This is a genomic window from Pseudomonas serbica (assembly GCF_028823535.1).
Taxonomy (GTDB): Bacteria; Pseudomonadota; Gammaproteobacteria; order Pseudomonadales; family Pseudomonadaceae; genus Aquipseudomonas; species Aquipseudomonas serbica.
Genome location: NZ_JAQIYM010000004.1, coordinates 1 through 57,671, shown reverse-complemented (window position 1 = coordinate 57,671; position 57,671 = coordinate 1). Strand labels below are relative to the sequence as shown.

The 57,671-nt window shown below is 60.7% G+C and carries 50 protein-coding genes and 1 pseudogene (1 of these 51 running past the window's edge); 25 read left to right on the top strand and 26 right to left on the bottom strand.

All coding sequences use genetic code 11. The features are described 5' to 3' along the window. From rfbB to NQL71_RS07165, 4 genes are all read left to right on the top strand, one after another. On the top strand, positions 1-152 hold the 3' end of the coding sequence (gene rfbB, locus NQL71_RS07180) for a dTDP-glucose 4,6-dehydratase (protein WP_248686131.1). 919 nt of this gene lie to the left of the window's left edge; only the last 152 of its 1,071 coding nucleotides appear in the window; its start codon lies beyond the left edge, outside the window; its stop codon occupies positions 150-152. Then, positions 149-1,045 carry a dTDP-4-dehydrorhamnose reductase gene (rfbD, locus tag NQL71_RS07175; protein ID WP_274642467.1) on the top strand — a complete coding sequence of 299 codons (897 nt, stop codon included), beginning with the start codon at positions 149-151 and terminating at the stop codon, positions 1,043-1,045. Before rfbB ends, rfbD begins: the two co-directional genes overlap by 4 nt. 2 nt (positions 1,046-1,047) lie before the next feature. Then, complete coding sequence (gene rfbA / locus NQL71_RS07170; protein ID WP_248686132.1) at positions 1,048-1,926, top strand: glucose-1-phosphate thymidylyltransferase RfbA; 879 nt, start codon at positions 1,048-1,050, stop codon at positions 1,924-1,926. Between the two features lie 353 nt (positions 1,927-2,279). Then, a complete protein-coding gene (locus NQL71_RS07165; protein WP_274642466.1) occupies positions 2,280-3,143 on the top strand; it encodes a DMT family transporter in 864 nt (287 codons plus the stop codon). A 37-nt stretch (positions 3,144-3,180) separates the two neighbouring features. Here NQL71_RS07165 and NQL71_RS07160 read toward each other — a convergent pair whose 3' ends face one another. From NQL71_RS07160 to NQL71_RS07145, 4 genes are all read right to left on the bottom strand, one after another. After that, positions 3,181-4,122 carry a LysR family transcriptional regulator gene (locus NQL71_RS07160; RefSeq protein WP_274642465.1) on the bottom strand — a complete coding sequence of 314 codons (942 nt, stop codon included), beginning with the start codon at positions 4,120-4,122 and terminating at the stop codon, positions 3,181-3,183. A gap of 69 nt (positions 4,123-4,191) precedes the next feature. Next, positions 4,192-5,721 carry a tripartite tricarboxylate transporter permease gene (locus tag NQL71_RS07155; protein ID WP_046816801.1) on the bottom strand — a complete coding sequence of 510 codons (1,530 nt, stop codon included), beginning with the start codon at positions 5,719-5,721 and terminating at the stop codon, positions 4,192-4,194. Continuing rightward, positions 5,718-6,251 carry a tripartite tricarboxylate transporter TctB family protein gene (locus tag NQL71_RS07150; RefSeq protein ID WP_046816802.1) on the bottom strand — a complete coding sequence of 178 codons (534 nt, stop codon included), beginning with the start codon at positions 6,249-6,251 and terminating at the stop codon, positions 5,718-5,720. Before NQL71_RS07150 ends, NQL71_RS07155 begins: the two co-directional genes overlap by 4 nt. 53 nt (positions 6,252-6,304) lie before the next feature. Continuing rightward, positions 6,305-7,321 carry a Bug family tripartite tricarboxylate transporter substrate binding protein gene (locus tag NQL71_RS07145; RefSeq protein ID WP_046816803.1) on the bottom strand — a complete coding sequence of 339 codons (1,017 nt, stop codon included), beginning with the start codon at positions 7,319-7,321 and terminating at the stop codon, positions 6,305-6,307. A gap of 400 nt (positions 7,322-7,721) precedes the next feature. On the opposite strand from NQL71_RS07145, the gene NQL71_RS07140 reads away from it, so the two are divergent. The 6 genes from NQL71_RS07140 to NQL71_RS07115 all read left to right on the top strand — a co-directional run bounded on the left by NQL71_RS07140 (position 7,722) and on the right by NQL71_RS07115 (position 15,252). Continuing rightward, complete coding sequence (locus NQL71_RS07140; protein WP_077184132.1) at positions 7,722-9,062, top strand: MFS transporter; 1,341 nt, start codon at positions 7,722-7,724, stop codon at positions 9,060-9,062. Beyond that, a complete protein-coding gene (locus NQL71_RS07135; RefSeq protein WP_077184130.1) occupies positions 9,055-10,011 on the top strand; it encodes an amidohydrolase family protein in 957 nt (318 codons plus the stop codon). Before NQL71_RS07140 ends, NQL71_RS07135 begins: the two co-directional genes overlap by 8 nt. Further along, positions 10,008-11,012 carry a 4-hydroxythreonine-4-phosphate dehydrogenase PdxA gene (locus NQL71_RS07130; protein ID WP_274642464.1) on the top strand — a complete coding sequence of 335 codons (1,005 nt, stop codon included), beginning with the start codon at positions 10,008-10,010 and terminating at the stop codon, positions 11,010-11,012. Before NQL71_RS07135 ends, NQL71_RS07130 begins: the two co-directional genes overlap by 4 nt. 314 nt (positions 11,013-11,326) lie before the next feature. Then, positions 11,327-12,502 (top strand): L-rhamnonate dehydratase, encoded by a 1,176-nt coding sequence (locus NQL71_RS07125; protein WP_033045585.1) that lies wholly within the window; start codon positions 11,327-11,329, stop codon positions 12,500-12,502. Between the two features lie 52 nt (positions 12,503-12,554). Further along, complete coding sequence (araD1, locus tag NQL71_RS07120) at positions 12,555-13,550, top strand: AraD1 family protein (RefSeq protein ID WP_046816807.1); 996 nt, start codon at positions 12,555-12,557, stop codon at positions 13,548-13,550. Between the two features lie 121 nt (positions 13,551-13,671). Next, complete coding sequence (locus tag NQL71_RS07115; protein WP_274642463.1) at positions 13,672-15,252, top strand: aldehyde dehydrogenase (NADP(+)); 1,581 nt, start codon at positions 13,672-13,674, stop codon at positions 15,250-15,252. 132 nt (positions 15,253-15,384) lie between these two features. Here the strand turns inward: NQL71_RS07115 and NQL71_RS07110 are convergent, their stop codons facing one another. Then, positions 15,385-16,293 (bottom strand): DMT family transporter, encoded by a 909-nt coding sequence (locus NQL71_RS07110; RefSeq protein ID WP_046816809.1) that lies wholly within the window; start codon positions 16,291-16,293, stop codon positions 15,385-15,387. Positions 16,294-16,449: 156 nt separating this feature from the next. Here NQL71_RS07110 and aceK point away from each other — a divergent pair, with 156 nt between their 5' ends. The 3 genes from aceK (at position 16,450) to NQL71_RS07095 (ending at position 23,681) form a co-directional block, all read left to right on the top strand. Continuing rightward, positions 16,450-18,168 carry a bifunctional isocitrate dehydrogenase kinase/phosphatase gene (gene aceK, locus NQL71_RS07105; RefSeq protein WP_046816810.1) on the top strand — a complete coding sequence of 573 codons (1,719 nt, stop codon included), beginning with the start codon at positions 16,450-16,452 and terminating at the stop codon, positions 18,166-18,168. Between the two features lie 151 nt (positions 18,169-18,319). Beyond that, positions 18,320-22,231 carry an ATP-dependent RNA helicase HrpA gene (hrpA, locus tag NQL71_RS07100; RefSeq protein ID WP_274642462.1) on the top strand — a complete coding sequence of 1,304 codons (3,912 nt, stop codon included), beginning with the start codon at positions 18,320-18,322 and terminating at the stop codon, positions 22,229-22,231. 328 nt (positions 22,232-22,559) lie between these two features. Beyond that, positions 22,560-23,681, top strand: coding sequence for a beta-ketoacyl-ACP synthase III (locus tag NQL71_RS07095; protein WP_077184122.1), 1,122 nt, complete (start codon positions 22,560-22,562; stop codon positions 23,679-23,681). A 211-nt stretch (positions 23,682-23,892) separates the two neighbouring features. Here the strand turns inward: NQL71_RS07095 and NQL71_RS07090 are convergent, their stop codons facing one another. Beyond that, the gene (locus tag NQL71_RS07090; RefSeq protein ID WP_046816813.1) at positions 23,893-25,212 is read right to left on the bottom strand and encodes a putative porin; all 1,320 of its coding nucleotides are present in this window, start codon (positions 25,210-25,212) and stop codon (positions 23,893-23,895) included. 282 nt (positions 25,213-25,494) lie between these two features. Here NQL71_RS07090 and NQL71_RS07085 point away from each other — a divergent pair, with 282 nt between their 5' ends. Further along, positions 25,495-26,619, top strand: coding sequence for a GNAT family N-acetyltransferase (locus tag NQL71_RS07085; protein ID WP_046816850.1), 1,125 nt, complete (start codon positions 25,495-25,497; stop codon positions 26,617-26,619). A gap of 18 nt (positions 26,620-26,637) precedes the next feature. Here the strand turns inward: NQL71_RS07085 and aqpZ are convergent, their stop codons facing one another. The 5 genes and pseudogenes from aqpZ to NQL71_RS07060 form a co-directional block, all read right to left on the bottom strand. Further along, the gene (gene aqpZ / locus NQL71_RS07080) at positions 26,638-27,336 is read right to left on the bottom strand and encodes an aquaporin Z (RefSeq protein WP_046816814.1); all 699 of its coding nucleotides are present in this window, start codon (positions 27,334-27,336) and stop codon (positions 26,638-26,640) included. 172 nt (positions 27,337-27,508) lie between these two features. Beyond that, positions 27,509-29,341: an ABC transporter ATP-binding protein gene (locus NQL71_RS07075; RefSeq protein WP_046816815.1), complete on the bottom strand. Its 1,833-nt coding sequence runs from the start codon at positions 29,339-29,341 to the stop codon at positions 27,509-27,511. 93 nt (positions 29,342-29,434) lie between these two features. Beyond that, entirely contained in the window at positions 29,435-29,992 is a 558-nt protein-coding gene (locus NQL71_RS07070; RefSeq protein WP_046816816.1) for a peptidylprolyl isomerase, read from the bottom strand. A 3-nt stretch (positions 29,993-29,995) separates the two neighbouring features. Continuing rightward, positions 29,996-30,801 (bottom strand): annotated as a pseudogene (locus NQL71_RS07065) (alpha/beta fold hydrolase). Positions 30,802-30,815: 14 nt separating this feature from the next. Next, complete coding sequence (locus NQL71_RS07060) at positions 30,816-31,739, bottom strand: PA3225 family LysR-type transcriptional regulator (protein ID WP_046816818.1); 924 nt, start codon at positions 31,737-31,739, stop codon at positions 30,816-30,818. A gap of 50 nt (positions 31,740-31,789) precedes the next feature. Between NQL71_RS07060 and NQL71_RS07055 the strand changes: the two genes are divergently transcribed. The 3 genes from NQL71_RS07055 (at position 31,790) to NQL71_RS07045 (ending at position 33,957) form a co-directional block, all read left to right on the top strand. Further along, positions 31,790-32,104: a hypothetical protein gene (locus NQL71_RS07055; protein ID WP_046816819.1), complete on the top strand. Its 315-nt coding sequence runs from the start codon at positions 31,790-31,792 to the stop codon at positions 32,102-32,104. Positions 32,105-32,254: 150 nt separating this feature from the next. Then, positions 32,255-32,854, top strand: a complete 600-nt coding sequence (locus NQL71_RS07050) for an FMN-dependent NADH-azoreductase (RefSeq protein ID WP_046816820.1) — start codon at positions 32,255-32,257, stop codon at positions 32,852-32,854. 227 nt (positions 32,855-33,081) lie between these two features. Next, positions 33,082-33,957 carry a carboxylate/amino acid/amine transporter gene (locus NQL71_RS07045; protein ID WP_077184121.1) on the top strand — a complete coding sequence of 292 codons (876 nt, stop codon included), beginning with the start codon at positions 33,082-33,084 and terminating at the stop codon, positions 33,955-33,957. Positions 33,958-34,052: 95 nt separating this feature from the next. Here NQL71_RS07045 and NQL71_RS07040 read toward each other — a convergent pair whose 3' ends face one another. Next, the gene (locus NQL71_RS07040; protein WP_046816822.1) at positions 34,053-35,351 is read right to left on the bottom strand and encodes a mechanosensitive ion channel family protein; all 1,299 of its coding nucleotides are present in this window, start codon (positions 35,349-35,351) and stop codon (positions 34,053-34,055) included. Between the two features lie 192 nt (positions 35,352-35,543). On the opposite strand from NQL71_RS07040, the gene NQL71_RS07035 reads away from it, so the two are divergent. Further along, on the top strand, positions 35,544-36,884 hold the full coding sequence (locus NQL71_RS07035) for a DEAD/DEAH box helicase (protein WP_046816823.1): 1,341 nt from the start codon (positions 35,544-35,546) through the stop codon (positions 36,882-36,884). A gap of 52 nt (positions 36,885-36,936) precedes the next feature. Here the strand turns inward: NQL71_RS07035 and NQL71_RS07030 are convergent, their stop codons facing one another. Next, positions 36,937-37,212 carry a hypothetical protein gene (locus tag NQL71_RS07030; RefSeq protein ID WP_046816824.1) on the bottom strand — a complete coding sequence of 92 codons (276 nt, stop codon included), beginning with the start codon at positions 37,210-37,212 and terminating at the stop codon, positions 36,937-36,939. A gap of 68 nt (positions 37,213-37,280) precedes the next feature. After that, positions 37,281-38,015 (bottom strand): DUF899 domain-containing protein, encoded by a 735-nt coding sequence (locus NQL71_RS07025; RefSeq protein WP_248686137.1) that lies wholly within the window; start codon positions 38,013-38,015, stop codon positions 37,281-37,283. Between the two features lie 177 nt (positions 38,016-38,192). On the opposite strand from NQL71_RS07025, the gene NQL71_RS07020 reads away from it, so the two are divergent. Then, positions 38,193-38,582: a hypothetical protein gene (locus NQL71_RS07020; protein ID WP_046816826.1), complete on the top strand. Its 390-nt coding sequence runs from the start codon at positions 38,193-38,195 to the stop codon at positions 38,580-38,582. 59 nt (positions 38,583-38,641) lie between these two features. Here NQL71_RS07020 and NQL71_RS07015 read toward each other — a convergent pair whose 3' ends face one another. The 3 genes from NQL71_RS07015 to NQL71_RS07005 all read right to left on the bottom strand — a co-directional run bounded on the left by NQL71_RS07015 (position 38,642) and on the right by NQL71_RS07005 (position 40,717). Next, entirely contained in the window at positions 38,642-39,526 is an 885-nt protein-coding gene (locus NQL71_RS07015) for a DUF6279 family lipoprotein (protein ID WP_274642460.1), read from the bottom strand. Between the two features lie 77 nt (positions 39,527-39,603). Then, on the bottom strand, positions 39,604-40,326 hold the full coding sequence (locus NQL71_RS07010; RefSeq protein ID WP_077184118.1) for a TorF family putative porin: 723 nt from the start codon (positions 40,324-40,326) through the stop codon (positions 39,604-39,606). A 202-nt stretch (positions 40,327-40,528) separates the two neighbouring features. Then, positions 40,529-40,717: a PFL_1563 family small protein gene (locus NQL71_RS07005; protein ID WP_020795406.1), complete on the bottom strand. Its 189-nt coding sequence runs from the start codon at positions 40,715-40,717 to the stop codon at positions 40,529-40,531. Positions 40,718-41,066: 349 nt separating this feature from the next. Here NQL71_RS07005 and NQL71_RS07000 point away from each other — a divergent pair, with 349 nt between their 5' ends. From NQL71_RS07000 to NQL71_RS06990, 3 genes are all read left to right on the top strand, one after another. After that, positions 41,067-41,903, top strand: a complete 837-nt coding sequence (locus NQL71_RS07000) for a CvfB family protein (RefSeq protein ID WP_077184117.1) — start codon at positions 41,067-41,069, stop codon at positions 41,901-41,903. A gap of 185 nt (positions 41,904-42,088) precedes the next feature. After that, complete coding sequence (locus NQL71_RS06995) at positions 42,089-43,021, top strand: DMT family transporter (protein ID WP_077184116.1); 933 nt, start codon at positions 42,089-42,091, stop codon at positions 43,019-43,021. Between the two features lie 185 nt (positions 43,022-43,206). After that, a complete protein-coding gene (locus NQL71_RS06990; protein ID WP_007914492.1) occupies positions 43,207-43,335 on the top strand; it encodes a PA1414 family protein in 129 nt (42 codons plus the stop codon). Between the two features lie 76 nt (positions 43,336-43,411). Here the strand turns inward: NQL71_RS06990 and NQL71_RS06985 are convergent, their stop codons facing one another. From NQL71_RS06985 to speB, 6 genes are all read right to left on the bottom strand, one after another. Further along, on the bottom strand, positions 43,412-43,663 hold the full coding sequence (locus NQL71_RS06985; RefSeq protein ID WP_046816831.1) for a phosphopantetheine-containing protein: 252 nt from the start codon (positions 43,661-43,663) through the stop codon (positions 43,412-43,414). Between the two features lie 68 nt (positions 43,664-43,731). Then, the gene (locus NQL71_RS06980; protein ID WP_046816832.1) at positions 43,732-44,457 is read right to left on the bottom strand and encodes an MBL fold metallo-hydrolase; all 726 of its coding nucleotides are present in this window, start codon (positions 44,455-44,457) and stop codon (positions 43,732-43,734) included. Between the two features lie 85 nt (positions 44,458-44,542). Beyond that, the gene (locus NQL71_RS06975; RefSeq protein ID WP_274642459.1) at positions 44,543-45,922 is read right to left on the bottom strand and encodes a sodium:solute symporter family protein; all 1,380 of its coding nucleotides are present in this window, start codon (positions 45,920-45,922) and stop codon (positions 44,543-44,545) included. Positions 45,923-46,085: 163 nt separating this feature from the next. Beyond that, positions 46,086-47,597, bottom strand: coding sequence for a purine-cytosine permease family protein (locus NQL71_RS06970; protein ID WP_274642458.1), 1,512 nt, complete (start codon positions 47,595-47,597; stop codon positions 46,086-46,088). 54 nt (positions 47,598-47,651) lie between these two features. After that, positions 47,652-48,074, bottom strand: coding sequence for a YybH family protein (locus NQL71_RS06965; RefSeq protein WP_046816835.1), 423 nt, complete (start codon positions 48,072-48,074; stop codon positions 47,652-47,654). A gap of 9 nt (positions 48,075-48,083) precedes the next feature. Continuing rightward, a complete protein-coding gene (speB, locus tag NQL71_RS06960) occupies positions 48,084-49,034 on the bottom strand; it encodes an agmatinase (RefSeq protein WP_008060136.1) in 951 nt (316 codons plus the stop codon). A 228-nt stretch (positions 49,035-49,262) separates the two neighbouring features. Here speB and NQL71_RS06955 point away from each other — a divergent pair, with 228 nt between their 5' ends. Further along, a complete protein-coding gene (locus NQL71_RS06955) occupies positions 49,263-50,156 on the top strand; it encodes a LysR family transcriptional regulator (RefSeq protein WP_046816836.1) in 894 nt (297 codons plus the stop codon). 5 nt (positions 50,157-50,161) lie between these two features. Beyond that, positions 50,162-50,758 carry a tRNA-uridine aminocarboxypropyltransferase gene (locus NQL71_RS06950; protein WP_274642457.1) on the top strand — a complete coding sequence of 199 codons (597 nt, stop codon included), beginning with the start codon at positions 50,162-50,164 and terminating at the stop codon, positions 50,756-50,758. Positions 50,759-50,903: 145 nt separating this feature from the next. Here NQL71_RS06950 and NQL71_RS06945 read toward each other — a convergent pair whose 3' ends face one another. The 3 genes from NQL71_RS06945 to NQL71_RS06935 are packed head-to-tail and all read right to left on the bottom strand — an operon-like array spanning position 50,904 to position 55,813. Continuing rightward, positions 50,904-52,268 carry an HlyD family type I secretion periplasmic adaptor subunit gene (locus NQL71_RS06945; RefSeq protein ID WP_046816838.1) on the bottom strand — a complete coding sequence of 455 codons (1,365 nt, stop codon included), beginning with the start codon at positions 52,266-52,268 and terminating at the stop codon, positions 50,904-50,906. Between the two features lie 9 nt (positions 52,269-52,277). After that, positions 52,278-54,437, bottom strand: coding sequence for a type I secretion system permease/ATPase (locus tag NQL71_RS06940; protein WP_077184108.1), 2,160 nt, complete (start codon positions 54,435-54,437; stop codon positions 52,278-52,280). Between the two features lie 17 nt (positions 54,438-54,454). Continuing rightward, positions 54,455-55,813, bottom strand: a complete 1,359-nt coding sequence (locus tag NQL71_RS06935; protein ID WP_046816840.1) for a TolC family outer membrane protein — start codon at positions 55,811-55,813, stop codon at positions 54,455-54,457. 524 nt (positions 55,814-56,337) lie between these two features. Between NQL71_RS06935 and NQL71_RS06930 the strand changes: the two genes are divergently transcribed. Then, the coding region (locus NQL71_RS06930) for a retention module-containing protein (RefSeq protein ID WP_274642456.1) at positions 56,338-57,671 on the top strand (1,334 nt) is incomplete at its 3' end.

Here is a 57,671-nt window from a genome sequence, read left to right as displayed (position 1 = left end):
GTGAACTGGGCTGGAGGCCGGCAGAAACCTTCGAGACCGGCATCCGCAAAACCGTCCAGTGGTACCTGGATAACCAGGATTGGGTTCGCAATATCCAATCCGGCGCCTACCGCGAATGGGTCGAGAAAAATTATGCCGGGCGCAGTGCATGAAGCTGCTATTGCTCGGCAAGAACGGCCAGGTGGGTTGGGAGCTGCAACGCAGTCTTGCTCCGCTTGGCGAGTTGTTGGCGCTGGATTGCGCAAGCCAGGCGTACTGCGGCGATCTGAACGATTTGCCAGGCCTGGCCGCCACCGTGCAGCGCTTTGCGCCTGACGTTATCGTTAACGCAGCGGCCTACACCGCAGTCGACAAGGCCGAAAGCGAGTCGCAGCTGGCTCATCGGGTCAATGCCGATGCGCCAGCGGTGCTGGCTCGAGAGGCATTACGGCTGAAGGCTCTGCTGGTGCATTACTCCACCGACTATGTGTTCGCCGGGCAAGGCGATACACCCTGGCAGGAAAACGATCCGGTAGCGCCATTGAGTGTCTATGGGGCCAGTAAGCTGGCCGGTGAGCAGGCGATTGTCGCCAGCGGCTGTGCGCATCTGATCTTCCGAACAAGCTGGGTGTATGCCGCACGTGGCAACAACTTTGCCAGGACCATGTTGCGCCTGGCCCGGGAACGTGAAAGCCTGGCCGTGATCGATGATCAGTTCGGTGCACCAACCGGCGCCGAACTGCTGGCGGATGTGACCGCTCATGCCATCCGTAGTCTAATGACCGACCCGCAATTGGGCGGGATCTACCACCTTGCAGCTGCGGGCGAAACCACCTGGTGTCGCTATGCCCGTTTTGTACTCGAACATGCCGAGCGGTCAGGTATGAACCTCAAGGTTACCCCGGCAATGGTCGACGCGATCGCCACCCAGGCGTACCCGACGCCAGCCCGACGCCCAAACAATTCCCGACTCGATACTCGCAAACTGCAAAAGGCCTTTGCGCTGAGCTTGCCTGACTGGAAAGTTGGCGTGACACGGATGCTCGCAGAAATACTGGAGAAATAACTATGCTCAATCGTAAAGGAATCATCCTTGCCGGCGGCTCTGGTACTCGACTGCATCCGGCGACATTGTCCATTTCCAAGCAACTGCTGCCGGTTTACGACAAACCGATGATCTACTACCCATTGAGCACCCTGATGCTGGCGGGTATCCGCGATATCCTGATCATCTCCACGCCTCAGGACACGCCGCGTTTCGAGCAGCTGCTGGGGGATGGCACCCGTTGGGGCCTGAACATTTCCTATGCCGTGCAGCCTTCGCCCGATGGCCTGGCGCAAGCCTTCATCATTGGCGAAGACTTCATCGGCAACGACCCCAGCGCCCTGGTCCTGGGTGACAACATCTATCACGGCCACGACTTCATCAATATTCTGCAAAGTGCCATGGCCCGTCAGGCCGGGGCGAGTGTATTTGCCTATCACGTCAATGACCCGGAGCGTTACGGCGTGGTCGAGTTCGACAACCTGGGCAAGGCGATCAGTCTCGAAGAAAAGCCACTCAAGCCCAAGTCCAACTTTGCGGTCACCGGCCTGTATTTCTATGACCAGGACGTTGTCGAGATGGCCAAGAGCATCAAGCCATCGGCGCGGGGCGAGCTGGAGATTACCGATATCAACAGTCTCTACCTGGAACAGGGAAGACTGGCGGTAGAAATCATGGGCCGCGGCTACGCCTGGCTGGATACCGGGACCCACGACTCATTGCTCGATGCCAGTCAGTTCATTGCCACGCTCGAGCGGCGCCAGGGCCTTAAGGTCGCCTGTCCCGAAGAGATTGCCTTCCGGCAGAAATGGATCGATGCCGATCAGTTGCAGAAACTGGCGGCGCCCTTGGCAAAAAACGGGTATGGCCAGTACCTCAACCGTCTTTTGCAAGAGGGTTGATGCCTGCCACACCTGTGGTTATAGTCAGCACAAGCAGGTCTGAAGGACCTGCTTTTTCAACCTCTCGAAAAAGATCAGCCCAATGCCTGCATCCCTCATCAACGCGGTAGTCGATTCAGCGGTCAACGCTGGCGTCGTGCCGTGCGGGAACCAGCAGCCTGTGCAGATCAGTCATTACCCTCCACCTGTCAGTAGCACGTCGGTGTACGCAGTCGTATCACCGCCGGGTGTTGGCATTTCGGGCTGATCAGCGCTGTTCTGCTGTTCCTGTCTGAAAAAAGCACCCGCTTGAAAAAACTACTGGATTTCAGCTTCGGCTGAGTTGGCTTCTTGCCTGACTACAGGTGGTATTCATGTTTGTCCTTTCGAAAAAATCCGCGCTCGCGGCGGCTTCCACGAGCCTGTTCGTTCTGCTGTGGAGCAGCGGGGCGATCTTCTCCAAGTGGGGGCTGGCCCACGCATCACCCTTTGCCTTTCTGTTGATACGTTTCGTTATCGCGTTGTGCGGCCTGGTGCTGCTGATGCCATTGCTGAAGTTGAAATTGCCCAAGGGCGGCAGGCCGATGCTGTATGCGATGGCCACCGGTGTGGTGTTGCTGGGGGCGTATCAGATTTTTTATCTGCTGGCGCTCGACCTCAAGGTTACGCCCGGTGTGATGGCGACCATCATGGGCGTGCAACCGATTCTCACTGTGGTGCTGATGGAGCGTCAGCGCTCGGCCAGCCGCCTGTTCGGCCTGTCGCTGGGCCTGGCCGGGTTGATCATGGTGGTCTATCAGGGCATCGGCCTGGCCGGCATGTCGCTGGCCGGGATGCTCTTCGGCCTGCTGGCGCTGGCCAGCATGACCTTCGGTTCGATCATGCAGAAACGCATCACCGACAATCCCCTTGGCACGCTGCCGGTGCAGTACCTGGCCGGGTTGTTGCTCTGCGGTATTTTCGTGCCGTTCCAGCCGTTTCATTTCGAACTCGGCAACGGTTTCATCGTGCCGGTGTTGTGGATGGGGCTGGTGGTGTCGGTGCTGGCGACCTTGTTGCTGTACCGCTTGATCGCCCGGGGCAACCTGGTGAATGTCACCAGCCTGTTCTATCTGGTGCCGGCCGTGACAGCCGTGATGGATTACCTGATTTTCGGCAATCGCCTGGCGCTGTTGAGCATCCTCGGCATGTTGCTGATTATCGTCGGGTTGGTGTTCGTGTTCCGTAAAACCGCGTGAAGCAAGACAAGGCCCGAGGCAAACGCCTCGGGCCTTTTCATGTGCTCAGCGCATGTTCGGCTCGCACCGAGTTCATGAACGCCTGCATCGCCGAGGATTGAATGCGATGGCGCCGGGTGATCAGCCCGTAGGGCGGCAGTCGTGCTTCGAATTTGATCGGCAACACCGCCAGCAGGTCACGACCGGGATAATCCTCGACCACCGACACCGGTGTGACCCCGAGCATGTCGGTCTGCTGGATCAACGAGAGCAGGGTCATGATCGAGGTGGTTTCGACGATGCTGCTGGGAATATCGACCCGCGCATTGTGGAACACCTGATTGATGATCGCGCGCATCGGGCTGGGCTGCTGTTGCAGCACCCAGGTCATGTTCTGCAATTCTGCCCACCCCAGTTGCTTCTCCTGCGCCAGCGGATTTTGCGCACCGGCAATCACACAGAGGGCTTCTTCACCCAGGCTGTCGAACAGCAGTTCTTCGGCCCGTGCGCCGGGCGGAATCCTGCCCAGGACGATGTCCAGTTGATCCTGCAACAGCGCCTGCACCAGCACGTCGCTGGTGTCGACCTGGATGCTCATGGACAAGCGTGGATGGCTTCGCTTCAAGGTCGCGATGGTGCGGGTCAACAGTCCCGAGGCCAGCGCCGGAATCGCCCCAACGGCGACCCGCCCCAGGTTACCCGATTGCAGCGCCACCAGTTCTTCGCGCATACCGCTGAGTTCGGCGAAGACCATGCGTGCGTAGTAGATGACGGTTTCCCCGAACGGGGTCGAGCGCATGCCCCGGGGCAGGCGTTCAAACAGCTCGACGCCGAGCAGATCCTCGGCCTCGTGCAGCATCTTGGTCGCCGCCGGTTGAGTCATGCCGATGTGGTCGGCGGCGCGGCGCAGCGAGCCGAATTCCTCCAGCGCCAGCATCAGCCGCAGCTGGCGCAGACGCAGTCGACTGTGGATTACATTGGCATCAGGGATTCGCGACATGGGCCGTACTCGCAATAAAGACTGCGGCAAGCCTGACAACAAATGTCAGGCGTTGCCAGCATTGCTGTGTCACAGCACCGATTTTGGTTTGACGACCTGGGGTTTGCGCAGGCCCATCAGCGTTTGCAGCGCCTTGGAAATCAACGGCCAGAACAGCATCAGCAGCGCCGCCGTGGTCAGGCTGCCCACCAATGGGTTGGACCAGAAGATCCCCAGGTGCCCGTCAGAGAACAGCATCGACTGACGGAACGCATCTTCGGCCTTGTCGCCCAATACTGCCGCCAGTACCAGTGGCGCGATCGGGTAGCCGAGTTTCTTGAACAGATAACCCAACGCGCCGAATCCGAGCATCAGCACCACGTCGAAGAACGAGTTGTGCACCGAGTAGGCACCGATGGCGCAGACCATGATGATGATCGGCGCGATGATCGAGAACGGAATGCGCAGGATCGAGGCGAACAGCGGCACGGTGGCCAGCACCACGATCAGGCTCACTACGTTGCCCAGGTACATGCTGGCGATCAGGCCCCAGACAAAGTCATGCTGCTCGACGAACAGCGTTGGCCCCGGGTGCAGGCCCCAGATCATCAGGCCGCCGAGCATCACTGCTGCGGTGGCCGAACCGGGAATGCCCAGCGTCAGCATCGGCAGCAAGGCGCTGGTGCCGGCCGCGTGGTCCGCGGTTTCCGGGGCGATCACGCCTTCGAGTTCACCCTTGCCGAAGTTGTCGCGGTTCTTCGAGAAACGCCGCGCCAGGCTATAGCTCATGAACGATGCGGCGGTCGGCCCGCCCGGTGTGATGCCCATCCAGCAACCGACCAGGGTGCTGCGCACAATGGTCCACCAGTAGCGCGGCAGCTTGGCCCAGGTGCGCAGGATCACCATCGGTGTGATGCGCGCATGTTCGCCACGGAACACCAGGCCTTCCTCCACGGTGCAGAGGATTTCGCCGATACCGAACAGACCGATCACCGCCACTTCGAAACTGATACCGGTCATCAAAATCGGCTGATCGAACGTCAACCGCAGGTTGCCGGACACGGTGTCCATGCCGACGGCCGCCATGGCAAAACCGATCATCATCGCGACCACGGTTTTCAGCGGAGGGTTCTTGCTCATGCCGATGAAGGTACAGAAGGCCAACAGGTACACCGCGAAGAACTCCGGCGAGCTGAACGACATGGCGAACGCGGCGATTTTTGTCGACAGGAAGGTCAGCAGCAGCACGCCGGCCAATGCGCCAATCAGTGCGGAACTGAACGCCGCGGTCAGGGCTTCGGCGGCACGACCTTCGCGGGCCATCGGGTAGCCGTCGAACGTCGTCGCCACCGATGAGGGCTCACCGGGGATGTTGAACAGGATCGAGGTGATCGAGCCGCCAAACAGCGCCCCCCAATACATGCACGACAGCAGGATGATCGCCGACACCGGCGACATGGTGAAGGTCAGCGGCAGCAACAGTGCCACGCCATTGGGAGCACCGAGGCCGGGCAAGACGCCGACCAGGATGCCCAGCAGCACGCCGATCACCATCAGACCGATGTGGCCCGGGGTCAGGATCAGGTTCATGCCTTGCAACAGGGAATCGAATTCGCTCATTTGAAGTTTCTCCCGGCCAGGGCAATCCAGTCGCCCATCGGGCCGGCATCCAGCGGGACCTTGAACCACAGTGCGAAAATCAGATAGCTGGCGAGTACCGCGCCGAGGGATACCGTGCCGATCATCAATTTGCCGTAGGGTTTTGCGCGAACCTTGTCACGCCACATGAACCAGGCGATGAAGCACGCCGAGGCGACGTAGATGCCGGTCAGTGGCATGGCCGCGACGAACAGCGCGATCGGGATGAACACCGACAGCACTTGCCTGAACGCACTGCGACTGACGAATGCAATGCTCAGCGCTTGCCAGCGCACCAGGGTCAACACGCCGTTGGCCACGCTCGCGGCGCTCAACATCAGGCCGATGTAGAAAGGGAAATAACCCGGCTCGGGGCCGGCATCGCCCCAGCCGATACCCTGTTCGACACTGCCGTACATCACCACCACGCCAATCAGCGCGGTGAAGACGGTCAGGCCGAGTTCGACCCAACGGGTACCGACCAGCGCGGGTGAATCCGAAGAATGGGACATGAAGACACCTCCAGCAGATAACGGCCGCCCGCAGGCGAGCGGCCGTGACAACGTCAGTTTTTCAGCCAGCCGGCTTCCTTGAAGACCGGGGTGACGCGGGCGGTGTCTTTTTCGATGTAGGCGGTCAATGGCTCGCCCTCGAGGAAGGTTGGCACCAGCGCGTTCTGCTTGACGTAGGCCTTGAACTCCGGCGTTTCAGTGACCTTGCGCATCAACTCGACGTAGAACGCCCGTTGCTCGGAGGAAATGTCGCCGGGCATGAACACGGTACGCGGGAAGCGGTATTGATCGATGCCCAGGCCTTGTTCGTGGCAGGTCGGCACATCGGCCCAGGATTTGTCGCCGGCGACTTTTTCGGTATAGGCCATGCGCTCTTTACTGAACACGCAGAGCGGTTCGACCTGATCGCCGCGCCATTGACTGATGCTTTCGCTGGGGTTGTTGACGTTGGCGGCGATGTGCTTGCCCGCCAGTTGGGTCGCGGCTTCGCTGCCGCTCTTGAACGGGATGTACACCAGCTTGCTGTCGGTGGTCTGGTTCAACAGCAGGGTCAGGGTCTGGTCGACATCCTTGGACTGGCTGCCCCCCATGCGCAGGTTCGACGGGTCGGCCTTGACCGCTTCATAGAAACCTTTGGCGTCCTTCCACGGCGCGTCTTTGTAGCTCCAGAGAATGAAGTCATCCTCGGCCACGGCGGCAATCGGTGTCAGTTCCTGCCACTGGTAGCCGAGCTTGGACACCAGCGGCAACAGATAGATGTTGTTGGTGCCGATCACCAGTTTCTCGGCATCGCCCTTGTTCATTTTCATGTCGAGAAACGCTTCGGCGCCATTGCCGCCACCCTTGTTCAGGACGATGGTATTAACGTCGAGAAACTTGTGTGTGGTGATGATCGACTGGATCAGGCGACCGAGCTGGTCGGTACCGCCACCAGGGCCACCGGCGACGACGATTTCGACGTTCTTGTCCGGTTGCCAGGCGGCATTGGCGAGAGCGGGAAGGGCGCCAGCGGCGATCAGGGTGCAGCCAAGAAACAGACGGGAAGTGCGACGGACGAATGCATTTCGCATGATGGAAGAGCCTCGTTTTTGTAGTTGTTATGAGTGACTTGTTTGCGTTCGAAAGCTGCAAGCCTGGGTCGAGTGTGGGAAGACGCCGTCGCCGCGTCTAGTCAAAACAATACATACACCGATAGCCTGGGGTTATAGCTAACCCAATCAAGCCGATCTTCTGTAGGAGCTGGCTCGCCAGCGAAGGGCCCCGCCATCCCGATTAAAGATTCAAGACCGCCCTAGCCGGCAAGCTGGCTCCTACAGAAAAGAATGCGTTCAACATTGAAAGGTGGTTGAAAGCAGCGCATGCCATAACCCGAGGCTATCGCCTGATTTCAAGTTTTGATTAGACGGTTATCACCGGGCCTTCGATAGTGCTCACAACATCGCACAAGAATAATAAATCGAGGTACGCACCATGGCTCGTTCCAGTGCTTCCCTGCATCTGCCCGGCGCAGACGCCGCACCCGCAGTCGCGGCAATACCGCAAGTGACTGCCTTAAAAGCCAGCAACGTGCGCTGGCGGATCTTCGCGATCATCTTTGCATTGACCATGGTCAACCTGATCGATCGGGTGTCGCTGTCCATTGCCATGCCGACCATCGCCCATGAGTTTTCCCTCTCCCCAAGCCTCCAGGGGCTGATTCTCAGCAGCTTCTTCTGGGCCTATGCGCTGCTGCAGATTCCCGGCGGCTGGATGATCGATCGCTTCGGGCCGCATCGGGTCATCACGTGGTCCACCGGCTTGTGGGGTACGTTCCAGGTGCTGGCGGCGTTCGCCACTGGCGGCTTGTCATTGTTGTTTGCCCGCGTGGCACTGGGGGCTTCGGAAGCGCCCTTGTTCCCGTCAGGCGGCAAGCTGATTTCCCTGTGGCTGGCGCCCGGCGAACGCAGTCGCGGGGCGGTGCTGATGGACAGCGGCAGCCCATTGGGCGTGGCGCTGGGCGGGTTGATCATTGCCTATCTGATTGCCTCGCTGGATTCGTGGCGCCTGGCGTTTGTGATCGCCGGCATCGCGACCCTGGTACTGGCCTGGGTGGCGTGGCGTTATCTGCGTGATGACCCGGCCAGTCACCCGCAGGTCAATGCCCTGGAGCTTGCGAAGATCAATGCCGGGCGCGCCACGCCGGCCGCCGAAGCCGCGCGTGCACCGGTCAAGGGCCTGGGCATCGCTGCCCGTTCCCTGAGCGGTTTACTGATCGGTCGTGCCAGTTGGGCCATGGTGTATTTCGGCCTGCTGACCTGGGGCCCGAGCTACCTGGCACAAGCCCGGGGCTTTGATATCAAGGGCATTGGCGCGGCGACCTTCGTGATTTTCGTCTGCGGCGCCTTGGGTTCATTGACCGGTGGTTTCCTCTGCGACGGCTTGATTCGCAAGGGCGTCAGCCGCGGTGTGGCAGTCAAGAGCCTGCTGGCGTTTTCCGGGCTGGTGGCCCTCGGCGCATTCCTGCTGCTGCCGACCCTGAGCAATCCTTTTGCGGCCGTGGCGCTGTTGGCCATGACCGCGTTTTTCCTGATGTGGGGCAGCCTCTACTGGAGCTTCCCGGCACTGCTGGCGGCACCAGCGCGGGTCGGCCTGATCGGCGGCGTGATGAACATGGCCGGTAGCACTGGCGGAATCGCGGTGCCGATCCTGGTGGGAGTGATCTTGCAAATGACCGGTGGCTTCGCCCCGGTGCTGGGATTCTTCGCGGTGTGCTCGGCAGTGTTCGTGCTGGCAACGTTGTTCATCAGTCTCGACGAGGTGCGCCATGGGTGAACTGTGGAACGGTCCGATCATCGATGCCCATCATCATTTCTGGGACCCAACGATCAACGACCATCCGTGGCTGGCGCCGGAGGCGAACATCCCGTTTCGCTATGGCGATTACACTGCGATCAAGCGCCGTTATTTGCCTGACGACTACTTCGCCGATGCCGGCGTCCATCGAGTCGTGCAAACGGTGTATGTCGAGACCGAATGGAACCCGCAGGACCCGATTGGCGAAACCCGTTTCATCGAGCAACTCGCGGCCCGCTACGGCGTACCGAATGCGATTGTCGCGCAAGCCTGGCTGGATCACCCGGACGCCATCGCCGTGCTGCGCGAGCAGGCCAGCTACAAGTGCGTGCGCAGCGTGCGGCACAAACCCGGCGGGCCGACATCCCCCGAACAGTTCGGCCGGGTGCGCAGCCTGATGAGCGACGAGCGCTGGCGGCGCAGTTATGCCGCGTTGGAGGGGCTAGGCCTGCACTTCGATCTGCAAACTCCTTGGTGGAACCTGCCCGAGGCCGAACGGCTGGCCCGGGACTTCCCCGGCATCACCCTGATTCTCAACCACGCCGGCTTACCCAGCGATCGCAGTGCCGAGGGCCTGGCCGGTTGGCGCGCGGCGATGGCGCGGTTGGCGCAGTGGCCGAACGTGCAGGTCAAGATTTCCGGCCTGGGCCAGGCGGGCAGGGCGTGGCGCGCCATCGACAACGCCTGGATCGTGCGCGAAATCATCGCGATGTTCGGCTGCAAACGGGCGATGTTCGCCAGCAACTTTCCGGTGGACAGCCTGTGTGGCTCGTTCGACGACATCTACCGCGGTTTCAAATCCATCGTCGCCGATCTGCCAATGGCCGATCAGGAGCGACTGTTCTACAGCAACGCGCAGCGCATCTATCGCTGCGAACCTGGCGCCATTGACCGGGCGCTGCCTGAATCCTTGAGGAGTGAAGCATGAACAAGACAACCATCGCGATGGTCCTGGGTGACCCGGCGGGCATCGGTCCGGAACTGATCGCACGCTTGCTCGGCGACCCCGACGTACGCAGCCAGGCCAACGTGATCCTGATCGCCGACGAAGCGGAAATGCGTCGCGGCATGCGCATCGCCGGGGTGGAGTTCCCCTATCGCCGGGTGGAGTCGCTGGAGCAGCTGTCATTCGCTGACGACACACCGCTGTTCTACGATTTTCGTGGCGACACCCTCGGTGAGTTTCCCCGCAGCGAGGCCAGTGTCATTGGCGGTCGCTACAGCCTCGACACCCTGGAAGTCGCCCTGCGCCTGACCGAGGCCGGGACCACCGACGCGATATTGTTCGGGCCGTTGAACAAGACGTCGCTGCACATGGCCGGCATGGCCCATAACGATGAGTTGCACTGGTTCGCCGAGCTGCTGGATTTCCACGGGCCGTTCTGCGAATTCAATGTGCTCGACAATCTATGGACGTCACGCGTGACCTCCCATGTAGCGTTGTCAGCAGTCCCGGGCATGCTCAGTCAGGCGCGTGTGGTGGAAGCGATTCAACTGATCGACATCGCACTCAAGCGCAACGGCCTGGAAAAACCACGCATCGGCGTCTGCGGCCTGAACCCGCACAACGGCGACAACGGCTCGTTCGGTCGCGAAGAACTGGACATCATCGGCCCGGCCGTGCGTTCGGCCCAGGCACTGGGCATCGCGGCGGAGGGGCCGTATCCGGGGGACACGATTTTCCTCAAGGTCCAGGGTGATGCCAGCGCCTTCGATGCGGTCGTGACGATGTACCACGACCAAGGGCAAATCGCGATCAAGTTGATGGGCTTCTCCCGTGGCGTCACGGTGCAGGGCGGCCTGCCCATTCCGATCACTACGCCGGCCCACGGTACCGCATTCGATATCGCCGGGCAGGGCAAGGCCAACGTTGGCGCGACGCGCCAGGCGTTCGAGATTGCTTGCCGGATGGGTGGCAACAGCTACTGACACTACGCAAAAAAACTGTAGGAGCTGGCTTGCCAGCGAAGACGGCCTGACAGACACCCCCGAAGTGACTGTCGGGCCGCTTTCGCTGGCAAGCCAGCTCCTACAGTTTTATGTATTCCCCGATAACTCGATCTAGCGGATTACTGCATTTTCCTATCACCCCAGGTTATCGCCGGATACGCATAAGTGATTATCCGCACCCCCTGGGCGCTGGCTACAGTCGCTCCATCGAATGCGCACAACCGCCCACCCGAGCGGCTCCGCGCAGCGACTCAACAACTACAAGAAGCCGGCAGCGCAAGGAAACCGTATTCATGAAAATCAAAGCGATCCGTACCCGCGTATTCGAGTGGAAAGGCAAAGTCGTCCCACCTCAAGCGCACTTCTGCACCAACGCCAGCGACATCCTGTTCGAGCGCGGCGACGCCATGGGCTCGTTCCGTTTCCACGGCTGGCTGGTGGTGGAAGTCGAGACCGACACCGGTCTCGTCGGTATCGGCAACTGCGCCCTGGCGCCGCGTGTGGCCAAGGAAATCATCGACACTTACCTGGCACCCATCGCGATTGGCGAAGATCCGTTCGACAACGAATACATCTGGCAGAAAATGTATCGCCAGAGCCATGCCTGGGGCCGCAAAGGCATCGGCATGGCAGCCATCTCGGCGATCGATATCGCCATCTGGGACATCATGGGCAAGGCGGTCAACAAACCGGTGTTCAAACTGCTCGGTGGCCGCACCAAGGAGAAGATCTGGACCTACGCCTCCAAACTCTACGCCAACGATAACCTCGACCTGTTCCTCGAAGAGGCCCAGGGTTATCTGAACCAGGGCTTCACCGCGCTGAAAATGCGCTTCGGCTACGGCCCGAAAGACGGCCCGGCGGGCATGCGCAAGAACATCGAACAGGTGCGCGCCCTGCGGAACCTGGCCGGCCCCGACGTCGACATCATGCTCGAATGCTACATGGGCTGGACCCTGGAATACGCCCGCCGCATGTTGCCTAAGCTGGCCGAGTTCGAACCGCGCTGGCTGGAAGAACCGGTGATCGCCGACGACATCGAAGGCTACATCGAGCTGAAAAAAATGGGGATCATGCCGATCTCCGGCGGCGAGCACGAATTCACTTCCTACGGTTTCAAGGACCTGCTGGAACGCCGCGCCGTCGACGTGATCCAGTACGACACCAACCGCGTCGGTGGCATCACCGCTGCGCGCAAGATCAACGCCATGGCCGAAGCCTGGTCGGTGCCAGTGATCCCCCACGCCGGACAGATGCACAACTACCACCTGACCATGTCCACCACGGCTTCGCCAATGGCGGAGTTCTTCCCGGTGTTCGACGTCGAAGTCGGTAACGAACTCTTCTACTACGTGTTCAAGGGCGAACCGCAACCGGTCAACGGCTACATCCAGCTCGACGACAACAAGCCGGGCCTGGGCCTGGAAATCTCCGATGAGTACCTGAGCGACTTCAACATCATCGAGTGACCTTGAGGCGTCGTCATCCGGCGGCGCCGTCCACGACTTTGCGGAGGCCGACATGCGCCTGATTCAATTTGAAAACACTGCCGGCGAACGCCAGGTCGGGCTGGTCGACGGGGCTCAGGTCCTGGTGCTCAAGGGCACCCGCAGCACCCGTGAACTGGCACTCGCGGCGATCCGCGGCAAACACAGCCTGCAGGAAGAAGTCGCCCTGCGCGGCACCGAGCCGGGCCCGGAATACGCCCAGCTGTTGCAGCAGCGCCAGGTGCTGCCGCCGCTGGATCACGAAGACCCGGCCCATTGCCTGATCAGCGGCACCGGCCTGACCCACCTGGGCAGCGCCTCGACGCGGGATAAAATGCACCAGCAGGAAGGTGCCATGGAAACCGCCATGACCGACACCATGCGCATTTTCAAGTGGGGCCTGGAGGGCGGCAAGCCAGCGGCCGGTCAGGTCGGTGCGCAGCCGGAATGGTTCTACAAGGGCGACGGCAGCATCGTCGTGCGTCCTGGCGCCGACTTCCCGGTGCCGCCCTTTGCCGAAGACGCCGGCGAAGAACCGGAACTGACCGGGCTCTACGTGATCGGCGACGACGGCCAGCCGTATCGCGTCGGGTTTGCCCTGGGCAACGAGTTCTCCGACCACGTCATGGAACGGCGCAACTACCTGTACCTCGCCCATTCGAAATTGCGCTGCTGCTCCTTTGGCCCGGAGCTGCGCGTCGGCGAATTGCCCAGGCATCTGGTAGGCACCAGCCGCATCAAGCGCGATGGCAAGACGATCTGGGAAAAGGAGTTTCTCAGTGGCGAAGACAACATGTGCCACAGCCTGGCCAACCTCGAATTCCACCACTTCAAGTACGCTCAGTTCCTGCGTCCCGGTGATGTGCATGTGCACTATTTCGGCACCGCCACGCTGTCGTTTGCCGATGGCATCAAGACCCAGCCGGGGGATCGCTTCCAGATCAGCCTCGATGAGTTTGGTGCGCCACTGGTGAACGGCATTGGCGAAAGTGCCCAGCCGCTGGCTATCGGTCAGGTGCGAGCGCTTTGACCCCTGTAGGAGCCGGCTTGCCGGCGAAAGCGATTTTTCACGCGACGTTGATGTTTGCCGTGCCATGGCCTTCGCCGGCAAGCCGGCTCCTACAGGTCTGTAATCGATCAAGGAATCCGCAATGACCACGATACTTGGACACAATTACATCGGCGGCCGCCGCAGCGCCAACGGCAACGTGCAACTGCAAAGCCTCGACGCCACCAGCGGTGAGCCTTTGCCTGGCACCTTCTTCCAGGCATCCGAAGCCGAGGTGGATGCCGCTGCCAAGGCCGCCGCTGCGGCGTACCCGATCTACCGCAACCTCAGTGCAGAAAAACGCGCGACCTTCCTCGACGCCATCGCCGATGAAATCGATGCGCTGGGCGATGACTTCGTCGCCACCGTGTGCCGCGAAACTGCGTTGCCAGCCGGACGTATCCAGGGTGAACGCGGTCGCACCAGCGGCCAGTTGCGCCTGTTCGCCAAGGTCCTGCGTCGCGGTGATTTCTACGGCGCGCGCATCGACCGCGCATTGCCGGATCGCCAGCCTTTGCCTCGTCCGGACCTGCGGCAGTACCGCATTGCCCTGGGGCCGGTGGCGGTGTTCGGTGCCAGCAACTTTCCGTTGGCGTTTTCCACCGCCGGTGGCGATACCGCCTCGGCCCTGGCCGCCGGTTGCCCGGTGGTGTTCAAGGCCCACAGCGGGCACATGGCAACCGCCGAGTGGATGGCGGACGCGATCATTCGCGCCGCCGAGCGAACGGAAATGCCCGCCGGGGTGTTCAACATGATCTACGGCGGTGGCGTCGGTGAGTGGCTGGTCAAGCACCCGGCGATCCAGGCCGTGGGCTTCACCGGTTCGCTCAAGGGCGGCAATGCCTTGAGCCACATGGCGGCGACCCGGCCGCAGCCAATCCCGGTATTCGCCGAGATGTCGAGCATCAACCCGGTGTTCCTGCTGCCCGAGGCGCTGGCCGTGCGCGGTGAACAGATCGCGGCGCAGCTTGCCGGTTCGGTGACCCTGGGCTGTGGGCAGTTCTGCACCAACCCTGGCCTGGTCATCGGCCTGCGTTCGCCGCAGTTCAGCACCTTTCTCGAAACCTTTTGCGCGAGCATGAACCAGCAACCGGCGCAAACCATGCTCAATGCCGGCGCACTGGCCAGCTACAGCCGAGGCCTGGGCGAGCTGCACGAACATCCGGGGTTGACCCACCTGGCGGGCAAGCCGCAACAGGGCAATCAGGCGCAGCCGCAAGTGTTCAAGGCCGATGTCAGCCTGCTGCTCAAGGGCGATGAACTGCTTCAGGAAGAAGTGTTCGGGCCGGCTACCATCGTTATCGAAGTCGAGAGCCGTGCGCAGTTGGCGCAGGCGCTGCAAGGCCTGCGCGGGCAATTGACGGCGACGCTGATTGGCGAGGCGGACGAATTGCTGGAGTACCGCTGGCTGGCTGAGTTGCTGCAAGAGAAGGTCGGGCGGATCTTGCTCAACGGTTATCCGACCGGGGTCGAGGTCTGCGAGGCCATGGTGCATGGCGGGCCGTATCCGGCGACGTCCGATTCGCGCGGGACGTCAGTGGGGACCTTGGCGATCGATCGATTCCTGAGGCCGGTGTGCTTCCAGAATTACCCGGATGCGTTGCTGCCCGAGGCGTTGCAGGACGCCAATCCGTTGGGGATTCGGCGGTTGGTGGATGGGGAGGTCAGTGATTCAGCCTTGTAGCGTCTGATCTGCCGCCTTCGCGAGCAGGCTCGCTCCCACAAGGGATCTTCGGTGAACACATGATGTGTGAACACCCGGATCAAATGTGGGAGCGAGCCTGCTCGCGAAGGCTTCATCCAAAACGCAACAATCCTACCGGCCAGCCACCAAGCCCGGTTTCACCGCAGCCGGCTTCAACACCAACCACAACGCCGCCGCAATCAACACCCCGCCATAGATGTGCGCCATCGACAACGGCTCATCCAGCAACATCGCGCCCCACAACACCCCGAACGGCGGGATCAGGAAAGTCGTGGTCATCGACCTCACTGGCCCGACCGAGCTGAGCAAACGGAAGTAAACGATGTACGCCAGCGCGGTACACACCAGCCCCAATCCCAGCAACGACAACCAGACATCCCAGCCACCCCAGCTGGCCGGCGGCTGACTGATCACGCTATAGCCGAACAGCGGCAACAGAAACAACGTCGCCCCGAGCATGCTGCCCAGCGCAGACAAACGGCTGTCGAGGCCGCCGGCCTGATCCAGCCAGCGGCGGGCAAGGAACCCGGCGAAGCCGTAACAGGTGGTGGCGAGCAGGCAGGCGAGGGCGCCCATCAGCAATTGCAGGTCGAACGCCACGGGGCCTGCGCGCGTCAGTACCCCAACACCGAACAAGCCAAGGAATACCCCGCCGAGCTTGGCGGCGGTGAGCCGTTCATGGAAGAACATCCCGCCGATCAGCACGCCCATCAGCGGCGTGGTCGCATTGAAAATGGCCGAATACCCGGCGGGCAGCACCTGGGCGGCCACGGAGTACAGGGTGGCCGGAATCCCCGAGTTGATCACCCCGAGTAGCATCACGGTCTTGAGTTTGCCCTTGAAATCCCAGCTGATGCGCATCAGCCCAAGGATCAGCAACAGGCCGGTAGCGGCAATCGAGACGCGGAAAAACGCCGTGGGAATCGTGCCAATCACCGGGGCGATGATGCGCATGAACAGAAAGCTCGCACCCCAGATGGCCGCCAGTGACAGTAAACGGACAATATCGACGGGGTTCACAGCGTTCTCCTTCCTGATGGGGACGAGAGTGTTGCCGAGCGGCTGATCGATGGCAACCGGAAAACGGGCACATTACCCGGGCGCAAAATTACACTTCTCCTGCACCCGCTTCACTGGCTAAGCTCAGGGCTCACGAATTCCCGCAGAGGTCTCACCATGCCGCAGCAATGGCCAGCCGCCGATATCGCCCGAATGATCCTCGATGGCTTTGACGATTACCGCGAGCATTTCCGGCAGATCACCGACGGCGCGCGGGCCCGCTTCGAGCAGGCACAGTGGCAGGAGACGCAGGTCGCGTCGGCCGCGCGGATCAATCTCTACGAAGAAAAAGTCAGCGAGACGGTGGAGCGGCTGCGCATCGCGTTCGACAGTGACACCCTGGACGTCAGTTGCTGGCCGCTGGTCAAGAGCGCGTACATTGCCTTGATCGACCTGCGCTTCGACGATGAATTGTCCGAGACCTGGTACAACTCGATTTTCTGCGGGCTGTTCAGCCATGACCTGATCAGCGACGGCTGCATGTTCATCCACACCACCCGGCCGAGTCTGCGCCGGGCTCGCGCCGCGCAAACCCGCACCTACAAACCCCAGGGCCAGCTGGCGGGCATGCTGGCGAGCATTTTTGCCGATTATCGCTTCAGCGAGGAATACGCCGACCTGCCCGGCGACCTGCGCCGCCTTGAAGCGCAACTGCGCGAGAACCTGCCGGACTGGGTCTGCAAGGACCCGGAGCTCAGTGTCGAGCTGTTTTCCTCGGTGCTCTACCGCAACAAAGGCGCCTACCTGGTGGGGCGCATCTACACCGCCGATGAGCAATGGCCGCTGGCAATCCCGCTGCTGCACCTCGAGGGGCGCGGCATCCAGATTGATGCGTTGATCACCGACGAAGCGGACGTGTCGATCATCTTCTCGTTCACCCGTTCGTATTTCATGGTCGATGTGCCGGTGCCGGCGGAGTTCATCGGCTTCCTCAAACGCATCCTGCCGGGCAAGCACATCGCCGAGCTGTACACCTCGATCGGTTTCTACAAGCACGGCAAATCCGAGTTCTACAGGGCGCTGATCAACCACCTGGCCAACACCGACGACCAGTTCATCATGGCCCCCGGCGTGCGCGGCATGGTCATGAGCGTGTTTACCCTGCCGGGGTTCAACACGGTGTTCAAAATCATCAAGGACCGCTTCTCGCCGTCGAAAAACGTCGACCGCGCCACGGTGATCGAGAAATACCGGCTGGTGAAGAGCGTCGACCGGGTCGGGCGCATGGCTGACACCCAGGAGTTCGCCGACTTCCGCTTCCCGCTGGGCAAGTTCGACCCGGCGTGCCTGGAAGAACTGCTGGACGTCGCGCCGTCCACGGTGTCGGTGGAAGGCGACACCGTGCTTATCCGTCACTGCTGGACCGAGCGGCGCATGACGCCGCTGAACCTGTACCTGGAACACGCCAACGACGCGCAGGTGCGCGAGGCCCTGGAAGATTACGGCCTGGCGATCAAGCAACTGGCGGCGGCGAACATCTTCCCCGGTGACATGTTGCTGAAGAACTTCGGCGTTACCCGTCACGGTCGCGTGGTGTTCTACGACTACGACGAGATCTGCTTCCTGACCGAGGCCAACTTCCGCCACATTCCCGAGCCGCGTACACCGGAAGACGAAATGGCGTCCGAGCCCTGGTATTCGATCGGACCGCTGGATGTGTTCCCTGAAGAATTTCCGCCGTTCCTGTTTGCCGATTCGGGGCAGCGCAAGTTGTTCGATCAACTGCATGGCGAGTTGTACAACGCCGACTACTGGAAAAGCCTGCAAGAGGCGATCCGGGCGGGGAAGGTGATCGATGTGTTCCCGTACCGCCGCAAAGGCCATGATACCGAGTGACATTCTGATCATTCCCACGCTCTGCGTGGGAATGCAGCCCGGGACGCTCCGCGTCCCTAGCGCGGGCGCAGAGCGTGGCAACGATCACACGGCGGTGCAAATCTGCGACAATCGCCAACCTGCGCCACTAGACGACTGAATTGCGTACCCGATGACCGACGAATCGCCCTCCATCGACAAACTGCTGAAAAACCTCGATCACGCCATGCTTGCCGACCGCCACCGGCTGCGGCGGCAGTTGCTTGAGCTGCGCAAGAAACCCGACGAGGCCAAGCTGGCCCAGTGGGTCGCGCGGATGCAGGCGTCCTGTGACCAGGTGCTGGCCCGCCGCGCCAGCCTGCCGGTGATTCGTTATGACGACAGCCTGCCGATCGCCGCCAAGCGTGACGAAATCAAAGAGGCCCTGCTCAAGCATCAGGTGCTGATCATTGCTGGCGAAACCGGATCGGGTAAAACCACTCAGTTGCCGAAGATCTGCCTGGAAATCGGCCGCGGCCAGCATGGCCTGATCGGCCACACCCAGCCGCGCCGAATTGCCGCACGCAGTGTGGCCGCCCGGGTTGCCGAAGAACTCGGCACGCCGTTGGGCGCGCTGGTCGGCTATCAGGTGCGGTTCGAGGATCAGAGCGATGCCAACACCCTGGTCAAGTTGATGACCGACGGCATCCTGCTGGCGGAAACCCAGAACGACCGCTACCTGGAACGCTACGACACGATCATCGTCGACGAAGCCCACGAACGCAGCCTCAACATCGATTTTCTGCTCGGCTACCTGAAAACCCTGCTGCCGCGCCGCCCGGACCTGAAAGTCATCATTACGTCGGCGACCATCGACCTGGAGCGCTTCTCCAAACATTTCGACGATGCGCCGATTGTCGAAGTCTCCGGTCGCACCTTCCCGGTGGACACGTGGTATCGCCCGCTGACCCTGGAGCAGGACGAGGAAGGCAACCGTGTCGAGGACGACCTGACGGTGGATCAGGCGATCCTCGCCACCCTCGACGAAATCGCCGCCTATGAGCGCAGCGAACGCCGCAGCCCCGGTGACGTGCTGGTGTTCCTGCCCGGCGAGCGCGAGATTCGCGACGCCGCCGACATGCTGCGCAAGGCCCAGCTCAAGCACACCGAGATCCTGCCGTTGTACGCACGCCTGTCGCCGGCCGAACAGCAGCGGATCTTCCAGTCGCACCCGGGTCGTCGCGTGGTGCTGGCAACCAACGTCGCGGAAACCTCGCTGACCGTGCCGGGCATCCGTTACGTGATCGACAGCGGCACCGCGCGCATCAGTCGCTACAGCTACCGCGCCAAGGTCCAGCGCCTGCCCATCGAAGCGATATCCCAAGCCAGCGCCAACCAGCGTAAAGGTCGCTGCGGTCGGGTCGAGCCGGGCATCTGCGTGCGCCTGTACAGCGAAGAAGATTTTCTCGGGCGGCCGGAATTCACCGATCCGGAAATCCTGCGCACCAACCTCGCCGCCGTAATCTTGCAGATGCTGCACCTGCGCCTCGGCGAGGTCAGCGCTTTCCCGTTCATCGAGCCGCCGGATGGCAAGGCGATCAGCGACGGCTACAACCTGCTGCAAGAACTCTCGGCGGTGGACCGCAACAGTCAGCTGACCCCGCTTGGTCGCCAACTGGCGCGGCTGCCGGTGGACCCGCGCATGGGCCGCATGCTGCTCGAAGCGGCCAAGCTCGGCAGCCTGCAGGAAGTGCTGATCGTCGCCAGTGCCATGTCGATCCAGGACCCGCGCGAACGTCCGCCGGAGCGCCAGCAAGCGGCGGATCAGGCTCACGCACAATGGAAAGATGCCGATTCGGACTTCGCCGGGTTGGTCAACCTTTGGCGCGGTTTCGAAGAGCAGCGCCAGGCGCTGACCGCCAGCCCGCTGCGCAACTGGTGCCGCAAGAATTTCCTGAATTACCTGCGCCTGCGCGAATGGCGCGACTCCCATCGCCAATTGAGCCTGATCTGCCGCGACATGCAGCTGAGCCTCAATAAAGAGCCGGCGGATTACCCGAAACTGCACAAAGCGGTGCTGGTGGGGTTGCTCAGCCAGATCGGCCAGAAAACCGAAGATGGCGATTACCTCGGCGCGCGTCAGCGGCGTTTCTGGATTCACCCGTCCTCGGGCATCGGCAAGAAACGCCCGCAGTGGCTGATGACCGCTGAACTGGTGGAAACCACCAAGCTGTATGCACGGATGGTGGCGAAGATCGATGCCGACTGGATAGAGCCGCTGGCCGGGCACCTGATCAAGAAAAACCACTTCGAACCCCATTGGGAGAAGAAGCGTGGCCAAGTCGTGGCCTTCGAGCAGATCACCCTGTTCGGGCTGATCGTGGTCGGCCGTCGGCCGGTGCATTACGGCCCGGTCGATCCGGTGGTGTCCCGCGAATTGTTCATCCGCGAAGCACTGGTGCGTGGCGAGATTCAGTCGAAAGCCAAGTGCCTGACGGCCAACAAGCAGTTGCTGGAACAGCTCGACGAACTGGAAGCCAAGGCCCGCCGTCGCGACATTCTCGCTGACGAAGAAACCCTGTATGCCTTCTACGATGCGCGGTTGCCGGCAGAGATTCACCAGACCGCGACGTTCGACAGCTGGTACCGGATCAACAGTCAGAAAGACCCGCAACTGCTGATCATGCGCGAAGAGGACGTGCTGGCCCGCGAAGCCAGTGAAGTCACCGCCCTGCATTACCCGGACACGCTGCACATCGGCGACCTGGAATTGGCTCTCAGCTACCACTTCGAACCGAACCACCCGCGCGACGGCGTGACCCTGCGTGTGCCGGCGCCGTTGTTGCCGATGCTGCCGCCGGAACGCCTGGAATGGCTGGTGCCGGGGCTGATCGAAGCCAAGTGCATTGCCTTGGTGCGCAACCTGCCCAAGGCCTTGCGCAAGAATTTCGTGCCGGTGCCGGACTTCGTCAAGGCCGCGTTGCAGCGCATGACCTTCGCCGAAGGCTCGTTGCCCCAGGCCTTGGGTCGCGAGCTGCTGCGCATGACCGGCGCTCGGGTCAGCGATGAAGCCTGGAGCGAGGCGGCGCAGCAGGTCGAAAGCCATCTGCGGATGAACCTGGAGATCGTCGACGCTCAGGGCAAGTTCCTCGGTGAAGGGCGCGACCTGGCCGAACTGACCGCGCGTTTCGCCGAAGCCAGCCAGGCCGCCCTGGCCGTGCCGCAAACCGCGAAAAGCCAGCAGCCGGTGGAGCCGAAAGTGTTTGCCGCCGTGGCGGAGAAAACCCAACAGAAGATCGCCGGCTTGTCGATGACGGTCTATCCGGCGCTGGTGGAAGAGGCGGGAACGGTCAAGGAAGGACGTTTCTCGACCCCCGCCGAAGCCGAGTTCCAGCATCGCCGCGCCTTGCAGCGCCTGCTGATGCAGCAACTGGCGGAGCCGGCGAAGTTCCTGCGCGGCAAGCTGCCGGGTCTGACCGAACTGGGCCTGCTGTATCGCGACATGGGCCGTGTCGATGCGCTGGTCGAAGACATTCTGCTGGCCAGCCTCGACAGCTGCATTCTCGAAGGTGAAGACCCGCTGCCACGCGATGGTGCCGGGCTGGCTTCGTTGGCCGAACGCAAGCGCGGCGCCTGGACCGAACATGCCGAGCGCGTGGCCAGGCTGACCCTGGAAATCCTCAAGCACTGGCACGGCCTGCAAAAACGCTTCAAGGGCAAGATCGACCTGGCGCAAGCCGTGGCCTTGAACGACATCAAGCAGCAGCTCAGCCATCTGGTGTATCCGGGGTTTGTCCGGGAAACGCCGATGCAGTGGCTCAAGGAACTGCCGCGCTACCTCAAGGCCATCGAACAGCGTTTCGAAAAAATCGGCGCCCAGGTACAACGGGACCGGGTCTGGAGCGGCGAGTTGTCCGGTCTCTGGACGCAATACCAGACCCGCGCCAACAAACACGCCCAGGAAGGCAAGCGCGATCCGCAGCTGGAGTTGTACCGCTGGTGGCTGGAGGAGTACCGGGTTTCACTGTTTGCCCAGCAGTTGGGGACCAAGGTGCCGATCTCCGACAAGCGCCTGAGCAAGCAATGGAGCCAGGTCGAACCCTGATCCTCTGTGGGAGCGAGCCTGCTCGCGAAAGCGGTGTGTCAGTCACCATTGATGTTGAGTTTGATGGCCCCTTCGCGAGCAGGCTCGCTCCCACAGGTTGCTGTAGTGTCTCTAACAGGTGGGTTATCCAGCAAAAAGGCGCCAAAACCCTAGGTTTATGGCAAACTTCGCGCCTATAAACGCCGGCCCCGCGGTTTTGAGCCTTCGCCGCCGCGGGCAGGTCGGAATAAAGCGATGCCAGGTTTGCGTCCCCGGATGGGAATAGACCCTTTGTGCATTGGTACGCTTGTACCAATGCTTTCTGCCTGAACAGATTAGAGACACGACCATGCATAACGTCGTCATCAGCGGCACCGGCCTGTACACCCCGGCCAACAGCATCTCCAACGAAGAGCTGGTGCAGTCTTTCAATGCTTATGTCGCTCAATTCAACGCCGACAACGCCCAAGCCATTGCTCGCGGTGAAGTCGAGGCGTTGACCGAGTCCAGCGCAGCGTTCATCGAAAAAGCCTCTGGTATCAAAAGTCGCTTTGTCATGGACAAGGAAGGCATTCTCGACCCGCAACGCATGGCGCCACGCTTGCCGGAGCGTTCCAACGACGAATGGTCGGTGCTCTGCCAGATGGCCATTGGCGCTGCCGAACAAGCCTTGCAGCGCGCCGGCAAAACCGCCGCGGACATCGACGGCGTGATCGTCGCCTGCTCCAACCTGCAACGCGCCTATCCTGCCATCGCCATCGAAGTCCAGGCAGCGCTGGGTATCCAGGGTTTCGGTTTCGACATGAATGTGGCGTGCTCCTCGGCCACCTTCGGCATCCAGGCCGCGGCCAACAGCGTCCAGTTGGGCCAGGCCCGGGCGATACTGATGGTCAACCCGGAAGTCTGCACCGGTCACCTGAACTTCCGCGACCGCGACAGTCACTTCATCTTCGGCGATGCCGCGACCGCGGTGATCATCGAGCGCGCTGACCTCGCTACCTCCCGTTACCAGTTCGACATTGTCAGCACCAAACTGCTGACCCAGTTCTCCAACAACATCCGCAACAACTTCGGCTTCCTTAACCGCGCCGCGGAAGAGGGCATCGGCGCCAAGGACAAACTGTTCGTGCAGGAAGGCCGCAAGGTGTTCAAGGAAGTCTGCCCGATGGTCGCCGAGCTGATCGCTGCGCACCTGGAAGAGAATCAACTCAACGTCCACGACGTGAAGCGCTTCTGGCTGCACCAGGCCAACCTCAGCATGAACCACCTGATCGTCAGGAAGCTGCTGGGGCGTGAAGCTACCGAGCAGGAAGCACCGGTGATTCTCGATACCTATGCCAACACCAGTTCGGCAGGTTCGGTGATTGCGTTCCACAAAAACCAGGACGACCTGGCCGCCGGCTCGCTGGCGGTGCTCAGCTCGTTCGGTGCCGGTTACTCGATTGGTAGCGTGCTGCTGCGCAAGCGCTGATTTTTCGCTGTAGCTGGAAAGATCGCAGCCTGCGTCAGCTCCTGCAGGGGACTACATAACCCTGCAGGAGCTGGCGCAGCCTGCGATCTTTTTTTGTGCACCAATAGAAACAGCCCGGCGCTGAACTATCGGAGGATGATGGGGACCGATAGATCAACGCCAGGCTGTAAAGGGGCTCAGGCATCCGTGCCGGAGTCGTGTAGCGGGGGCATCAGAACTTCGCTTCGGCATCCAGTTGCAGGGTGTTGATGTCGGAGTCTTTCAGGTTGACGCTGGCGTTGGTGTAGTCGGAAGTCGCCATGAAGTACGTCGCCCCCAGGGTGAAGTTCTTGTCCAGCTCGTAGCTGACTTTCAGCTTGCTGCCGCGCGAACCGGTGAAGCCGTTGGCGAAGTCGGAGTCGGTGAAGGCACCCACCACTGCGTTCTGCTGCACGTCGCGATAGTTGTAGTCCAGGCCGAAGCCATAGATCTTGGTCTTGACGCCGGCCAGCCAGCCAGTGTCCTGATTGTTGCTGGCTTCGGCGTTGTGCACGTACTGGCCGTACAGCGACAGCGGCATTGGCAGGCCGCCGATGTCGATCTGGCTGAAACCTTCCCACAGGCGGAACTCTTCGCCCGGGCTGTTACCATTGACCGCCAGTGCGCATGGCGTGGTGGTGGCGGTGCAGGTGCTGTCTTCGTCGTTGTCGTAGTTGTAGAGGCTGCCGCCGACGGTCAATTTCAGGTTGTCGGTAATGGCGAAACGCGCACCCAACTGGCCAGCGTACAGGCGCAAGTCATGCTTGAACTGCACGCCCTCGCCATCGACGTTGTCCTTGAGCGTGTAGTGACCGGCACTGCCGAACAGTTCGGTATTGCCCAGCGGATACTTGTAAGTCAGGGCCAGGCCTTCGGGGTTGATGTCGCTATCCCAGATGATGTCGCCCATGCTCACCCACGGCTGCAGCATCTTGCCGCCGATCACGTGCAGGTTCTTGATGGCGTCGGGGTGGTAGTCGACATAGCCCAGGTCCAGCCAGATCTGCTTCTTGTCGAAGTAGTTGTTCAGGTCCTGGTTGGTGGAACGAGCATCGTCGTTGCTGCCGGTGGCAATACGGATGCCGGTGTCCACCTGTGGGTTGATTTCGCTGAACGCACCCAAGCGGGCACGAATGCGCTGACGATCCTGGTCCTTGTTGTTGGGAACGCCATCGTTGTGGACGTTTTCCTGACGGAAACGTACGTCGCCCTTGAATTGGGTCTTGGCCGCCCACGCCAGCTTCTGGTCGAAGGTGCTCAGCTCATTGGTTTTCTTCGCGGTGGCCGCGATCTGCTCGTTGGTCTCTTGCTGGGCCTGACGAGCGATTTGCTGCTCCTTCTGATCCCTTGCCAACTCGGCTTGCAATTCGCTGTATTGGGCGTTGGTAATCGAACCGTTAGCCCTGAGCATGTCGAGCAGTTTGGCGTCGACTGCGGCGCTGGCAGGAACACTCATGGCCAGCAACAGGCCGCCACACAAGGCCGCCGCAGTTTTCGTGGAAGCAAGACGCATATCAATCTCCGAAGATGAGAGTGGATGGCTGGACCATCCTGGGCACAACCGACCATGGGGTGGACGGAAAACAGTGGCCGTATATAACCCGGCGCTCTAAAAACAGGCGCCAGTATCGCGATGGTTTATGACAAGGCAGTGGCAGAGTGATGGCATGTCTGTGACGATGCCAAACCTTTGCGGACCCTTGATCCAGAGCGCCATGGTCGAATTGAACGTGTGCAATGCACACCGATAGGCGATACTCGCCAGGCTTTCACACCATGAAGAGTGAGGATGGTGATGCCGTTGCAACGCCTGCAAAGTCTGTCCGAGATCGACCCGCAAACCTGGGACGCGCTGGTACCCGAAAATCAGCCATTCCTGCGTCACGGGTTTCTCGGCGCGCTGGAAGACAGCGGCAGCGTCGGGCCTCATTCCGGTTGGCAACCCGAGCATTTATTGCACATGGACGGTGATCGACTGATCGCGGCGTTACCCAGCTACCGCAAATGGCATTCCTATGGCGAATACGTGTTCGATCACGCTTGGGCCGATGCTTGCGAACGCGCGGGCATCGATTACTACCCCAAGCTGCTGACGGCCGTGCCGTTCAGCCCGGTCAGCGGCCCGCGCTTGCTGGCGAGCCGGGTGGAGGACGGTTTCGAATTACTCAAGAGTCTGCCGGGCTATCTTGAGATCGAACAACTCTCCAGTGCCCACATCAACTTCACTGACCCGTTCACCGACGCCGCGCTGGCCGAACAACCGGGGTGGTTGCAGCGCATCGGTTGTCAGTACCACTGGCAAAACCGTGGCTATCGGGATTTCCAGGATTTTCTCGACGCCCTGAGTTCGCGCAAACGCAAGCAGATGCGCAAGGAACGCGAGCAAGTGGCGGGGCAGGGTATCGATTTTGAATGGCTCGAAGGCCGGGAATTGACCGAGTCGCTGTGGGATTTCGTCTACGCCTGCTATGCCAATACCTACGCCGTGCGCCGGCAAAGGCCCTACCTGACGCGGGCATTTTTCAGCCTGCTGGCCGAGCGCATGCCGCAATCGATTCGGGTGGTATTGGCCAGGCAAGGCTCGCGTCCCGTGGCAATGGCGTTCAGCCTGGTCGGCGGTGACAGTTTTTACGGGCGCTATTGGGGCTGCCTGGCGGAATTCGATAGGTTGCACTTCGAAACGTGCTTCTACCAGGGCATGGACTACGCGATTGCCAATGGCTTTGCGCGTTTCGATGCCGGCGCGCAGGGCGAGCATAAGTTGATTCGCGGTTTCGAACCGGTCATCACGCACTCCTGGCATTACTTGCGCCATCCGGGCTTGAAAGCGGCCGTGAAGGACTTTCTGCAGCAAGAGCGGATTGGCGTATTGGCCTACGCGGATGAGGCGAAGACCGCCTTGCCTTACCGGCAAGGCTGATCTTCGCCGTACTGTCGGTCAGCTGTTTTCCTTGCCGAGGAAGCGATACAGCACGCCGCCGACGACCGCACCGAGCAGCGGCGCGACCCAGAACATCCACAGTTGCTGAATGGCCCAGCCGCCAACGATCAGCGCGGGGCCGGTGCTGCGTGCCGGGTTGACCGAGGTATTGGTGACCGGGATCGAGATCAGGTGGATCAGGGTCAGCGCCAGGCCAATGGCAATCGGCGCAAGCCCCGCTGGCGCACGGTTGTCGGTGGCGCCAAGGATGATCAGGATGAACATGGCGGTCATCACCAACTCACAGACAAAGCCCGCCGCCATCGAATAGCCACCGGGGGAGTGTTCGCCGAAGCCGTTGGATGCCAGGCCTGACGCCAGTTCGAAACCGGGCTTGCCGCTGGCAATGAAGTACAGCAGGGCGGCCGCGATGACCGCGCCAAGCACCTGGGCGATGATGTAGGCCGGCAGTTCACTGGCCGGAAACCGTCCGCCGACCACCAACCCCAGCGACACCGCCGGATTGAGGTGGCAGCCGGAAATGTGGCCAATGGCGAAGGCCATGGTCAGCACCGTCAAGCCAAACGCCAGGGAAACCCCCAGCAAACCGATACCGACATCCGGGAAAGCCGCAGCCAGCACCGCACTGCCGCAACCACCCAACACCAGCCAGAAGGTACCTACCAACTCTGTAGCGGAACGTTTGAACAGAGACATGAGAGAGTGTCCTTTCGAGATTTCGCTGCGTTGTGCATCCAGCAGATGGACTGCAAAACCACCTCCAGAACCTTGGCTGAGTACAGCACTGTTTTTCCAAAGTTCCAGTACGCATAAAAAAACCGCCAGCGCCCGTGGTGAGGAGCGTGGCGGTCTTTTATCGGTAAAAGGCCTAATCGATCCCGACAAAACCCCCTGTCTGGTGCTGCCACAACCGCGCATACAAACCGCCATGGGCCAGCAGTTCGGCGTGGCTGCCGGTTTCGGCGATCTTGCCGTTTTCCAGCACCACCAGACGGTCCATCCGGGCGATGGTCGAGAGCCGGTGGGCGATGGCAATCACGGTTTTGCCTTGCATCAGGGTTTCGAGACTTTCCTGGATGGCCGCTTCGACTTCCGAGTCCAGTGCCGACGTGGCCTCGTCCATGATCAGGATCGGCGCGTCCTTGAGCAGTACGCGGGCGATGGCGATGCGCTGGCGCTGGCCACCGGAAAGCTTCACCCCGCGTTCCCCGACATGGGCATCGAAACCGCTGCGGCCTTCGGCGTCCGACAGGGTGGGAATGAAGCCGTCGGCCCGGGCCTTGTGCACCGCTTCCCAGAGTTCGGCATCAGTGGCGTCGGGCTTGCCGTAAAGCAGGTTGTCGCGGATCGAGCGATGCAGCAGGGACGTGTCCTGGGTGATCATGCCGATGCGTTCGCGCAGGCTTTCCTGGCTGACGTCGGCGATGTCCTGGCCGTCGATGAGGATGCGTCCGCCCTCGACGTCGTAGAGGCGCAGCAGCAGATTGACCAGGGTCGACTTGCCCGCGCCGGACGGACCGATCAGGCCGATCTTCTCGCCGGGTTTGATCGTCAGATTGAGCCCGCCGATGATCCCGCTCTGCTTTCCATAGTGGAAATCGACATTTTCGAAACGCACTTCGCCACGGGCCACCGCCAGCGGTTTGGCCTGGTCACGGTCGGTGACGCTGACCGGTTGGGAAATGCTTTGCAGGCCGTCCTGGACCATGCCGATGTTTTCGAAGATGCCGGTGACCACCCACATGATCCAGCCCGACATGTTGACGATACGGATCACCAGTCCGGTGGCCAGGGCAATGGCGCCTACGCTGATCAGCGACTGCGTCCACAGCCACAGGGCCAGGCCGGTAGTGCTGACGATCAACAGACCGTTCATGCTGGTGATGACCACGTCCATGCTGGTGACGACGCGACCGGCCAACTGGGCTTTTTCGGTTTGCTCCTTGATCGCTTCGCGGGCGTATTGCTGCTCGAAGTTGGTGTGGGCAAACAGTTTCAGGGTGGTGATGTTGGTGTAGCCATCGACGATCCGTCCCATGAGTTTGGAGCGCGCATCGGAGGCTACCACCGAGCGATCCTTGACCCGTGGCACGAAGTAATAGAGTGCGCTGATGAAAGCGATGATCCAGGTCAGCAGCGGGATCATCAGGCGCCAGTCGGCTTCGGCGAACAGCACCAGCGAGCTGATGGCATAGATCAGCACATGCCACAGCGCATCCACCGCCTGCACCGCCGAATCGCGCAGGGAGTTACCAGTCTGCATGATGCGTTGGGCGATGCGCCCGGCGAAGTCGTTCTGGAAAAAATTCAGGCTCTGCTTGAGCACGTAGCTGTGGTTTTGCCAGCGGATCAGGCTGGTCATGCTGGGGCTGAGAGTCTGGTGCACCAGCAGGTCATGCAGGCCGACGAACACCGGGCGCAGGACCAGCGCCACCACCATCATCCAGGTCAGTTCAAGGCCGTGTTCCTTGAAAAAGTCGGCGTTGGGCGTGCCCTGGGCCAGGTCGATGATGCGGCTCAGGTAGCTGAACAGCGCCACTTCGATCAGGGCGCCAACCAGGCCGACGAGCAGCAGGGCGGCGAAGCTGGGCCAGACCTGCTTGAGGTAGTAGGTATAGAACGGTAATACGCGATCCGGCGGTGCGGCCGTCGGGGCGTCGCGAAACACGTCGATCAGTTTTTCAAAGCGGCGATAAAGCATCGGTTATTCGCCCGCGAACGGGCTCTCCTTCAACGGTTTGAGCGTTGCCGGCGAACACCGGCAACGGCTCGGACATCCTTGTCCAGCTTAGTCTCAGTCGATGCGCTTGGCCGACTTGATGAACACAGGGTCTGCGGGTACATCCTTCATGCCGCTGCGCACGGTGGTTGGCGAATTGACGATGATGTCCACCACGTCCATCCCCTTGACCACTTTGCCAAATACCGCATAACCATCACCCTGGTCGAGGAAATCGTTGTCCTTGACGTTGATGAAGAACTGGCTGGTGGCCGAGTCTGGCACCGAGGTACGGGCCATGGACAAGGTGCCACGCACGTTGACCAGGCCGTTCTTGTGCTCGTTCTTGATCGGTGCCTTGGTCTCTTTTTGCTGCATTTGCTGAGTGAAACCGCCGCCCTGGACCATGAAGCCCGGAATCACGCGGTGGAAAATCGTGTTGTTGTAGAAGCCGCTATCGACGTACTCAAGGAAGTTCTTGGTACTGATCGGGGCCTTGACCGGGTCCAGTTCGATTTCGATCTGGCCGTTGGTGGTCTCCAGTAGAACGTGCGGCGCCTTGGCAGGCGTTGCCGCCATCAGGTTGGCGGCGAACAGAACGGAGCCAGCGGCGAGGGCGATTTTTTTCAGCATGGGTCAGTGATCCTGAGTGTGGTGGTATCGACTGCGGCAAGAAACTCGAGCAGTGTCTGGTTGAAGCGTTCGGGCTGGTCCAGCGGGGTGGCGTGACGCGAGTCTGCGATCACTGCCAGCCGCGCATTGGGCAGCAGTCTTACGTAGTTTTCCTTCAGTGCAACCGGTGTGTAGTCACGGTCGGCGCTGACGATGAGGGTTGGACAGGTCACTCTCGATAGTCGTTCCTGAACCCCCCAGCCAACAATGGCATTGAAGCTGGCGAGATAAGCATGTTTGTCGTTTTTTGCCCAGCGTTCGGCCATTTTTTCTCGTAATTGCGCCTGCTCGGGTTTGGGGAACAGTTTGCTACCCAGGGCTTTGCCAATGGTGTGAAGACTGAGTACATGCATCAGGCTCCAGCGTTTGAACCACTGCCAGTAGTCGTCGCGGCTGCGCAACTTGACCTGCGGTGCGCTATTGACGATGCACAGGCTCTTGAGCAATTGCGGCTGATCCACGCCCAGTTGAAAGCCGATCATGCCGCCCATGGACAAGCCGACGTAATGGACCGGTCCCAGGTTCAGGTGCTCGATCAGCGCCACAAGGTCGGCGCTGAACCCGGCGATGCTGTAGCGCTCGCGGGGTTTGTCGGAGCGACCGTGGCCGCGCACATCCGGGACGATCACCCGGTAACGGGTGGCCAGCGTCGGGATCTGTTCCTCCCAGTCCAGGGTACTGGACCCCAGGCCGTGGACCAGCAGCAACGGCGTGCCCTGGCCATATTCCTCATAGTGCAGGTTGCAACCTTCGTGTTCGAAATAGGCCATGCGTTACCTCCGTGTCAGGCTTGTTCTGGGGCGGCGAACGGTGCATCCAGGGGGGCGGTGTCGAACGTGCGCAGTAACTCGATCAGAATCTGCGTCGCCGGGCCGAGCGGTTTGTCCTTGTTCGAGTACAGGTAAAAACTCGGGTTACGGCTGCCGCCCTGGTCCAAAGGTAGCAGCTTGAGCGTACCTTCCTTGAGTTCCCGTTCAATCATGTGCCTTGGCAGCCAGGCGAAGCCCAGGCCGCTGCCGACGAAAGTGGCGGCGGTAGCCAGGCTGCCGACGGTCCAGCGTTGTTCGGCACCGAGCCAGCCGACGTCCCGGGGCTGCTGGCGACCGGAGTCGCGGATGACCACTTGCAGCTGGCTTTCCAGGTCCTGGAAATTCAGTTCGCGATTGAGCCGGTGCAAGGGGTGTTCCGGATGGGCGACCGCAACGAACTCGACGTCGCTCAGTTCCGCGCCCAGGAAACCGGGAATGCTGAAACTGCTGATGGCCAGGTCGGCAACGCCTTCGAGCAGTACCTCTTCCACCCCCGACAACACCTCCTCACGCAGGCGCACGCGGCAGCCACGGCTTTGCGGCATGAACGCGGTCAGCGCACGGACCAGCCGGGCGCTCGGGTAGGCGGCATCGACCACCAGGCGCACTTCGGCTTCCCAGCCCTGCTCCATGTGATGGGCCAGGTCTTCGAGCTGACTGGCCTGTTTCACCAGTTGACGGGAGCGGCGCAACAACACGCCGCCAGCTTCGGTGAGGACCGCTTTGCGCCCGTCGATGCGCAACAATGGCACGCCGAGCTGGTCTTGCATGCGCGCCACGGTGTAGCTGACCGACGATTGCGAGCGATGCAACGCCTCGGCTGCCTGGGCGAAGCCACCGTGGTCGACCACGGCCTGAAGCGTTCGCCATTGATCAAGGGTCACGCGGGGCGCTTTCATGATGGGCTCCTCTTGTCCTAAGCTGCGCAGTTCTAATTGGAGACTGCTGAATGAAAAAAATCGGTTTTTTGGTACTGGCAATGCTGCCGCTGACTGCGTTTGCTTACCCGATCGACGTACAGAAAGAGCTCAATGGACTGAAGATCGACTACACCACCTACGCCTCCGATTACGACATGGGTTCGATCACCGTGAACAACTACGGCGACGTCGCCGCCGAATGCGCGGTGGTGTTTCGCAACGGTCCTGAATCGCCTAAGACCCGCAGGATCAATCTCGACGCCGGCAAAAGTGCCGATCTTTCCGCCAAGTTCAACCGCAAGATCATCAAGCTGTACATCACCATGACCTGCAAGCCGAAATGACCTTCAGCGGAGCACGCTCATTGCTGATGCTCCGCTTATAAACGAATTTATTGATCGGTTATAGCAATTATTTGCGCTTTTTAATCGATATGGCGCTGTTTAACCTTCACTCCATCGACCTACAGCATTCTCAGATGGAGGCTACAGCCCATGTCCCGCGTTCTGATCATCGAAAGCAGTGCCCGTCAGCAAGACTCGGTGTCCCGTCAACTGACCCAGACCTTCATCGCCCAGTGGCAAGCCGCGCATCCGAAGGACCAGATCACCGTTCGTGACCTGGCCGTCAACCCGGTGCCCCATCTGGACATCAATTTGCTGGGCGGCTGGATGAAGCCCGCCGATCAGCGCAGCGACATCGAACAACTGTCCCTGGAACGCTCCAACCAGTTGACCGACGAGTTGCTCGCCGCCGATGTGTTGGTAATGGCTGCGCCGATGTACAACTTCGCCATCCCGAGCACCCTCAAGGCCTGGCTTGACCATGTGCTGCGTGCCGGCGTGACCTTCAAGTACACCGAAACCGGTCCGCAAGGCCTGCTCAGTGGCAAGCGCGCTTATGTGCTGACCGCTCGCGGCGGGATCTACGCCGGCAGTACTGCGGATCACCAGGAACCCTACCTGCGCCAGGTCATGGGCTTCATCGGTATCCATGACGTAACGTTTATCCATGCCGAAGGCATGAACCTGGGCGGTGACTTCCAGGAGAAAGGCCTGAACCAGGCGAACGCCAAGCTTTCTCAAGTGGCCTGAGCCGTTAATCGCCAGATAATCACCGGATGATCTAGTGACCTGGCGTGCACCCCTTAGCCTGCACGCGCATCGAACCTCCCTTTGCACTTGTTGCTCCTGAGTGCTCTAGCCCGATTGAACGCTTTAGCGAGATCGGGCTTTTTTTTGCCTTGGTTTTTGTATCGTTTGACAGTTCGCGATAACCGGCAAAACCCGTTATCTTCGCCGCCATTCAAAACGAGGCGAGCATGGGCTATCTACTTTTTGTCACGCTGATCCAGGCGTTTTCCTTCAGTCTGATCGGCGAGTACCTGGCTGGGCATGTCGACAGCTACTTCGCGGTGCTGGTGCGCGTGCTGCTGGCGGGGCTGGTGTTCATCCCACTGACCCGCTGGCGTTCCGTGGAGCCGGCGTTCATGCGCGGCATGTTGCTGATCGGCGCCTTGCAGTTTGGCGTGACCTACGTCTGCCTGTACCTGAGCTTCCGTGTGCTGACGGTGCCGGAGGTGCTGCTGTTCACCATCCTCACGCCGCTGCACGTGACCCTGATCGAAGACGCACTGAACCGTCGCTTCAATCCCTGGGCCTTGGTCGCGGCACTGGTGGCGGTGGCGGGGGCGGCGGTGATTCGCTACGACCGGATCAACCCGGACTTCTTCATGGGTTTCCTGCTGCTGCAACTGGCCAACTTCACCTACGCCGCCGGCCAGGTGCTCTACAGACACCTGGTCGCGCGCCATCCGAGTGACCTGCCGCATTACCGGCGCTTCGGTTATTTCTACCTGGGCGCATTGGCGGTGGCGTTGCCGGCGTTCCTGTTGTTCGGCAAATCCAATTTCCTGCCCGAAGCTGCGCTGCAATGGGGCGTGCTGCTGTTCCTCGGCCTGGTCTCGACCGCGCTCGGGCTGTACTGGTGGAACAAGGGCGCATGCCTGGTCAATGGCGGAACGCTGGCGGTGATGAACAACCTGCATGTACCGGTGGGGTTACTGATCAACCTGCTGATCTGGAATCAGCATGAGGAGCTGGGCCGGTTGTTGCTGGGTGGTTCGGTGATCCTGATGGCGGTGTGGATCAGCCGGTTGGGTGTTGCCAAACGGACGTCTGCACGCGAAACCTTGTAGGAGCGGCCCGCGAAGGCGATATGTCAGGCAACATTGATGTCGACTGACACTCCCTCTTCGCGGGCAAGCCTCGCTCCTACAAGGGTAATGTGTTGTTACATGACGTGTTTTTCAGGCTCGGGGATGTGGCTCGCGCCCAACACCGCCGGCAGCAAGCCGGCGCGTAGATCCGTGCCGCTGGGCTGTTGGTAAAGGCTCAACCCAAACTCCGGCAACACCGCCAGCAAGTAATCGAAAATATCCCCCTGGATCCGCTCGTAATCGGCCCAGGCCGTGGTGCGGGTGAAGCAGTAGATCTCCAGCGGAATCCCCTGGGCGGTGGTCTGCATCTGGCGAACCATGCAGGTCATGTTGGGCTGGATCTCCGGATGACTCTTCAGATAGGCCAGCGCGTAGGCGCGAAAAGTGCCGATGTTGGTCATGCGCCGGCGATTGGCCGACATCGCTGCAACATTGCCCTGGGCTTCGTTCCAGGCCTTGAGTTCGGCCTGCTTGCGGCTGATGTAGTCCGTGAGCAGATGCACCTGGGACAGCCTCAACTCCTCGTCATCGCGGATGAACCGCACGCCACTGGCGTCGATGAACAGGCTGCGCTTGATCCGCCGGCCACCGGACTGCTGCATGCCGCGCCAGTTCTTGAAAGATTCGGACATCAGGCGCCATGTCGGGATCGAGACGATGGTCTTGTCGAAGTTCTGCACCTTGACCGTGTGCAGCGTGATGTCCACCACATCGCCGTCGGCACCGACCTGTGGCATCTCGATCCAGTCGCCGACCCGCAGCATGTCGTTGCTGGTCAGCTGCACGCTGGCGACGAACGACAGCAGGGTGTCCTTGTAGACCAACAGGATCACCGCCGACATTGCACCGAGACCCGACAGCAGCAACAGCGGTGAACGGTCGATCAAAGTGGCGACGATGATGATCGCGCCAAACACGTACAACACCATTTTCGCCAGCTGCACATAACCTTTGATCGAGCGGGTGCGGGCGTGCTCGGTGCGCGCGTAGATGTCCAGCAGGGCGTTGAGCAGGGCAGAGACGGACAGCAACAGGAACAGGATGGTGAACGCCAGCGCCACGTTGCCGAGAAACAGCATCGCGGTTTTGTTCAGCTCCGGCACCAGGTGCAGGCCGAACTGGATCACCAGCGACGGGACTATCTGCGCCAGTCGCTGGAACACCTTGTTGTGCCGCAAGTCGTTGATCCAGTGCAGCGCCGGCTGACGGCCGAGTATTTTGCTGGCGTGCAGGATCAGGTAGCGCGCCACTCGTCCGAGGGCCAGGGCTATGAGCAACAACACCATCAGTGCCAGGCTGGCGTGCACGAGCGGATGCTGGTCGAGGGCACCCCAGAGGTCTTGGGCGTTGAGCCAGAGCTGTTTGATATCCATGGGCTAAAACGATTCTTCTGTGGGACACGAGGGGCAATTAGAGCATTTAAGACGCTTTGTATTACGTTCGAGGACAAATCGGGCAACAAAAAAACCACTGTTTACCGTCATTTGTATAAAGAAACTCGGCCTGAGCGCTCGAAACCGGTACCCTATGCAGCTGTTTTTTTGCATTTCTTCGAGGTAGCACCCGTGTTTTCCGAATTCGCCTTGCACGAACGCCTGCTCAAAGCCGTGGCCGAGCTGAAATTTGTCGAGCCAACGCCTGTGCAAGCAGCGGCTATTCCGCTGGCGCTCCAAGGTCGTGACCTGCGGGTGACAGCGCAAACCGGTAGCGGCAAGACCGCTGCATTCGTTTTGCCGATCCTCAACCGCTTGATCGGCCCGGCCAAGATCCGTGTCAGCATCAAGACCTTGATCCTGCTGCCAACCCGCGAGCTGGCCCAGCAGACCTTGAAAGAAGTTGAGCGCTTCGCGCAGTTCACCTTCATCAAGTCCGGCCTGATCACTGGCGGCGAAGACTTCAAGGTCCAGGCTGCCATGCTGCGCAAGGTGCCGGACATCCTGATCGGTACCCCGGGCCGCATGATCGAGCAACTGAACGCCGGCAACCTTGACCTCAAGGAAGTCGAAGTGCTGGTGCTCGACGAAGCCGACCGCATGCTCGACATGGGTTTCGCCGAAGACGTACAGCGCCTGGTGGACGAGTGCACCAACCGCCAGCAGACCATGCTGTTCTCCGCCACCACCGGTGGTTCCGGCCTGCGCGAGATGATCGCCAAGGTCCTGAACAATCCTGAGCACCTGCAGCTCAATGCGGTCAGCCAGCTGAACGAAACCACCCGCCAGCAAATCATCACCGCTGACCACAACCAGCACAAAGAGCAGATCGTCAACTGGCTGCTGGCCAACGAGACCTACCAGAAGGCCATCGTCTTCACCAACACCCGGGCCATGGCCGATCGCATCTACGGCCGCCTGGTGGCCCAGGAATACAAGGCGTTCGTGCTGCACGGCGAGAAAGACCAGAAGGATCGCAAACTGGCGATCGACCGTCTGAAGCAGGGCGGGGTGAAAATCCTCGTGGCCACCGACGTCGCCGCTCGCGGCCTGGACGTGGACGGCCTGGACCTGGTGATCAACTTCGACATGCCGCGCAGCGGTGACGAATACGTGCACCGCATTGGCCGTACCGGGCGCGCCGGCAACGATGGCCTGGCCATTTCGCTGATCTGCCACGGCGACTGGAACCTGATGTCGAGCATCGAGCGCTACCTCAAGCAGAGCTTCGAGCGCCGCACCATCAAGGAAGTCAAGGGCACCTACGGCGGACCGAAAAAGGTCAAGGCCTCTGGCAAAGCCGTCGGCGTGAAGAAGAAAAAGACCGACGCCAAGGGTGACAAGAAAAAAGTCGCCGCCAAGACCCCGACCAAACGCAAGAGCGTCAACCGCCCCAAGAGCGACTCCCTGGTGAGCAAGGACGGCATGGCCCCGCTCAAGCGCCGCAAGCCGGAAGCGCCGGCCGCTGAATAAGCGCCTCGGTCAGCTCAATGAAAACCCGGACTATGTCCGGGTTTTTTTATCTTCAACTTTCGGCTTTCTTCTCGGCCGTGCCTAATTCCTTGAGCCGCTGATCGATCAACTGGCACTTGTCTGGCAAGTCCTTGGAGGCCGTTCCCAGGTCCATCTTCTGCAGTTCGTCATTGATTTCCTTGGCCTTGGCCGGGTTCTGTTCGGTCAGCTTGGTGACTTCCTTGGCCAGTTGCTCGCGCTTGAGGGTGGCCTCCTCGGGTGTGCAGGCCAAGACGGGCAGGGCGCAGGCGAGGGTGGTGGCGAGGGTGAGTTTCAGCAGGATTTTCATCTGTGGGCCTCAGTTCCGGTTAAGGCGGGTTAACCGGTTGAGGGCTGCAGCAGGGAAAAAGTTCAGCCTCATCCCCCATGGCAGCAGCTCTTCGTCGCCTTATCCTCATACCGATCATGGTGCCGCACCCAATCCATGATTTCGTCTTCATTGCGCCCCTTGGGCGTCAGGTCGAGGTAGTTGTAGGTACCGACCAGCAGATCCAGGCCGCGGGCATAAGTCGAATAAGTATGGAAAATCTCGCCGACCTCATTGCGATAGAACACGCTGAGTCCGGGCAGTTCTTCCTCGGAGCCATCGGTTTTTTCGTAGTTATAGGTGGCCTTGCCGGTGGCGACGTCTTCGGGGCGGGCGGTCACACCGAAGTCATAGTTGAAATCACAGCCTTCGGAAGACACCCAGTCGAATTTCCAGCCCATACGCCGCCGGAACGCCTGGAATTCAGCGAACGGTGCATGGGACACAGCCACCACCGCGACGTCATGGTGCGCCAGGTGCTGGTTGGCCCCGTCGATGTGGTCGGACAGGAAAGAGCAACCGGGACAGCCTTCATCCCAGCCTTCGGCGAACATGAAATGGTAAATGACCAGTTGGCTGCGGCCATCGAACAGGTCGGCGAGTTTCAGTTCGCCATTGGGTCCCTGGAAGTGGTAGTCCTTGTCGATTTTCACCCAGGGCAAGGCGCGCCTTTCTGCGCTGAGTTTGTCCCGCTCCTTGGTGAAAGCCTTTTCGTGAGCCAAGTGTTGTTTGCGCGCGGCGAGCCATTCTTCCCGCGACACAACGGGGTGGTTCTCAATGTTCATGGTGTTTTCTCCTGCAGGGGGCTGGGGAGGTGGCCTACACAGCCTAGTCGTTTGACTGGGCCGCCATTCGACATACCGCCGGTCGGTCGCCGCAAACGCTGCGTATGAACGGCTGCGCACCACGCCGGTCACAACCTATGAAGGCCCTCACTCACGGGTACCGGAGGTTGAAACGGGATGACGACTTATAACTGGGATTTGATTGAACGCTTGCTGCACGAAGTACAGAACGGTGCGAGCAGCTTCACGCCACGGCCCTACGCCGAGCAGTACGCCGCTGAGAAAGCGTCGGAAGGTGAGCAGACTGAAAACCTGGACCACTTGAAAGCGGTGGCCGGCGAGTATGAAAAGTTATTGCTCGAGCGCGGATATATCGAACCACGGCCGGAGGAGCAGGGTGGCTCCGGGTCGAATTACATTTTGACGCCTCGGGGCGCAAGCCTCCTGAGCCTCATCGACAGCAGCATTCCGGGCAATGACCATCCACGGCAGGTGCTGGATGAGCAGGAAGATGCGTTGGATGAGCTGACGTTCGATGAGGTGGCGTCGAAGGCGCAGATCGCCTGAACGTCATGTAGCCCTTGTAGGAGCTGGCTTGCTCGCTCCTGCAAGGGTTTGTGTTGAGTTCAATTCTGCTTCGCTGCCTTCAGGCACTTTAAATCACTGAAATCCTTCCTCACACCCTCAATCTTCTTCAGCAACCGCTCTCGTTGGTCCGGCGTACTTTCAGCCATCAAATCCACAAACAGCGCCCGCGCCTGGGCTTCGGTTTTGGCGAAGGCCTCGCGGTAGGCCGTTGTCCATAAACTTTCGCGATTCACCAAAAGCGTTTCGATTCGCTGTGGGAATTGTGGTGTCTGGCGTTGCGCCACCGCGGCGCTGAACTGTTTCTGCCAGTGGATGCGGTTGGCGATCCATTGCGTGTACTGGTCACCCAGGGCGGTGGACCATGCCATCACTCGCTGTTGTTGGGAGACGCTGAGTGGTCCGAGCCATTGATTCAGGCGTTTCTCCATGCGCTCGGCCCGCTGCTTGATCTGCTGCTCCAGTGGCGGTTTCAGGTATTTTTCCTGGCGCCTGCGTTGGTCCTTGGCGAAGGCCTCATTCATTTCTGCGACCTGATTGTCATTCAGGCCTTGCAGCAGTTCGATGGCTGATGGCGTAATTTCCCGGGCCGTCTCGGCAATCGCTGCTTCAGCTTCCGTTGTGCGCGCCTGCAGCGTGGCGTCGGTCACCTGATTCGTCGCAATCATGTCCTGCAAGCGGTCCAGCCAGTCGAGATACCCCGGCATTTGCGTGGTGCAATGCCAGCTCAGGTGTTCCTTCAGACGATCGTTGAACCAGCTTTTCTGCTCGCCGTTCATGTCCAGGTAATCGCTGAGCGTCCAGGGAATGATCACGTCGAGGTTGCGATAGGCCAGGTCCATTCGGCTGCAGGCGCCGAGGGCCAGGGTGAACATGAGCACTAAGGCGATGTGTTTGATCCAGCGCGGTTTAATACAGCGAGACATGGGCGAATCCTTGCGAAAGCCTGGCTTCTGGAGCTGTTTCTCATGTGAACGCAGAACGAGCCCGGCAGTTCAGCCCATCAGTAGAATGTGCGTTCGGCCTTGAGGGTGAGTAGTGCGTCGCACTGGCTATTTTGCCCTGTATAGGCTGAACAATAGCTGCCGCTGAGGCTGGAGTCGCTGTAGATCAGGTCGAGGTCAATGCCCATGAAGGGTCGGGACAGTTTTACCGACCAGTCGGTGAAGCTGCCGACATAACCGCCATCCACCGAAACCGGCGTGTTCAGCTGATGGGTGGTGTATTTCATGCTGACCCCGATGCCGAACGGCTGGTTGCCGCGCAGGTCGGCAAACAGCGTGCTGTTCTGTTTGTCCGGGTCGTTGCTCAAGGCTGCCCCGAAACGGCTGCCCAGCAGGGTCAGGCCGCCGAACACTTCCTGGCTGTCGAGGGTGTCGACATCGGGATAGCTGTAATGGATCACGCCCACTTCGTAGCCGAGGACCTGGTCGAAGGGTTGCTTGAAGCCCGCGTACGAGTCGATCTCGAGGTTTTTCCCCGGGCTGATGCCCATGCTCGGCGACCATTGGCCAAAGTAGAAGCCGCTGTCATGAGTCAGGTCCAGGCCACCATGAAACGAACCGACAGCCGAGGGCTTGACGAGGCCTTGGGCCATGCTGCGACTGGGGCTTGTCCCGAGCTTGAGGTCGAAATCCCCCAGCTCTCGTTGAAAGATTTGCCCGTGCACCGTCTGGCACGCCAGCAGGCCGGCGAACAGCAGAGATAAATAATTGGGTATGCGCATGCGTCACTCCATGAACAGCGAGCGCAGGCTTGGGCCTGCTGAAACGCTTGATCCAGACGCGTGCAAGGATACCGACGAATGACAGGCAGCGTGACCCGTTCGTCGATTTCTACAAGATTGGGGGGGGTGCAGCGGAGGTGTTACAAGGTTCCAGTCCAAGCGCTTCGAAGCTCAAAGCGCTTAGGGACCAGTTGCGGGGGGGTTACTTCTTGCCCAGCGTGATCTGCTTGGACGGGCCGAACGACTGGCCGCTGACACCTTTGGCAATTTGCTGGATTTCACCACCGGATTTGAGGAACGCAGCGATCTGGTTGTTGATCGATTCGCTGGTTTCGACGGCTGGAGCTGGCTTTGCTTTGCTGTTGGATGCTTTTACACGCATGGCGGCCATTAACCTGTAGAAAATTAACTTGGCCAGGCATCGTACAGGATTGAGTTGATATTTGCTTGGTAAATATCCGGTGGAAGACATTGGAGGGAGCGGCTACAAAATGCAAATTGTTATTTGCAATATTGCCCTAAGCCGCTGTTTTAACTAAGAACCTGGCTGGGGAAAACAGCGTTTCGCCAAGGGTAGGCGGCGGGATAATTGCCTGCTCAGTCTGACGAGCGGCCGGTCGAGCAGGGCAAAACCGAGAAAAATTAAGGCTTTGCGGGGAATTTCTGGTGCCACCGGGCTGACCGCAGAAACTGATCGCTAAAACCGGGTAGAATGCCGCCACGCAATGAGGGTATTGGACATGGCTTTAGTCGGGCGTTACAACAGTTTACAAGTGGTTAAACACACTAACTTCGGTTTATATCTGGACGGTGGCGCGGAAGGTGAAATCCTCTTGCCTAATCGTTATATTCCAAAAGATATTCCCAGCGAAGATGAAGACTGGCTCAACGTTTTTGTTTATCTGGATAGCGATGACAAACTCATCGCAACTACTGAAAAGCCGAAAGTTCAAGTCGGTGAATTCGCCAGTTTGAAAGTTGTTGAAGTGAATAGTATTGGGGTGTTCCTGGATTGGGGGCTGCCCAAAGACCTGCTGCTGCCGTACTCGGAAGAAAAGCGCCAGATGCAGGCCGGTGAATACGCCGTGGTACACGTCTACCTCGACAAGCATACCCGCCGCATTACCGCTACGGCGCGCCTGGATCGGTACCTGGACAAGACGCCTGCCAACTACACCCCGGGGCAGGAAGTTGACCTGTTGGTAGCCGAAGCCACCGACATGGGCTTCAAGGCAATCATCAATAACAAGCACTGGGGCCTGATTCACAAGAACGAAATCTTCAAGTTCATGCGCGCCGGCAAGGAAGAGAAGGGCTTCATCAAGGAAGTCCGTAGTGACGGCAAGATCAGCCTGAGCCTGCAACCGGTGGGCGTCGAAGCGGCCAGCAGCCTGAACTCGAAGATCCTCGCCAAGTTGCGCGAAAACAACGGCAGCCTGGCCGTCAGCGACAAGAGCGATCCGACCCTGATCAGCAGCATGTTTGGCGTCAGCAAAGGCAACTTCAAGAAGGCCATTGGTGCGTTGTACAAGAATGGCCAGATTGTCATTCACGCCGATCGCATCGAGTTGAGCTGAGCCGCATCCCTGCACAATGACGTGCGCAGAGCGGTAAATGTCTCGGACAGACGGTAATTTCTGTCCATCTGGTTAATAATCGACAGCATGACTTTCGCCCCGGCGCCGTTTGATCAACAAGCGGGCCGGGGCTTTCCTGTTCTCTGTCGAGCCACTGCCATGTTCTGTGTTGTCGAGGTATTACGGTGAGCGCCACCCGGCGCAGCGCCGATGGATTTGCCCTGCAAGTGATGGTGGGGTTGTGCCTGGTCTGGGGCATTCAGCAGGTGATGATCAAGTGGGCGGCGCCCGATATTGCGCCGGTCATGCAGGCAGCCGGGCGTTCGGGCCTGTCCGCGCTGCTGGTGGGGTTGTTGATCTGCTGGAAGGGCGGCTGGGATCAGGTGGGCGCCACCTGGCGCGGCGGGCTGTTGGCCGGTGCGCTGTTTGGCCTGGAGTTCCTGTTCATTTCCGAAGGCCTGCAGCTGACCACGGCGGCGCACATGTCGGTGTTCCTCTACACCGCGCCGATCTTTACCGCATTGGGCGTGCACTGGTTGTTGCCGAGCGAGCGTTTGCGGCCGGTGCAGTGGCTGGGCATTTTCCTGGCTTTCGTCGGTATCGGCGTTGCCTTTGCCGGTGGCGTGTCTTGGGACAACCTCGATCGCCGCATGTTGCTGGGCGATGCGCTGGGTGTCCTGGCGGGAGCCTGCTGGGGCGCGACTACCGTAGTGGTGCGTGCTTCGCGTCTGTCGGAGGCGCCGGTGACCCTGACTTTGTTTTACCAGTTGATCGTCGGTTTCGTCGGCCTGTTGCTGATTGCATTGCTCAGTGGCCAGATCACCCACGTCAGCCTGACCAGCGTGGCGGTGACCAGCGTGCTGTTCCAGGGCGTGGTGGTGTCGTTCTTCAGTTATCTGGTCTGGTTCTGGCTGCTGCGTCGTTATCTCGCGGCCAACCTGGCAGTGTTTTCATTCATGACGCCCTTGTTCGGCGTCACATTCGGAGTGGTCCTGCTGGGCGAGGCGCTGAGCCTCAACTTCGTCATCGGTGCCGTGCTGGTACTGCTGGGGATAACCTTTGTCAGCGCTGAACAGTGGGTGCGTCGCCGGTTACGCAGGGCGCTCGGGCAGCCTTGAGTGGATTGCACGGGGGCTGCCCGCCATGGGCTACGGGCCGGGCTGAACGCTTGTCGTCGGATTGTGATCCATTCAGTAACAGATCGTTGCTATGTTTGGCGAGCATTGCTCGGCACTTCGGACTATTATCAGTGCGAAGCGACTACAGAATTCCGGTCGCCCGGCACTACCCTGAAGGGGGCATCATGAAAGAGAAAATCCAAAACTGGCTGCACGACCTGGGTGTTGCGCTCGGTTTGATTGAACCGCCTCTGCAACCTGTGCCTATTCGTACCGACGACGAACAGCGCCGTCGCCAGCAGCGTCGCCGGTAACACGACGCCGTTTTGCAGCAGCAGCCGAGGGCTGCTGCTCCATGAGTAATGAGTGCTTCCAGAGAGATCGGACAGGTCAATGCCGCCCGATTTCCATCAAGAACCGGCTCAAGTCGTTCGCCGTCCTGGCGGTCTTGAGTATTCGGTCTTCCTCGGCGGTGAACGCCGTCAAGCCGAGTTCGTCTTCCAGATGGAAGATCAGGTCTTCGATATCCGCTTTATCCAATCCCAACTGCGCCAGGCTGGCGTTGTCGTCGAAGTCATCCCGTCCTTCAAGCATCCGGCTGATGTAAAGATGGACGGCGGCGCGCACGGCAGTTCTTTTCATGGCAGGTCTTCGACGGCGTTGTTGTGATCGTCCCTGCGCTTTGTTCCTGGTATTCAGTACAGCAGGCTTCAGCCGTGCGAGCGTTGCCATTGGTCAATCATGTGGTGCAGATGCGCCCCGGAAAAACTGCCGAAATGCCCGCCATGTACCGTACGGATCGGCAGGGCGCGCAAGCGTTGCAGGCTGCGTGCATAGTCGTCGAGGTTGGAGTGGTAGGCGTCTTCGATCAGCGGCCCGTCGTAGATGATGTCGCCGCTGAACAGGGTCTCGGTCGCCGCTTCGTACAGGCTGATGCCGCCCGGCGAGTGCCCCGGCGTGTGCAGCACTTGCAGCACCCGGTTACCCAGGTCCAGGACGTCGCCTTCCTCGATGGTCCCGGTGGCCGGTGCGGCCGTGACCCGATACTCGGCGTAGCACAACGGGCAATCGGGGTGCGCTTCGAACATGTCGTCGCCGACAAAGGCCCTGCTCAAGTCGTTCTCCCCGTCCGGTGCGGCAAGGATGTCCGCCTCCGCCGGATGCACCAGGCGCTCGGCGAATTCGTGGTGCCCGGCAATGTGGTCGAAATGGCAGTGACTGGCCACCGCCACCAGGGGGCGCTCGGTGATCCACGGCAGTTGTTCGCGCAGGCTGACCAGTCCCGAGCCGCTGTCGAGCAGCAGGTCTTTGTCGCGGCCTTGAATGTGCCAGAGGTTGCAGCGATAGAAGGGGCGAATATAAGGCTCGTGAATCAGGCGGATGCCGTCACTGAGCTGTTTGACTTCGAACCACTGATCGCGGCTGACGATCTTCATGGGCAGTTTCCTTCAGGCGAAAAAAAACGAGTGTGGCAACCGACGCCACACTCGTCGAAGAAAGCATCAAGTCGTTATGTTCAGCTTAGGCGGCGCTGGCCAGCGTCGCCGGGCGACGGGACATCAGGCTGACCATCACGAAACTCACCAGGCCTACGCCGAGGCTGTAGTAGATCGGGGTGTTGGCGTCCAGGCCGTCCTTGAACATGAACACCAGCGCGGTGGCGAAACCCAGGCCCATGCTGGCGATGGCGCCGGCGGTGGTCGCGCGTTTCCAGAAGATCGCACCGATCAGCGGGACCAGCATGCCGCCCACCAACAGGTTGTAGGCCAGGGTCAGGGCGCTGATTACGTCGTTCACCACCAGGGCGATGCCCAGCACCACAATGCCGGTCAACATGGTCACCAGACGGTTCAGGCCCAGGCTCGACTGTTTGCCGCCGCGCAGTTTCGGCAGCAGGTCTTCGGTGAGGGTGGTGGCAGCGGCGAGCAGGCCCGCGCTGGCGGTGGACATCATGGCGGCCAGGGCGGCAGCGATCACCAGGCCGCGGATACCGTCCGGCAGGGACAGCTTCACGATTGCAGCGAAAGCGTTGTTGACGTTGTCCAGGTCCGGGATCAGTACATGGGCAGCCATGCCGATCAGGGCGCAGGCCAGACCGTAGATGATGCAATAGATACCGGCAGCGGTACCGGCGACCTGGGCTACTTTGGCGGACTTGACGGTGAACACCCGTTGCCAGATGTCCTGACCGATCAGGATGCCGAAGAAGTAGATCATGAAGTAGGTGATGATGGTGTCCCAGCCGATGGTGGTGAAGCTGAACGCTGCCTCCGGCAGTTTCAACACCAGATCATCCCAACCGCCAACGCGGTAAAGGCAGATTGGCAGCAGGATGAACATCAGGCCGACGGTCTTGATGACAAACTGGACGATGTCGGTCAGGGTCAGCGACCACATGCCGCCAATGGCCGAATAGACCACCACCACGCCACCGCCGAGCAGTACCGAGACCCAGAATGGCAGGCCGAACAGCACTTGCAGCACGGTGCCGATGGCCAGGATCGAGGTCACGCCGATCATCAGCGCGTACGCCAGCATGATCGCCGCGCTCGCGGAGCGGGCCATCGGGTTGTAGCGTTTTTCCAGGACCTGGGTAACGGTGTAGATTTTCAGCTTGAGCAGAGGTTTGGCCAGGAACAGGTTCAGCGCGACGATCCCGCAACCCAGGGCCGCGCACAGCCAGAAACCGGAGATGCCATGTACGTAGCCCAGGCGCACGGTGCCCACGGTGGACGCGCCACCCAGGACGGTGGCGGCCATGGTGCCCATGTACATGCTCGGGCCGAGATTACGACCGGCGACCAAAAAGTCTTCGTTGGTCTTGGCCTTGCGCATGCCGTAATAGCCGAGTATCAGCATCGCGGCGGCGTAGATGAGTACGACGAATAAATCCAAAGCCATGATGGCGTGTCTCCGATTGTCTTTTTTATGTGAAACAAAGGCGTTTCTGTGGGGCTGCTCTCTGTGGGAGCGAGCCTGCTCGCGAATGCGGTCTGTCAGTCACATTGATGTTGAATGTGCCGCCGTCTTCGCGAGCAGGCTCGCTCCCACAGGTGTATCTGTGTCAGGCGGGCTGACGTTGTTCTGGTTTCGCCGTGATGCTTGTGCTCTTGCTGCGTGAATCATTCGGGCCGAACACCGCGTGCGGTTCCGGGAACAGGCTCAGCAGCGCCAGGTACACCAGCGAGGCCAGGGCCAGGGTGACCGGCAGACTGATGTCGATACCGCCGGCCATTTCCCCCAGTGGTCCAACGAACTGCCCCGGCAGGTTCACGAAGCACAGGCCCACGGCCGCGCTCGGAATCCAGGCACCCAGGCCACGCCAGTTCCAGCCGTGGGTGAACCAGTAGCGGCCACCTTTCTCGCCGCGGGTGAACACTTGCAGGTCATCCGGGCAGTAGAAACCGCGACGCACCAGCAGGCCGATGATCATGATCACCATCCACGGGGTGGTGCAGGTGATGATCAGTACGGCGAAGGTCGACACGCTCTGCACCAGGTTCGCCGCGAAGCGTCCGATGAAGATGAAGGCAATCGACATCACACCGATCAGCAACGTCGCCTTGACCCGCGACAGCACCCGAGGAAACACGCTGGACATGTCCAGCCCGGTGCCGTAGAGCGAGGTGGTGCCGGTGGACATGCCGCCGATCACCGCTATCAGGCACACCGGCAGGAAGAACCAGCTCGGTGAAACCGCCAGCAAGCCGCCGACATAGTTATTGGCGGCGATGTAGTCCGGTGCCTTGATCGCTACGATGGTGGCGGTGGTCAGGCCGAACAGGAACGGGATGAAGGTCGCGATTTGCGAAATCACCACAGCGGCCATGATCCGGCGCTTGGAGGTTTCACGCGGAATGTAGCGTGACCAGTCGCCGAGGAACGCACCGAAGGAGATCGGGTTGCTCATGGCCACCAGTGCGGCGCCGATGAAGGCCGCCCAGAAACCCGGTTGCCCCATGTTCACGGAGCCGGCGTAGTTCACATCGAAGGGACCAGCGAAAGCGAAGATGCCCAGCAGGAACAACAGGCTGGCGCTCCACACTGCAATCTTGTTGACCCACAGCAGGAAACGGAAGCCATAGATGCACACGGTCAGTACCAGGATCGCGAACAGACCGTAGGCCAGGCCCAATGTCAGGTCGGTTTCCGGGAGGCCGATCAGGCGCTTGGCGCCACCGATCAGCGCATCACCCGAACTCCACACCGAGAGCGAGAAGAAGGCGATGGCGGTCAACAGCGACAGGAACGAGCCGACGATCCGCCCGTGCACGCCAAAGTGTGCACCGGAAGACACGGCGTTGTTGGTGCCATTGATCGGGCCGAACAGGCCCATCGGCGCGAGGATCAGCGAACCCAGTAACACGCCCAGCACGATCGCCAGCACGCCCGCCTGGAAAGACAGGCCGAACAGTACCGGGAAGCTGCCGAGCACGGCGGTGGCAAAGGTGTTGGAACCACCGAAGATCATCCGGAACAAGTCCGTGGGGCCTGCGGTGCGTTCGTTGTCCGGGATCTGTTCGACCCCGTGGGTTTCAATCTGCGTAAGGCTTTGGTCGTTGTTGTTGTTATTCATGATCTGCTCCGATCATAAAGGCGCGCTCATCGTGCGTGAGCGTCACCTGTTTGGCTAAGGGGTTGGCAGCCCTTCCGGCATGGCGGACAAATGTTCGTGACAGGCCAGCCACAGGCCTTGTTGTTCTTGGCCAGACGCTTGTTTCTTGAAAACAATCGTCTCGCGCTCCTGGCTGAAGTGTTGCTCCCCTTGCATGCGCAGCTCGGTGGCCACGTCATGGATGAAAATCGCCACGTCACCCTGCAAGCTGACGAAAGCGTTGCTCGAGGTGCACGAAAGCACCTCGAAGCCGTCCTCGGCACGCCAGCTGTCCCACAACGCCTGATAGGCATCGCGCGACAGCAGTGGCTGTTCGAGGGTGTAGAAGACGAAGCTGGCATCGGCGCTAAACGCGCCGAAGTAGGCTTCGCGATCGTTACGGGCGAAGGCGGATACCAGGTCGGCAGCCGCTGTCAAAACCTGATCACGTTCGTTCATGCCCGATCCTCAGCGATGGACCACGCCAGGCAATACGCAGAGCATTTCGTAGAGCAGGTTGGCGGCCAGCAGCGAGGTGTTGCCGGTGGTGTCGTAAGCGGGCGAGACTTCTACCAGATCGCAACCGACCAGGTCCAGGCCTTGGCAGCCGCGAACGATCTCGATGGCCTGAATGGTCGTCAGACCACCGATTTCCGGAGTGCCGGTGCCAGGTGCCCAGGCCGGGTCGATACCGTCGATGTCGAAACTCAGGTACACCGGACCGCCGCCGACTTTCTCACGTACTTCAGCCATCAGTGGGGCCAGGGATTTGTGCCAGCACTCTTCGGCCTGGACCACGCGGAAGCCCTGGTTGCGGCTCCAGTTGAAGTCGTCAGCGGTGTAGCCCTGGGCGCGCAGGCCGATCTGGACGACACGGTCCGGATCGATCAGGCCTTCCTCGACGGCGCGACGGAAGGTGGTGCCGTGGGCGATTTTCTCGCCGAACATGTGATCGTTCACATCGGCGTGGGCGTCGATGTGCACCAAGCCGACCTTGCCGTGCTTTTTATGGATGGCACGCAGGATTGGCAGGGTGATGGTGTGGTCGCCACCCAGGGTCAGGGGGATCACATCGTGTTCGAGGATGTTGTCGTAGGATTCTTCGATGATCCGCACGGCATCCAGCAGGTTGAAGGTATTGATCGCCACGTCGCCGATGTCGGCAACCGACAGCGAGTCGAACGGGGCAGCGCCGGTGGCCATGTTGTAGGGGCGGATCATCACCGATTCGGCGCGGATTTCGCGAGGTCCGAAACGAGTGCCAGGGCGCAGGGAGGTACCGATGTCCAGCGGCACGCCGACAAAAGCAGCGTCCAGACCTGCAGCGGTCGGTACATGGGGGAGTCGCATCATGGTGGCGATGCCGCCGAAGCGCGGCATTTCGTTGCCGCCCAGTGGTTGGTGAAGAATCTTGTCCACGGGTAGGGCCTCATCGTCGTTGTTTTATTTATTGGGTTTCGCCGTTCACGCAAGCACGGGCGAACCTTGTGGCGGCGATTCTGCGAAATGTAGTGGCCGGGAAGAATCGCTACGGGCAAATACTTAGTTCAGATTTTTCTAAACTAATGGCGGGAGCAGCGATAGACTTCTCACCGATCGTTCCCACGCTCCGCGTGGGAATGCATCCTGACTGGTTACGGAGCCACCATGGCCAACGCTTTACCCGACCTCAAACTGCTGCGCATTTTCGTCAGCGTGGTGCGTCATCAGGGCTTCGCCAACGCCCAGCAAGAGCTCAACCTCTCGACGTCGGCCATCAGTACCTACATGAGCCAGCTCGAATCCGCCCTGGGCCTGGTCCTTTGCCATCGCGGCCGTGGCGGGTTCAGCCTGACCAGCAAGGGTGAGCTGTTTCACCAGGAAACCCTGCGTCTGTTAGCCGAGCTCGAAGGTTTCGAACAATATGCCGCCGCGCTCAAGGGCGAATTGCGCGGCACGCTGAACCTGGGAGTGATCGACTCCACGGTCAGCGACAAGGCTCTGCCGTTCGCCGAAGCCATCGGCGCCTACAGCCAGGAGCATCCGGCGGTGCACCTGCACCTGTCGGTGATGAGCCCCTACGAACTGCAACTGGGCGTGCAGGACAATCGCCTCGACCTGGCCATCGGCGCGTTTTCCACACGCATGAGTGGACTGGTGTACATGCCGCTGTATCGCGAACAGCACTGGTTGTATTGCAGCACCCGGCATCCGCTATTCAATGAGCGGCGCATTCCCGAGCAAGTCATCACCCAGCAACGCATGGTCGGTCGAGGCTACTGGAGCCAGGCCGAACTGGCCCGTCATGGCTTCAAGCACAGTGCCGCGACCGTTGAGAGCATGGAGGCGCAGCTGATTCTGGTGCTGTCCGGCGCCTACATCGGTTACTTGCCGGAACATTACGCCCAGGCGTGGGCCGACAAGGGCGACTTGCGCGTGCTGTTGCCGGCCACCTTCGGTTATCAGGCGCCGTTCTCGATGATCGTGCGCCGTGGCCGCAGCCGTGAACCACTGATCCAGACTTTTCGCGATCTGCTCAAAGCACAACTCAATCAGGCGTGAAGACGATGCCGAGAATTCAATGCCCCCGCTGCCTGCGCCCGCAAAGCCACTGCCTGTGCCCGCTGATCCCCAGTCTCGACAGCCGCACCCGGGTGTTGCTGTTGCAACACCCCAGCGAAGTGAACCATGCCCTGAACACCGCGCGGTTGGCGGCGCTTGGGTTGAACAATGCCGAGTTGATCGTCGGTGAGGTGTTCGAGGACCTGCCAGGTTTGTTGAATCAGTCGGGCTATCGGGCGCGCTTGCTGTTTCCCGGGGAGGATGCACAACCGATGCAGGCCTGTACCGTTACCGAGGAGCCGCTGTTGCTGGTCGTACCGGACGGCACCTGGCGCAAGGCGCGCAAGATGCTGCACCTGAATCCGCTGCTGGCAGCATTGCCCAGAGTGACGCTGGCGCAAGGCGGGGTCTCCCGTTATCGATTGCGCAAGGCGCCGGGGCCCGGCGCACTGTCGACGGTGGAGGCGATCGTACAGGCGCTGGAAACCCTCGAAGCACCGACCACCTTTACGCCGTTGCTCAGGCCGTTCGAGGCGTTGATCGAGGGGCAGATTGCGGCGATGGGGGAGGAGACTTACCAGCGTAATCATTCTGAAAAATGATCGGTGGTCTTGATGGCCTCATCGCGAGCAGGCTCGCTCCCACAGTGTCCGTGTCGTGCACAAAATCTGCGACCACCACAAAACCTGTGGGAGCGAGCCTGCTCGCGAAGGGGCCAGATCAATCACCACCAAACCCGGGTAAACACTAACGCTCCCGCATCGCCTCGGTCCGCGCTTTCAACACCGGTTTAAGCAGATAATCCAGTACCGTCTTCTCCCCGGTAATGATGTCCACCGTCGCCACCATCCCCGGAATGATCAGCAGCGGTTTCACATCCCCGCCCAGGTGGTTTTTGTCGGTGCGCACCTGGATCAGGTAGAAGCTGTTGCCCTTGTCGTCGGTGATGGTGTCGGCGCCGATCAGTTCCAGCTTGGCGCTCAAGCCGCCATAGATGGTGTAGTCATAGGCACTGAACTTGACCATGGCTTTCTGGCCCGGATGCAGGAACGCCACGTCCTGTGGCCGGACCTTGGCCTCGATCAGCAGGTTGTCTTCCAGCGGCACGATTTCCACCATGTCACTGCCCGGCTGGACAACGCCGCCGATGGTGTTGACCTTCAACAACTTGATGATGCCCTTGACCGGCGAAACCACGGTGGTACGGGTCACGCGGTCGTCGATGGCAATGCTCGTCGCCGTGATTTTCGACAGGTCGGTGCGTTTCTCGTTCAGCTCTTTGGCCGCGTCCGAGCGGAACGACTGTTCGGATTCGTCGATCTTGCTGCGGATCTCCGCAATCGCCGATTCCGCCCGGGGAATGGCCAGGGTGGTGGCGTTCAGCGAACCACGGATTTCCACCGCACTGCGTTTGAGCCGCAGGATCTCGACCGGCGATACGGCGCCGGTCTTGACCAGGGGTTCGGACATGGCCATCTCCTGGTTGACCAGCGCCAGGCTGGAGCCATATTGCCCGGCTTTGGAGCGAAACTCCGCCAGTTCCTGGGTTTTTTGCCGCAGTTGTTCGGTCAGCGTGCGTTGTTCGCTGGCCAGTCGACGTTGTCGTTGTTCATACAGTGAGCGTTCGTCTTCGGCGACTTGTGGCGCCTTGGCGATCACTTCATCCGACAGCTTGAACGGCCGGCCTTCGGCTTCGGCCGACAGGCGTTCGACCTGCGCGGTCAGGGCGTAACGATCGACCTCGCTTTCGCCCTTGTTCGACAGGTAGCGGGTGTCATCCAGGCGCAGCAAGGTGTCGCCCTTGTTCACCATCTGTCCTTCACGCACGAAGATCTCGGTGACGATGCCGCCCTCAAGGTTCTGGATGACCTGAACCTTGCTCGACGGAATCGCCTTGCCTTCGCCCATGGTGACTTCCTGCAGCACCGCGAACTTGGCCCAAGCCAGCGCGCTGATCAGCAGCGCAGCGGCCAGCCACACGGTGATCCGCGACCAGCGTGGCGAGTCCTGCAACGCGGCGCCGGCCGTTTCCGGCATGAACTCGGCTTCGGCACTTTTGCTGAAGCTGTCGAAGTAGCCACGTGCTTTGGAAGCATCCGATGAAGCGGACATAGGCAACTCCTAGACGGCCGCAGAGCCGACACGGCCCTTGCGCAGTGCATCGATGACCGCTTCTTTCGGGCCGTCGGCGACGATCCGCCCGTTGTCCAGCACCACCAGGCGATCGACCAGGCTGAGCATCGAGGTGCGGTGGGTCACCAGCAACACGGTCTTGCCCTGGACCCAGGTGTGGAGTTTTTGCCGCAAGGCGTCTTCGCTGCTGTTGTCCATGGCGCTGGTGGGCTCGTCGAGCAGCATGATCGGCGGGTCGAGCAACAACGCCCGGGCCAGCAACACGGCCTGGCGTTGACCACCGGACAGCAGTTGCCCGCGCTCGCCCACAGGGCGGTCGAAGCCTTGTGGGTGTTGCCGGGCCAATTCGGTGACACCGGTCAGTTCGGCCACTTCGAGCATGCGTGCGTCACTGATGTAGCGCGCCCCCAGGGTCAGGTTGTCGCGCAGGCTGCCGGCCAGCAGCGGCAGGTCATGGGCGACGTAGCCAATCTGATGGCGCAGGTCCGCGACATCCAGTTGCCGCAGGTCCAGGCCATCGAGCAGCAATTGGCCTTGCGCCGGTTCGTAGAACCCCATCACCAGGCGTCCCAAGGTGCTTTTGCCCGAACCGCTGCGGCCGATGATGCCGATCCGTTCGCCGGGTTTCACGCTGAAGCTGACATTGGCCAGCGCCGGGGCGTTCTGGCCGTTGTAGTGAAAGGTCACGCCCACCACATCCAGGGCGCCTTGCAGTTGGGTGCGCTCCAGCGGCCGTTGCCTGGCATCGCGCTCCTGGGGCAGGGACATCAGCGCGTCGGTGCTTTTCATGGTCAGCTGCGCTTGCTGGTAGCGCGTGATCAGGCCGGCAATCTGCCCCAGCGGTGCGAGCACGCGGCTGCCGAGCATGTAGGTCGCCACCAGCGCACCAACGCTGAGGTTGCCGGCAATGATGCTGTAGACCCCGGCAACGATGGTCGCCATACCGGAAAACTGCTGGATGAACAGCGTGCCATTGGTGGCCAGCGCCGAGAGGTTGCGTGCATGGCTGTCGAGGCGGGTGAGTGCGCCGTGGGTGCTTTCCCACTTGTGCTGGCGCTCGCTTTCGGCGCTGCAGGCCTTGAGGGTTTCCAGGCCGCCGAGGGTTTCGATCAGCAGGGCCTGGCGTTCGGCGCCCAGGCTCAGGCTTTTCTGCACGGTGTCGCGCAAGCGCGCCTGGATGATCATGGCGAAAATGATCGTGATCGGAAACGCCAGGACCGGAATCACCACCAGCCAGCCACCCAGCAGGCCGATCACCACCAGCATCAGCACGGCGAAGGGCAGGTCGATCAGGCTGGTGAGGGTCACGGCGGTGAGGAACTCGCGCAAGCCCTGGAAGTCGTGGATGCTCTGGGCGAAGCCACCGATGGTCGCAGGCTTGGCTTTCATCGCCATGCCGGTGATGCGTTCGAACAGGGTCGCCGAGAGAATTACATCAGTCTTCTTGCCGGCAGTGTCCAGCAAATGCGCGCGTACCACCCGCAGCACCAGTTCGAAGCCGGTGCCGATCAGCAGGCCGATGGACAGCACCCACAGGGTCGAGGTGGCCTGGTTCGGCACCACGCGGTCGTAGGTCTGCATCACGAACAGCGGCACCATCAGCCCCAGCAGGTTGATCAGGAAACTCGCCAGGATTGCATCGCTGTACAACCATTTCGACAGTTTCAAAGTGTCGCGAAACCAGGCCTCTACCCGCGGCACCAGGGGGGAACGAAGGTCTTCGAGTTCATGCCGGGGGCGGGCGAACAGCGCCTGGCCACTGTAGTGTTCGGCCAGCTCTTGTGGGGTGGTCCATTGCTCGCCGCCATCGGCTTCACTGGGCAGGACCAGGATCCGGCCATCGTCGCCATAGCGGCGCAGCACGGTGGTACGGCCGTTGTTGAGCAGCAGCAGCACCGGCAGATTGAGCGCGCTGATGTCTTTCAGGTCACGGCGCAGCAGGCGCGCCTGCAATCCCGCCCGGGCCGCTGCACGGGGCAGCAGGTCCAGGCTCAGGCGTTGGTGTGCCATAGGCAGCCCGGCACTGAGGCTGGCGCGACTGACCGTCGCGCCGTGGAGTTTGCAGAGGATCAACAGACCGTCCAGAAGCGGGTCATCGAAGCTCAGGCGTGGATCGACACCGGTGTTGGCGGTTTCCATGCTGGTCACATTGATCGCTCCAGGCACTACTTCAATTCAGGCAGGCGAGCTTCGCTTTTCACTTCAGCCTGGGCGATGGCGTCGGCCGGCAGCACCACGCGTTGCTTGCTCAGCAGCTGGCCCATGTTCGCCAGCACACGGTACATCGAATACTCCTCGGTGTAGCGGACTTCGGTGTAGCGGCGGTTGGCGTTGTAGAGCTCGTTTTCGCTGTCCAGCAGGTCGAGCAGGGTCCGTTGGCCGAGGCCGAACTGATCCTGATACGCCACGCGCACGCGTCGGCTGGTCTCGGCGTACTCGCGGGCGGTCGGCGTTTGTTTCTTGGCATTGACCATGGCGTTCCAGGCCAGGTGGATGTTTTCGTTGAGTTGGCGCAGGGCGTTGTTGCGGATGTCCATTGCCTGATTGATCTTGTGGGCATCGGACTGCAGGCGCGCCTTGTCGCTGCCGCCGCGGAACAGGTTGTAATTCATCACCACACCGACCCGCCATTCATTGTCATGGCCTTCTTCGCCGGCGATGTTGTTGTTCGCGCCCACCGCGGCTTCGGCGTCGAAACGCGGGTAGAACGGCGACTTGGCAACTTCGTACTGGCTCTCGGCCGATTGCACGTCGGCCTGGGCGGATTTCAGATAAGGGTTGTTGTCGACCATGCTTTGCTGGGCATCCGTCAGCGAGGCGGGGACTTCGCCACGGATCGACGGCGGCGCTTCAAGTTCATCCGGCAGGCGCCCGACCACGGCGGCGAAGTTGGACTCTGCGTCGGCCAGATCGACTTCGGCGGTGTCCAGGTTGTTTTCCGCCAAGGCCCGACGAGCGCTGGACTGGTCGGCGTCGGCGTTGCTGCCCACCCCACGCTCAGTGCGCAGGCCGATCTGATCGTTGACCCGCAAGTGCGCTTGCAGATTGTTCTTGGCCAGGGTCACCAGCTCGCGGCGCTTGAGCACTTCGAGGTAGACCTCGGCGGTGCGCAGGGCCAGGTCCTGGGCGGTGCCTTGGGCGTAATACGCCCGGGAGTTGACGACGCCCTTGGTGCGCTCGACCTCGTTGGCGGTGTTGAACCCGTCGAAGAGCATCTGCCGCAGTCGCAATTCCGACTGGGTGTAATTGAGGATTTCGGTGTGGTGATTACCCAGCGCCCGAGTGTTGGTGTTGTCGCTGTACCCGCGCCCGTAGGCGGCATTGAGGTCCACCGATGGATAAAAACCGCCCTTGGCGACTTTCACGTCTTCATCAGCCGACAGACGGCTGTCCACCCGCGATGCGAGTTCCGGGTGGGTCGCGATAGTGCTCTGGATCGCTTCGGTCAGTGACATGGCGTGCGCTTGGGAACTGCAGGCAATTGCCAGCAAAACCGCGCTGCAGAGGGGGTTTAAAAGGCGCATGGTCCATCTCCCTGAATCCTAATAGTGCTTTATGCGTCGCCAATTATTTGACGACATTTATAGGCAAAACCGTTTCATGCTTGTAACAAGAGAGCTAAGAACATTTTCAGCCGAAGCTAAGAAGTTTTTCTCATAATCGTTATGCCAAAAAAAACTTATGCGCTCCGCAAAATCCAGCACATTGTTCTCTCCAGAAGCCCTTGATTTATGTGCTTTGTGGCGCACATCAGGGGTTGAGGAAAGTTCAAATCCACTTATCGAGAAAGAGCGGAGAAGTACTGGAGGGGAGGGATGCGGCGCAGACTGGGGTGACGGTTTTTTGTCACCAAGGTGATTCAGGACTGTTACGCAAGGCTGGCGGATCACGTTGTTTTCGACAGGTAGCCCAATGCCATTGATTGCAAAGGGGTTAGCCAGGTTTTGGACAGCGGCCGCGATTCGCCAGGTAACCTGCTTGAGCCATGTGCATGTTCTCCGCATTCAGACAAGGCGCCGACAAAGCGTTGGCAGCGGAGGGAATGCACATGGCTACGCTCATCGGTACCGTCAGCAAGGTTATCGGTCAGGTCTTCGCGGTAGCGGGTGATGGCACCCGTCGAGTGTTGGTCGAGGGGGATCGGTTATTTGCCGGCGATCAACTGGTGACCGGAGCCGAAGGGGCGGTGGCGGTGCATCTGCAGAACGGCCAGGAGTTGACACTGGGCCGCGGCAGTAGCCTGCCAATGACCGACCAGTTGCTGGCGCAGACTTCGCCCCACGTGGAAACGGCTGAAGCGACGACCCCGAGCCAGGCGCAGTTGAGCGATGTCGAGCAACTGCAAAAAGCCATTGCCGCTGGTGACGACCCCACCCAGACCGCGGAAGCCACGGCGGCCGGCCCGGGTTCGACCGGCCCTGCCGGGGGAGCACTGGGAGGAGGCCACAGTTTCGTCATGCTTGAGGAAGTGGGAGGGCATGTCGATCCGACCATCGGTTTCCCCACCGCCGGGTTCAACGGCATTCCGGAATTTCCGCTGGAGTGGCACGACGGCGATCGCAACCCCGACGACAGCGCCTCTGCACCGCTGGTTACGCCGCCGGTCGCGGTAATACCGCCCTTGGTAACACCACCTGACGTTACGCCGCCTGAAGTCGTACCGCCTGTCGTCGCGCCGACCGAAGTCATTCCACCCGTCGTCACGCCCCCCGCGAACAATCCGGTTTCCCTCGATGGGCTGTCAGTGGCGGGTGGTGAACTGACCGTCAAAGAAGCCAACCTGGCCGAGGGTTCAGCGAGCAATCCCGACGCGCTGACCCAGAACGGCACCTTCACCGTCACGGCACCTGACGGCCTGACCAGCCTGAGCATCGGCGGGATCAGCGTGATCAGCGCTGGCGTGGCCAACGGTTTTCCGCAGTCGATCACCACGCCCTTGGGCAGCACCTTGACCATCACTGGCTACAACCCGACCACCGGCGTGGTGAGTTACAGCTACACCCTCAACGGCAGCGAAAACCATTCCACCGGCGACGGCACCCAACTCAGTGAACATTTCACTGTGGTGGCCGGTGACAGCAACGGCGACACCGCCACCGGCACCCTGGACGTCATCATCACCGACGACGCTCCCAAGGCGATCGATGACACCCACCCCAATACCGCCTCGGAAACCCTGCTCACCCTCGAAGGCAACGTCCTCGGCAACGACGTGCAAGGCGCTGACCGCGTAGCGACCGGCCCCAACAGCGGCCCGATCACCCCCGGCACTTTCATCGGTACCTACGGCACCCTGGTGCTCAACGCCAACGGCACCTACACCTACACCCTCAACCCCGGCGACGCCGACTTCAAGGCCTTGCACGGCGGCGGCAATGGCAT

Coding starts and splice junctions, on each gene's coding strand:
- rfbD (WP_274642467.1), top strand. CDS start 149: ATGAAGCTGCTATTGCTCGGCAAGAACGGCCAGGTGGGTTGGGAGCTG.
- rfbA (WP_248686132.1), top strand. CDS start 1,048: ATGCTCAATCGTAAAGGAATCATCCTTGCCGGCGGCTCTGGTACTCGA.
- NQL71_RS07165 (WP_274642466.1), top strand. CDS start 2,280: ATGTTTGTCCTTTCGAAAAAATCCGCGCTCGCGGCGGCTTCCACGAGC.
- NQL71_RS07160 (WP_274642465.1), bottom strand. CDS start 4,122: ATGTCGCGAATCCCTGATGCCAATGTAATCCACAGTCGACTGCGTCTG.
- NQL71_RS07155 (WP_046816801.1), bottom strand. CDS start 5,721: ATGAGCGAATTCGATTCCCTGTTGCAAGGCATGAACCTGATCCTGACC.
- NQL71_RS07150 (WP_046816802.1), bottom strand. CDS start 6,251: ATGTCCCATTCTTCGGATTCACCCGCGCTGGTCGGTACCCGTTGGGTC.
- NQL71_RS07145 (WP_046816803.1), bottom strand. CDS start 7,321: ATGCGAAATGCATTCGTCCGTCGCACTTCCCGTCTGTTTCTTGGCTGC.
- NQL71_RS07140 (WP_077184132.1), top strand. CDS start 7,722: ATGGCTCGTTCCAGTGCTTCCCTGCATCTGCCCGGCGCAGACGCCGCA.
- NQL71_RS07135 (WP_077184130.1), top strand. CDS start 9,055: ATGGGTGAACTGTGGAACGGTCCGATCATCGATGCCCATCATCATTTC.
- NQL71_RS07130 (WP_274642464.1), top strand. CDS start 10,008: ATGAACAAGACAACCATCGCGATGGTCCTGGGTGACCCGGCGGGCATC.
- NQL71_RS07125 (WP_033045585.1), top strand. CDS start 11,327: ATGAAAATCAAAGCGATCCGTACCCGCGTATTCGAGTGGAAAGGCAAA.
- araD1 (WP_046816807.1), top strand. CDS start 12,555: ATGCGCCTGATTCAATTTGAAAACACTGCCGGCGAACGCCAGGTCGGG.
- NQL71_RS07115 (WP_274642463.1), top strand. CDS start 13,672: ATGACCACGATACTTGGACACAATTACATCGGCGGCCGCCGCAGCGCC.
- aceK (WP_046816810.1), top strand. CDS start 16,450: ATGCCGCAGCAATGGCCAGCCGCCGATATCGCCCGAATGATCCTCGAT.
- hrpA (WP_274642462.1), top strand. CDS start 18,320: ATGACCGACGAATCGCCCTCCATCGACAAACTGCTGAAAAACCTCGAT.
- NQL71_RS07095 (WP_077184122.1), top strand. CDS start 22,560: ATGCATAACGTCGTCATCAGCGGCACCGGCCTGTACACCCCGGCCAAC.
- NQL71_RS07090 (WP_046816813.1), bottom strand. CDS start 25,212: ATGCGTCTTGCTTCCACGAAAACTGCGGCGGCCTTGTGTGGCGGCCTG.
- NQL71_RS07085 (WP_046816850.1), top strand. CDS start 25,495: ATGCCGTTGCAACGCCTGCAAAGTCTGTCCGAGATCGACCCGCAAACC.
- aqpZ (WP_046816814.1), bottom strand. CDS start 27,336: ATGTCTCTGTTCAAACGTTCCGCTACAGAGTTGGTAGGTACCTTCTGG.
- NQL71_RS07075 (WP_046816815.1), bottom strand. CDS start 29,341: ATGCTTTATCGCCGCTTTGAAAAACTGATCGACGTGTTTCGCGACGCC.
- NQL71_RS07070 (WP_046816816.1), bottom strand. CDS start 29,992: ATGCTGAAAAAAATCGCCCTCGCCGCTGGCTCCGTTCTGTTCGCCGCC.
- NQL71_RS07060 (WP_046816818.1), bottom strand. CDS start 31,739: ATGAAAGCGCCCCGCGTGACCCTTGATCAATGGCGAACGCTTCAGGCC.
- NQL71_RS07055 (WP_046816819.1), top strand. CDS start 31,790: ATGAAAAAAATCGGTTTTTTGGTACTGGCAATGCTGCCGCTGACTGCG.
- NQL71_RS07050 (WP_046816820.1), top strand. CDS start 32,255: ATGTCCCGCGTTCTGATCATCGAAAGCAGTGCCCGTCAGCAAGACTCG.
- NQL71_RS07045 (WP_077184121.1), top strand. CDS start 33,082: ATGGGCTATCTACTTTTTGTCACGCTGATCCAGGCGTTTTCCTTCAGT.
- NQL71_RS07040 (WP_046816822.1), bottom strand. CDS start 35,351: ATGGATATCAAACAGCTCTGGCTCAACGCCCAAGACCTCTGGGGTGCC.
- NQL71_RS07030 (WP_046816824.1), bottom strand. CDS start 37,212: ATGAAAATCCTGCTGAAACTCACCCTCGCCACCACCCTCGCCTGCGCC.
- NQL71_RS07025 (WP_248686137.1), bottom strand. CDS start 38,015: ATGAACATTGAGAACCACCCCGTTGTGTCGCGGGAAGAATGGCTCGCC.
- NQL71_RS07020 (WP_046816826.1), top strand. CDS start 38,193: ATGACGACTTATAACTGGGATTTGATTGAACGCTTGCTGCACGAAGTA.
- NQL71_RS07015 (WP_274642460.1), bottom strand. CDS start 39,526: ATGTCTCGCTGTATTAAACCGCGCTGGATCAAACACATCGCCTTAGTG.
- NQL71_RS07010 (WP_077184118.1), bottom strand. CDS start 40,326: ATGCGCATACCCAATTATTTATCTCTGCTGTTCGCCGGCCTGCTGGCG.
- NQL71_RS07005 (WP_020795406.1), bottom strand. CDS start 40,717: ATGGCCGCCATGCGTGTAAAAGCATCCAACAGCAAAGCAAAGCCAGCT.
- NQL71_RS07000 (WP_077184117.1), top strand. CDS start 41,067: ATGGCTTTAGTCGGGCGTTACAACAGTTTACAAGTGGTTAAACACACT.
- NQL71_RS06990 (WP_007914492.1), top strand. CDS start 43,207: ATGAAAGAGAAAATCCAAAACTGGCTGCACGACCTGGGTGTTGCGCTC.
- NQL71_RS06985 (WP_046816831.1), bottom strand. CDS start 43,663: ATGAAAAGAACTGCCGTGCGCGCCGCCGTCCATCTTTACATCAGCCGG.
- NQL71_RS06980 (WP_046816832.1), bottom strand. CDS start 44,457: ATGAAGATCGTCAGCCGCGATCAGTGGTTCGAAGTCAAACAGCTCAGT.
- NQL71_RS06975 (WP_274642459.1), bottom strand. CDS start 45,922: ATGGCTTTGGATTTATTCGTCGTACTCATCTACGCCGCCGCGATGCTG.
- NQL71_RS06970 (WP_274642458.1), bottom strand. CDS start 47,597: ATGAATAACAACAACAACGACCAAAGCCTTACGCAGATTGAAACCCAC.
- NQL71_RS06965 (WP_046816835.1), bottom strand. CDS start 48,074: ATGAACGAACGTGATCAGGTTTTGACAGCGGCTGCCGACCTGGTATCC.
- NQL71_RS06955 (WP_046816836.1), top strand. CDS start 49,263: ATGGCCAACGCTTTACCCGACCTCAAACTGCTGCGCATTTTCGTCAGC.
- NQL71_RS06950 (WP_274642457.1), top strand. CDS start 50,162: ATGCCGAGAATTCAATGCCCCCGCTGCCTGCGCCCGCAAAGCCACTGC.
- NQL71_RS06945 (WP_046816838.1), bottom strand. CDS start 52,268: ATGTCCGCTTCATCGGATGCTTCCAAAGCACGTGGCTACTTCGACAGC.
- NQL71_RS06935 (WP_046816840.1), bottom strand. CDS start 55,813: ATGCGCCTTTTAAACCCCCTCTGCAGCGCGGTTTTGCTGGCAATTGCC.